The following is a 57,671-nucleotide window of genomic DNA, read 5'->3' as shown; positions in this document are numbered from 1 at the left end:
TATAGTTGCAGGAACGACGCTCACTAAAGCTCCTGGTTTGCCAGGAATAGCTCCTTTAATGATGATTAAGTTGCGTTCTGCATCTACTCGTATTACTGTCAGTTTGCGAATTGTGACACGACTACCGCCCAAACGTCCTGCCATCCTTTTACCGGGATAAACACGACCTGGGGTTGTCCCAGCACCGATAGAACCTGGCGCTCTATGGTTTTTGGAACCGTGTGACATGGGACCGCGAGCAAAGTTGTTACGCTTCTGGTTACCGGCAAAACCGCGACCAATACTTGTACCAACTACATCTACAATTTCACCGGCACTAAAAATATCTGCTTTAATTTCTTGACCTAAAGCATAATCACCAGTGCTATCGGTGCGATATTCATTCAGATGACGGACTGGTGGGGCGGAGGATTTAGCCAAATGTCCCAACAATGGTCTGTTCAGTGACTTGGGTTTAACTTCGCCATAACCAACCTGAATGGCAGAGTAACCGTCGGTCTGTTTCGTTTTAACTTGTGTAACGGTGCATGGACCGGCTTTGATGACGGTAACAGGAATGGAGACTCCTGCTTCATCAAATATTTGGGTCATGCCCAGCTTGGTGCCGAGAATACCTACAGACACAGTTACTGGTTCTCCTTTCGTTCTATTTTTTTGGAAGTCGAATGGGGACAGCTTTTGTCACTGTCGCTTGAGTGTAAACTTTACCTCTGAAATTTGGACTGGCGTTAAACAGTGCAAATTCTCGGCGACGCAACAATTTTTGTCCCTTTTGCTTTAGTGAATTTGTTTATTTTCACTTACTCAATCACAATAACAGGAATAAGTGCCTACTCTATGGAGAAGGTATTACTTCTGGAATCCAATGCGAGGCTTGATGGCTTTGCGCTGTGTGCAGCAATGCTTTTGTCCAAGCAGTTGCTTTGGCACTCTACCGTGGTAGCAGGACTTAAGTGGTTATTGACCCTCAGTATCCTTTTCCTTAGTCTTAACATAATGCCATGAAACCAACATTATTGCTAAGGAACTACTTATTTTCATACCCTAAACTATTGTTTAAGATTTTGCCTAATTTTTTTAGGATTTACGGGAGTGATTTGGTGTGAGAGCTTAAATATGAATTTGGCTCTTGATTTGACCTGAAAGCTTTTTTAGTTTAGCAGTCTCTTATGGAGTCAGCCAGTTTTATTCTTTTAGGGAAACTAACTAGAAACTCAGATGCTAGGACTAACTAGAAACTCTAAATAAGAAAGATGCCTAGCTAATTATACTATTCGGTCACAATCTAATAATATAAACTATTCATGACTTTTTGTCCAGTATTTTTTTGCTTTATGATGGGATGCTGAGGCGGAGGTAGAAAAAATTACCCATATTCCGGTTTGGAATTTTCAAGATTGGGAAAAATATCCTGCTTCATTTAACTTAATCTACCACTAGAGAGTGAATAATAGAGATATCTAAGTGGGATAGGAGAAAAATCTATGGCACTAATTACCACTGGCAACGGTTTCATCCGCAATTTGGAGAAATTTGGGGCGTTGGGTGTTTATGTTCCTCTGGAGGGGGGCTATGAAGGTCGCTATCTGCGCCGATTACGGGCGACTGGCTATGTTGCATTGCATATTACTGCGAGGGGACTGGGTGATGTGGCTGCGTATCTGATGCAAGTTCATGGTGTTAGACCACCACATTTAGGCAAAAGAAGCAATAGTAGTGGTGCGGCGGTGGGTGATGTATATTATTTACCACCAATGATCAGTTCTCATTTGGCACAATTACCTCCTAAGTCTAAGGGGTTGGTGTTGTGGATTATTGAGGGAAATATTCTTTCTGATCAGGAAGTTGAGTATTTGATGAATTTGCCTAAGTTAGAACCACGGGTTAAGGTGGTAATTGAGAGAGGTGGCGATCGCATTTTCCGCTGGACTCCTTTGGAAAAGACACTGTTAGCTAGTTAAGCAAATTGTCAGGGTGGGGAAAACCCCGCCCCTACTATGCAATTATTTCTAATTCTGTATTTCCTGTTGTACCCAGGTACGAAAGGACTTACTAGCTTGCACTTCATCTATTTGGCAATCTTGCAAAAATTGATAAAGTTTTTCTTTGGTGATTATAGAAAATGTGGGACTTTTTTCTCCTTCAACATATTGATGATTTTGAAGTTGATAAAATAGCACTATTTCACCGTTATAACGCCAAAATTCTGGTACTCCCATGCTGGCATAAAAAGCAAGTTTATTGATGTCAGTATGAGTAATATCTACTTCCACAATTAAGTCTGGTGGTGGATCTTCATTTAAATCAACTTTTTTCCCAACTACTTGAGGTTGATTTTGAATGTAATAACAGTTATCCGGTTCAGCGCTTCTTTGTAAATCATCACGATTTAAGGTAGTTGAACCCATTGTTTTAATTTTTAAACCCATTTCTTCTACCAAAATGCAGATGAATCGTTCAATTAATCTGGTAGCGCTTTCATGTTCTTCTAATGGCATGGTGATTTCTAATGTCCCTTGATCATAGATAAGTCGAGAGGAACGACTTTGCCCTAATGCTGCTAAAATTTGCTGATAATTTTGCCAACTGATATTGTGGAAAACTACTCGCTGTTCTGCGGGGGTAGTTTCTGGGGTAATATTGTTTGGTTTAGTGATTGTACTAACCATAGTTGCCCTTAAATTTAGCTTAATAGTTATTATAATATATTACGCAAAAGCGAGAATCGAGTGAATTTAAATTTGTCTACTCCCTTACAATTAATTGGACGTTCTGTAGAGTTTCAGCGGATTATTGAAATACTGGCAAAAGATGGTGATTTGTTAATTACTGGAGTCCCTGGTAGTGGGAGACGCACTTTAGTGAGAGGTGCAGCACAGGAGGTGAATACAGTTATCTTGGAAATAGACTGCATTCGCGCTACAGAAGCAGAGAGATTTGTGCAACTATTAGCGGAAGCGATTAGTCAAAATTGGGAAGCGGAAAAAATTCAAATCTGGTTAAATGAAAATACTTCGGAATTTTTTACTTTTAATTCTGAAAGTCAACTAAAACTGATTCGTTCTTTGGAACAAGAACAATTATGGCAAGCTTTCGCCAGTTTGTTAGACTTATTGGAAATAATGGCGGTTGATTTAAATCACCGCATATTGCTGATTTTAGAAAGTTTTCCCCATATTCGTTCTTGGGATCGTCATGGTTTATGGGAAACTACATTTAGGAAAGAAGTTAAGGCTTATCCTCATGTTAGCTATGTACTAATAGCCACCATTGCTGAGTCTAGCCAACATCCCGATGATATCAATTATCCCCTAGAAACTATCCAATTAGCCCCTTTAGCTAAGGATATTTTAGCCTTGTGGGCGAGGGAAATTTTACATACGCAAGGTTTCACCTTTGACTGTCATAGTCAAGCCTTACAGCTATTTCTAGAGGCGGTACAGGGACATATTGGCGATGGGATGGCGATTATTCGGCGGTTATCTGCGTCCCGTTGTGCAGATGGTTTAATTCGGGAGGAAGATGTTCAAAAGGCTATAGCAGGATTATTGAAAGATTTGTCTATGACTTATGAATCTTTGCTGATGTTGTTACCTGCAAATCAGGTACATTTATTGGAATCTTTGGCTATTGATCCTACGGATAAACCTCAGAGTAAGGAGTATATTCAAAAGCATGGACTTTCACGGGGTGGGAGTCTACAAGGTGCGTTAACTGGGTTACAGCATAAGGGTTTGATTTATGATGCTGAACATGGTTATCGTTTAGCTATGCCTTTGTTGGCTTTATGGTTGCGGGAACGGTTGAGTTAATTTTGTTTCGCGCAAAGGCGCAAAGGAGCGAAGGCGCAAAGGAAGAAAGACTATAATAGTAAAAAAGTGTTGTCATGAACCGCGAGGATGTTCAGGCATTTTTAAGTCATATAAAAATAAATGCAGAATTTCTAGTGGTGACATTGGGGAAGCATGAATCATGAAGTCATCATTACCTGGATGTAAATGAAATCGTTTTCCATTATTATCATTATTGTGTTCTGGTGGATTCAGATCAAATCGTAAAAATTTAGTTGGGTTATCCTCTGAAAATCTGATTTCAAAATCAAATGCGATAACTTTAGCAGGTTTAATTGTTTGATCAACTGTAATCGCAAAATCAAACCAGCAACCATCAAATCTTTTAAAATGGGGAATTTCTCTAAGTCGCTTTTGATTTTTCCCTCCTCCAGTTATTTCAATAATACCTTTATTTTCTTTTGTCATTTTTAGCAAACCACGAATTTCATGATGTTCCGTTTTCAAAAACTTATCATCACAGGCTGCTGTTAAAGATTTAAGAAGTTTAGTCCACAAATCTTTAGCACTTTCTTCAGTTAGGGGAGTCGTTTTTAATAAGCGTTCTTGCACCTTGTGACAAATTTGCTCCCAATCATCTTTACTGCTCAAATTAAATCTCCTCTTTCCATAAGGACAAGCCATTCAGCATATTCAGGTTCAGGTGGTAAAGTTCGCGTTTCAGCCATTTCAATTATTTGAGAGTCAGTGAAACCTGACCATCCTCGAAGTGTGGCTAGTCTTTCCTGAATTTCTTCAAAACTGAGTAATTCTGTATCTTTTAAAAATGAATATACCCTAGAACCGAGCCAACTCACAATATTTGGAGCATAACAAAACATAGTTTTTGCTGATTCTGGTGATAAAATCAGCACTAATCCGCGCTTTCTCATCAAGGAACTTCTCATACAATCAAATTCATACCAATTATTTTTATCCCATTGTTCAAAGTTCCACAGAATTAAATAATCTTCAGTTGCTTTCTTAATTTGCTGTACTAGAGTATTAGTCTCATCATTTGCAGAGAAACATCCCACTTCACATTCTGCAAAAATGGTTAGTGTTTCTTGCAAATCATCAACTAATTGCTGACTATCTAAATTTGCAGTAATGAGTGCTGACCAAGTATTTCCATTTGGCTGTGAGCCAATTCGCTGTAGAAATTCGTCAATGCTAACTGACGTAAGTGAATTAATCATCGAAGTTCATTTTAATCTAAAATTTGTTGAATTAATGGTTTAATAGCTGGATGAACTGCATAACGTAGTTTTGGATATCTATATTCAAGAATTACTCTTCTTACCAATAATCGCAAATCTTCGTCAGTTCTAGGAATAAATATTCTTGTTTTAAGAATCTGCTTAATAATTTTGAGTTCGTTGTCTGATATACCAAGTAATTGATTTCTACCAATTGAATCAACAGCTTTTAAAACTTGTTGTTCTTGTACTTTATCTTCACCTGATAGATATGTTTCCTCAATGGAGGCTTGTGTCAGAGTAATAAAGTCTCGTAAAACCCCACCAGAAAAGCGAATCAAGGCTTTAATTGCTGCTTCTTCTATAAAATCTTCAGATGAGCGAGTTTGAATAATTTCTTCAAAGAAATTATAAGCTTCTGGATCATTTTCAACATCAAAAAATGGCTGATAGCATAAATAGTCTAAACTTTTATCAACTGTATCATGATAATCACCATAAATTGCAGTTAATGACCCTATTAATACTACACCAATACCAGAAGATGATATTGATTTTGCATCTGAATACACAACCTGCATAAATGCTTTAGCATCATCAAGTCTATCTAATCCATCAAATAGAAGAACCAGATTTCCGTAATTTTCAAATGTAGCTTTAGCTAATTTACTTACCGTTTCTACTAACTGTAAGCTGATTCCATATCCTTCTGTTTTCTTGGGAATAATGCCTTTAACAGCGATATACTGTCCTCCATCATCGTAGAAGTCATCGTAGGGATCATATTCTGTTGTATAACCATGTGCCAGATTACGAATTAACTTGATAGATTCTATAACATTTTTGTCCTGACTATCTTTTATAAGTTTAGCAAGTTCTAATCCAGTGATTGCAGTTAAAACACCAGTGGTTATTTTAGAAATATCTGTATATCGGCTAACGTCTACATATATTGCATGGATATCTTCTATTTCATTAATTTGCTGACAAGCAACTAATAATTGAGTTGTTTTACCAGATCCAATTCCTCCTAAAAGAAGATGTGAAGAAGACGGACGCAAAGCTATACGATTTGAGATATTATCTACAAGTAATTTTCCCGGTGCGTGGACATAATAGCCACTTTCAATTGCTTCTGATGGATTTGCTGCACCCTCAAAAGCTGCCATTCTTTCTCGAAAAAGCTTTAGTCGGTTTGACATATAACTTAAACTCTCTATTTACAAAGTTGTGCGTACTGTGAGAAATAGCTGAATATCTTTAATGAACATTATAAATATATAACAGTTTTACTTCTCACTTCTCTCACTACTAAAACCGTCCATTTCCCTGAACAATATGCTTCACGGTTGTCAAAGTCTCCAAACTAATAAATCCTCTACGATGTCCTTTTTGATTGGACATTCCTAAAAATACAGCTTCTCCTCGTAAGGAGTAACGGGAAAAGCGGGGGGAAGCATTAATGTAGGTAGAGGCGCTATTTACTCCTAATGCAAATTGGCGACTTTCTTGGTAGGATTCGGTGACAATACTATCAGCATGACTGCTACTATATTGGTTAATCCAAGCGATCGCACTTTCTAAACTATCTACTAACTTAAAAGCTACTGTTTTGGTTAAATACGGTGTTCCCCATTCTTCATCTTTGGCTAATTGCAATTGGGGAAATGCTGCAACTAGTTCTGCATCTCCTTTGAGTTGAAAACCTTTTTCTTTTAAACTACTCCACAGCACTGATAAGGAAGATGGTAAAGCTTGACGATGAACTAAAACTTTTTCAATGGCATTAACTTGATCTGGTTCGCTTTCATGACTATCTATAATCATCCAGCGGATCATTTCTAAGCTACTGTTCACTGACCAATACAGATAACAATTACCCATTGCTGATTTTAACACTGGGCAGGTTGCTTGTCTGACTACCTGTTGAATTAAACTGGAACGTCCGTAGGGAATAACTAAATTTAAATACTGATCTTGGGTAACTAAGTCTCGCACTGAAGCACCATGTTCAGCGGTGATTAATTCTACACAACCTGCGGGTAATCCGACTTTAGTAATTGCTGTTTGTAATGAATTAGCGATCGCTGTATTGGAGTTACTAGCTTCCGTACTACCTTTAAGAATAATACTATTGCCAGTTTTTATGCAAAAACCAGCAGCGATCGCCCCTAAATCGGGGAAAGCCTCATAAATAAAGGCAATCACCCCTAAAGGCATTAATTGAGTATAACTTTGAGAGTCTTCCTGTTGATAATCAGCAGTTCTCACCCGTCGTAAAGGATCAGATAATTCTCCCAATCGTTGCAGAATCTTAATAGTATTCTCCAACCGAGAGGGAGTTAGCTTCAACCAGTCCAAAATTAATTCGGGAACTGCCATTTCTCGACTTGCTTCTAAATCTAGAGTATTAGCTTCGAGAATTTCATCAAAATCACTTTCTATCGCTTGTGCCATTGCTAACACAGCCCGACTCCTATCTATCCCCTTAGTCGTTCCCAATTTTAAGGAAGCCTGAAAAGCGCGGTTAGCACTTGTCATCGGTTCGGGGTAATCATCAATCACTTCACCTGTCATGGAGTTAACGTCTGTAAGTAAGCCAGACCATTAGTGCTGGCAGAATTACCAATAGCACTGCTACAATTGTCCAAGCTATGATATTGGAACTATTAGCCAATCGTAGAGCTAATGGTAGCCATATAATCACTAACACAAAAATAATGCTGAGTGCTACTGGCAAATAGTTTTGTCCTAATCCGGGTTGAACAATTTGCCAATTATTACCTTTCCAGCGCCAAGCACGTTTATATGGATAGGTAGTAGAAAGTTGCTCTAATACATATCCATTTTCTTCGACAACAAAAATCTGCTGACAGCGATCGCATCCGAAAGCTTCTGTTAGCGTGATAGGAATCAAATGTCCCTTGCGACGACAAGGACAAGCGTATTCCGTATTTAAGTCAATTTTATCTGGTTTTTGAGGTTGCACAAGCGAGATAAATAACTTGGGCGGTTTTTTACATTATTCCCCAATTTTCCTGAAAATCAGTATGGGAAACTCTAAAATTACGTCTAATGATATAGCTGGGAAAGTCTACTAACAAACTCCTAACCTAAAAATCCATCATCTACCAATTTAGTAGAGATGGAAAATCTTTAGTGTTAATTTAATATATCAACTTTAACTAAAAAGCGGGTGATGGGATTCGAACCCACGACATCAACCTTGGCAAGGTTGCGCTCTACCACTGAGCTACACCCGCGAACTTACCAATAGACTTATTATTCCAGATATATTCAGGTTTGTCAACCCCAGTAGGGGCGAAGCATTTGGAAGATAAATTATCGGTCATTGCCAAAAATAGTTCTCCAAATGCTTCGCCCGTACAGTTGTCAGTTGTCATTACCAATTACCAATTACCTATTACCTATTACCAATTACCAATTACCTATCACCCATTACCCATTACCTATCACCCATTACCCAATTAACCTGCTAAATTCGGGCGTAATTGCCGCATGAGAGTCGCCATTTCTATGGCGTTCATGGCATATTCCCAACCATGATTACTCTTGATGCCGGCTCGTTCTAGGGCTTGCTGCATGGTATCTGTGGTCAAAATCCCGAAAATTACCGGCACACCTGTTTGGAAACTGGCCGCAGCAATACCTTTAGAAACTTCCGATGATACATAATCAAAATGCGGTGTTTGTCCTTTGATGACTGCACCCAGGCAAATTATGGCATCATAACGGCCAGACATTGCTAATTGACGGGCTACATTGGCAACTTCAAAACTACCGGGAACCCAAACATAGTCTACTTGCTGTCCTTCTGGATCAGGATCTATACCATGACGTTTTAAGCAATCTTTACATCCTTCTACGAGTTTCATGGTGACAAGATCATTAAAGCGAGCGATGATCAATGCAAAGCGCAAAGACTCGGTGTGCTGAAAATTTCCTTCAAAAACTGCCATAACTGCCTCTAAATAAATTTACAATAACTGCTTTACTAATATACTTTTCTGCCATCAAAATAGAAGAGCAGGAAAGCACAATCAGGAAAAAGTCGTTTAGAAAAAGAAAATTTTTTCTGTTTAACTCCTTACCTAAGCTTTTCTGCTCTTAATAGAGTATATGGTATGCGTTAGTGAATGATTAAAGCATTCAACTAAATCACAAAAAAGTTTAATATACCAACTAACACGACTAAAGCCGCCCAAATACCTGAACCAACCCAGAGTAGTTTTTTAGATTCTACCCAGTTTTGAGGAGTGGCGTAAACAACAGGTACACCAATCACAAGCACGAAGGAGAACAAGACTAATGATATTAAAGCGATTTGAAATACTATGCTCATTTTGTTTTTCCCAACATAATTAAATCTTAGTTTTCCCAGAACTGCTGCTGTATAAACAGTCTAGGGTTTTCAGTGAACCTTATGAACTCATAAGGCATCACCTGATCAATTAATATTTTACGTCTGGTTGTAACAGTTGCTCACTTCTGATCCGCCAATCTGTTTTTTCTTTCGGTAATTGGTAATTGGTAATTGGTAATTGGTGATTGGTGATTGGGAAATTGATTAAGATAAAAATTATATTCTCTGACTTCTACTTCCTTCTTCCTTCTTCCTTCTTCCTTCTTTCTCCTGACTCCTGACTCCTGACTCCTGACTCCTGACTCCTGACTCCTATCTTAAAAATATATGGATTTAATTCTTTGTCACACAACTGCTGACTTTGACGCTTTGGGGGCAGCGGTGGGGTTAACTTGTCTCAAACCAGGGAGTAAAATTGTCTTGACTGGAGGCGCACATCCTCCTGTACGGGACTTTTTAGCGTTACATCGTGACGAGTATCCGCTAATTGAAAGACGTTCGGTAAATCCTGAAAAAATTCGCTCTTTAATGGTTGTGGATACTCAGAAGCGCGATCGCTTGGGTAAAGCTGCTATCTGGTTCGATTTACCCAATGTCCAAGAAATCATTGTTTACGATCATCATTTTGGACAGGAAAGAGACATTCCCAGCACTCAATTATATATTGACGAAGTGGGGGCGACAACTACCTTAATGGTAGAAGAATTGCAAAAAAATAATATTTCTTTAAATTCTGCCCAAGCAACTGTAATGGCTTTGGGTATTCATGTGGATACAGGTTCATTAACCTATAAACAATCTACAGCCAGAGATGCTTTAGCGTTGGCTTGGCTAATGCAGCAAGGGGCAAATTTATCAGTTATTTCTACTTATCGTGATCCTGGTTTATCACCACAATTACAACAATTGTTAAGTGCAGCTTTAGAAGATTTACAATATCTTTGTTGGCGGGGATATACCATTGCTTGGTTAACAATAAAAACCGATGGTTTTGTCCCTGGTTTATCAAGTTTAGCTTCGGAAATTATTGATTTAACAGAAACCGATGCTGTACTGTTAGCAAATGAATATGCTTTAGGTGAAAATGATTGGCGCTTAACAGTAATTGGCAGAACGCAAATTCCCCAAACAAATCTTAATTCCTTATTTCAATCTCATGGTGGTGGTGGACATTCTCAAGCCGCATCTTTTAATCTTCGCACTACAGATTCCCAACCAATTTTACAACAATTATTAGATGGTTTAAAAGCCCAAATTCCCCATCCTCCCACAGCTAGAGATTTGATGTCTTCTCCAGTGCGGACAATTCGCCCTGATACTACTATAGCCGAAGCCCAGCGGATTTTATTACGTTATGGACATTCAGGTTTATCTGTAGTGAATAGCCAAGATTTATTAATCGGAATTATTTCCCGACGGGATTTAGATATTGCTTTACATCATGGGTTTAGTCATGCACCAGTTAAAGGTTATATGACAAGTAATTTAAAGACAATTACCCCTGATACTTCTTTACCAGAAATTGAGTCTTTAATGGTGACTTATGATATTGGCAGATTACCAGTATTAGAAAATGGGCAATTAGTTGGTATTGTCACCCGCACCGATATTTTAAGAGAATTACATCAGTTAACAATTAAAAATTTAGAATTAAAAATTAAAAATTATTCTCAGGATTTAGGACTGAATAATGAATTAGAAAAACGTCTGACACCGCAACTTTGGCAATTACTGACTACCGCATCGCAAGAAGCAGAAAAACGCGGTTGGCATCTTTATTTAGTTGGTGGTGCAGTGCGAGATTTACTATTATCAAAAGCGGAAAATCGCAGTTTGATGATTAATGATATTGATTTAGTAGTTGATGGTTTTCATAAAACCGCAGATGTCGGTGCAGGGGTAGAATTAGCTAAAGCCTTACAGCAAATTTATCAAAATGCCAGATTAGAAATTCATGGTGCTTTTCAAACTGCGGCTTTATTATGGCATAAAGATTTAGTATTAGACTCATTATGGGTGGATATTGCCACAGCTAGAACTGAATTTTATCCTTACCCAGCAGCTAATCCAGAGGTTGAAGCTAGTTCTATTCGGCAAGATTTATATCGGCGAGATTTTACGATTAATGCCATGGCTTTAAGGTTAACTTCTCCTCGTGCTGGTGAATTATTAGATTTCTTTGGTGGTTTTATAGACTTACAAAATCAGCAAGTTAGAATTTTACACGCTAATAGTTTTATTGAAGATCCAACTCGGATTTATCGCGGTGTGCGGTTTGCAGTGCGGTTTGGATTTTCTCTAGAACCACAAACAGAAACTTATATTCGTTATGCTATAAATAGTGGAGTTTATGATCGCACTAGTCAGGAAAATAGTAAAACTCCGGCTTTGCAAACTCGACTAAAAACTGAATTAAAATATATATTAGCAGCAGATTATTGGCAATCAGCTTTAGAATTATTGGATAATTTGGGGGCTTTACAATGTATTCATCCTACTTTAAAATTAGATGTGGAACTTTCTCGACAATTAAATTTATTAAAACACTGTTTAAGGAAATTTGACAAAAAACAAATTTTAATAAATTGGCAAATGCGTCTAGAAGTATTAATTGCCTATTTACAACCGGAATATCGGGGAAAAGTAGCTAAAAATCTGCAATTAGTTGATGATAGTATTGTCAGATTAGAGAAATTATCTCAAATTCAAGCTGAGATAATTACATTATTACCGACTTTTGAAAAACCCAGTCAAACTATTTATTTACTCAAAAGATATGACTTGCAGACTTTAATCTTAGTTGCTTTACAAAGTCCCCGCAAAATCAGAAGACGGATTTGGCAATATTTAACAAATTGGGGAAATATTCAACCGCTATTAAATGGGAATGATTTAAAACAATTGGGTTATAAACCTAGTCCCCAATATAAGCAAATGCTTGATGATTTATTGACTGCGACTGTAGATGGTATAATTAAGGATAAAGCGGAAGCACAAGAATTTCTAACCAAGCATTATTATTGTCTGAATCAGGATTTAGAGGATTAAAGGATTAACAGGATGTTCTATTTATTAATCCTGTTAGCGTAGCGTGGCTTTAGTAAATTTCCAGTAGGTTGGGTTGACGCAAGGAAACCCAACATTATTAAACGTAATTATTAAAACTTTTGTTGGGTTGCGCTGTCGCTTAACCCAACCTACATGAATATATGATTATTCCATTTCTCTAATTATATTCATTGTTTCCACACTCACGGTACAGACTCTCATTAATAAATCAATTACCTGTTCTTTGTAATCTGCGAAACGATAGGTATTGAATTTTTCCGCAATGGTTGGATCTTTTGGTTTCTTTTCTTTATATTGATCTAATATCCATTCTACCGCGCAACGATTACCTAACATATATTCCCAAGCTATTTTCGGAATATTTTCTAATGTGGTGACATCATCTAAGATAATACTATTTTTGGTTTTATCGGCTTTTAATTTTGCTTTGGGTGTTTTTTGATTGTCTTTTAAGGGAATATCAAGACGGGTTAAGTTATAAGGTGTGACTGTTTCATAATTAATATGTAATTCCATGAGTTGTTTACCCCAATTAACCCATTTTTGGAAGTTTTCATAATAGGGTAAACGGGGAAATTCACGTTTGAGGTTGAGTTCGTATTTGCTGCGATAAGCTGGGTTATGTAATACTGCGTAGGTATAATGAAAGATGTCTATTTTGGTAATTGTTGGATCTTGGTAATGGGTTTGAATTTGTTTTAGTCCCCAGTCGGTTATATTATCAATGCGTTTTCCTTCTTTGTCGTAACGGTACAAGGAAATACATTTTGTTGCATTAGGAAGATAAATATCTAAACTAAAAAGATGTTTAGTAGCTAATACAGAAAAGTTGGATCTTTGCCCAAATGAATATGTTATTATTTTATTTTCTGCTGTTTGTAAATAAATTTCATCTGCTCCACCAACTTCATCCAAAAATATATTAGACTTATAAATAATAAATTTGCAAAATGGGCGATAAAAAATAAATTTAATTCTATTCTCATCAAATTTTTCTTTCTTTGATTGTATATGTCTACGTTTTAAATTTCTTGACCACTTAATACAGGAATCAAACTCTGTTCCTTCTTCATGTTTGTAGTTATTATAAAAATCAGTAAACAATATCATTTTTGATTTAAGATTATTTAAGTCAACATCTATAACCCATTCATCTCTATTTGTAGAAATTCCTAAAGAGAATAACTTATATACTGCTTTTTCTTCAGCTTCAATTTTTGTAGATTTAGTATTTTTATCAGCTAAAACCAACAAAGATTCAAAATCATTAAATGAAAGGTTTACCCAGTTGTTATCATTATCAGGTGTGATATGTTCAAAACAAATATCAGAAAAATTAGATTTAGCAATATATTCTAGTTTTGCGTCAGCAGTATTTAAACCAAAAATTTGGTTATAGTATATTTTACACGGTAACCGTTTAGAGGATGTTTGTTTTATCATAAAACTAATTGCTATTCCTACTTGGACATTAAATACATTACCAGTTTTATCTCCTGCTCTAATATCTCCACCTAAATCAATAATATAAATTTCGCTAAATTCATCAGCAACAACTTTTCTAAAACCATCAGCTTCTTTTGAATGGATAAAAGAAGAATTAGTAATAAAAGCTAAAATTCCGTTTTCATTTAGTCTATTTGTAGCCCAAAGAAAGAAGCGAGAATACATATCATATCGTTTTGTTTTCTGAGCATTGCTATATTTTACATAACTTTCTTTGATTAACTTATCTATTTCTGAGTATGCACGATTTTTGTTATTATCATTTTCATTCTGTTGATTTGCATTATAAGGAGGATTCCCAATAATCACAGAAATAGTTCTATCATTCTGTCTTTTGATTCTTGCGGTATTCTCCACACTCATAGCAAACAAATCCAATTGCTTACCCGCAAAAGATGTATTATCCAAAGTATCCACAAAACAAATATTTTCAAACTCCTCATACACCCCCATTTTCTGCTTATAGGTGTATTCAATATTCAAATTTGCAATGTAATAAGGCAAAATTGCCACCTCATTACAATGAATTTCATGTTTATATTTATGTTCTAAACTCTGCTTTGGTAAATAATCAATTAATTCAGTAATAAAAGTCCCCGTACCCGTTGCAGGATCTAAAATTTCCACATCTTTATCTGCTAACAACTTCCCAAAATGTTTATGTACTAAAAAATCTGTACTTTCTATCATAAACCTAACAATTTCATTGGGAGTATACACAATACCCAACCTATCCGCAGCTTTAGGATTATATGCTTTGTAGAAATTCTCATATAAGGCTTTGAGAAACTTCTGTTTTTCTTGATGATTATAAATATTAGCCGCAGTGCGTCTAATCACTGCATAATATCTTTCAATCGTTCCCAAAGTATTTTTCTTAACGCTTCCCGTAAAAAAGGTAGAAATTACCCCTTGTAATTCTCCCGCAATATTATTTTCTCTGTGAAATTGCGATTCATTAAAAATATTGATAAAAATATCTTCCGTCAAAATATGCTGAATCATCATTTCCCGAATATCAAATAAACTGATTTCTGGGTTAATTGATTCCTTGCAAATACCCCAAAACTTATCCCGCGCAGTTTGAAAAGATGTGTTATTTTCCCCTTGACAATCTATCAAATCTCTGAGAGAATTTAGTACAGCGGGTAAATCTTGCTTAAAAATTTCTATCGCTTCCCGAAAATCCTTAACTTCAGGACGCACATAATTAATAAAACTGGTAATAATTCCATCTACTGCGTCAGCGTCGCGCATGGATACACGCATGGTTTCTGTGCTAGATTGAATTAAAACCGCAGTTTGGGAATCTTCAAATAAAATATTACTATCGGGATAACCTTTATTTAATTTCTTTTCTATTTCTTCATCTAATTTATCATATTGATCTTTACTTTCCCAATAACCCCAATCTAACCGCAAAGCATCTTTAATTGTGCCATCGGGATAAACAAGTTTACCATTTGGTAATCTATAATCTAATTCAGGAATCAGTAAAAAATCTCTCGGTTTGCAATATTCATTGAGGAGATTTTGAAAAGCCACACGAATAGAAGTTTCTTTGCGAGAACCACCATATTGAATGATTTTTTCGACTTCGGCTTGATATTGAGTTACCAGGAGTCTAGACATAGATACACCACAACGTTTTCATAAATATACTTAATTTTAATTGATTGATGTTCCAGAAGTTTCCAAATCCAGGGAATAAATTCCCTGTCTAATAGCTGAAGTCGGTTAAAAACCGACTGTTTTTGGTTATTTTTGATATTTGTAAGATGAATTTTGATTGTTATTTGAATCATGATGTGTTTCAACGCATTTTTGCTCGACCCTTACATTTATACTCAGCAGTAGGACATTTTTTGAGTTAGAAGTCCTTGAGAAAACTTTCAGATAGAAGCATTACGGGCTATATACAGGTTATAATTCTTTTTGCGGAGCAACTTTACAAAAATTTATGAGTAATCCCCTTGTGCAAGCCTTTTTCGTAGGCAGAGCAGTCGCTGAAGTGATTAATGAGCGTGTAGAAGTCGCCTTGACTGATGCTTTGAGTGAACTAGGCAAATTTGATGCTGAAACTAAAGAGCAACTACGCCAGTTTACAGAAGAAGTGATGGCACGAGCTAATCGAGCAGCGGAATCGTCTGCAACTGGTACAACCACAGGTAATAGTTCATCTGGTGGAGATACAGTAGACTTACAGACAGAAATTGACGAATTAAGGGCAGAAATCGCTCTATTAAGAAGTGAATTGCAGAAGCATCGCAATGCTGCAAAATAGGTAATAGGTGATGGGTAATAGGTAATAGGTAATAGGTAATTGGTAATTGGTAATTGGTAATTGGTAATTGGTAATTGGTAATTGGTAATTGGTAATTGGTAATGTGAAAAAATATTCTCCCCTACCTCCCCTACCTCCCCTACCTCCCCTACCTCCCCTACCTCCCTCCCCTACCTCCCCTACCTCCCCTACCTCCCCTACCTCCCCTACCTCCCCTACCTCCCCTACCTCCCCCACCTCCCCCACCTCCCCCACCTCCCCCACCTCCCCTACCTCCCGTACCTCCCCTACTTCCTCTACCTCCCCTACCTCCCGTACCTCCCCTACCTCCCCTACTCCCTGCCTCCGTAACAACCCGACGGTATAAGAAAAATATGGAACAAGGTTACTCAGACAAAGCATACCGTTGGAATCGGGAAGAATACTCTAGCAAACGCCGCTTTGTGGATATTTGGTCTTTTGTCTTGACCTTGATGTTCAAAATTTGGCGCTATAACAAAGCTTGGAGTTACTCCGGTGGTGTAACAGAATCTAAGCAAGCAGCTAGACGCAAAGCCCAAGCAATCTGGATTAGAACCACGTTTTTAGATTTGGGTCCGACTTTTATTAAGATTGGACAATTGTTTTCAACTCGTGCGGATATTTTCTCTGCTGAATATGTGGAGGAGTTATCTAAGTTACAAGATAGAGTCCCAGCATTTAGTTATGAACAGGTAGAAGGAATTATTGAACAGGAATTAGGTAAGACTGTTCCCACACTTTTCCAAGATTTTGAACCTGTTCCCCTCGCTGCTGCTAGTTTGGGTCAAGTCCACAAGGCGATTTTGTATACTGGTGAGTCCGTAGTTGTCAAAGTCCAACGTCCAGGACTCAAAAAGCTGTTTGAAATTGATTTAGGCATTCTTAAAGGTATTGCTCGCTATTTTCAAAATCATCCCAAATGGGGACGCGGCAGAGATTGGATGGGTATATATGAAGAATGTTGTCGCATTCTCTGGGAAGAAATTGATTATCTGAATGAAGGACGCAATGCCGATACTTTCCGCCGGAATTTCCGCCCTTATGATTGGGTGAAAGTACCGAGGGTTTATTGGCGTTATGCTACTTCTAGGGTGATTACTTTGGAGTATGTGCCGGGGATTAAAGTTAGTCAGTATGATGCTTTAGATGCTGCGGGTGTAGATAGAAAAGCGATCGCTCGCTATGGCGCACAAGCCTATCTCCATCAACTTCTCAACAATGGTTTCTTCCACGCTGACCCCCACCCTGGTAATCTGGCAGTTAGTCCCGACGGCGCTTTGATTTTCTACGACTTCGGGATGATGGGAACAATTAAATCCAATGTCCGCGAAGGATTAATGGAAACCTTATTTGGTATCGCTCAAAAAGATGGCGATCGCGTGGTAAAATCTCTAGTTGATTTAGGAGCGATCGCCCCAGTTGATGACATGGGACCAGTCCGTCGTTCAGTCCAGTTTATGCTGGATAACTTCATGGATAAGCCCTTTGAAAATCAATCAGTGGCAGCCATCAGTGAAGACCTGTATGAACTCGCTTATGATCAACCATTTAGATTTCCAGCCACTTTTACCTTCGTCATGCGTGCCTTTTCTACCCTCGAAGGCGTTGGTAAAGGTCTAGATCCAGAATTTAACTTTATGGAAGTTGCCCAGCCTTATGCAATGCAGCTTATGACAGATAACAGTAGTTCTGAGGGGAATAGTTTCTTGAATGAATTAAGTCGTCAAGCAGTCCAAGTCAGTAGCACTGCTTTAGGATTACCACGAAGATTAGAAGATACCCTAGATAAAATAGAACGTGGGGATATCCGTCTGCGAGTTCGCTCCGTCGAAACTGAACGCCTGATCCGGCGACAGAGTAATATACAACTGGCAATAAGTTATGCTCTTATTATCAGTGGTTTTACAATTGCCGGCACAATTCTCCTAGTTAGCCATTATGTCTGGTTAGCAAGCTTTATTGGTTTAATTGCCGCATCAGTTTCATTCATGCTGATTCGGTTGCTTTTACGCCTCGACCGTTATGATCGGATGTATTAATTAATTGTTCACGAAAAATCTATGAAACTTGAATCTACCGGTTGTACAGATCCGGGGCTTATTCGTGCTTATAATCAAGATTCCTACTATATTGATCCCACAGGGCGATTCTTTATAGTTGCTGACGGTATGGGTGGTCATGCAGGAGGAGAAGAGGCTAGTCGCATCGCTACTGCCGAAATTTGTGCATATCTAGAGCAAAATTGGCAATCCCCCGAATCTTCCTCAAAACTCCTAGAACAAGCTTTATCCACTGCAAATAAAGCCATAGTTCAAGATCAGCAAAAACATCCTGAACGTGCTGATATGGGAACGACAGCCGTAGTAGTAGTTATCCGTCCAGATGAATTACCTGTATGCGGTCATGTTGGTGATTCCCGTCTCTACCGTCTCCGAGAATCACAATTACAACAAATTACAGAAGACCATACCTGGATTGCCAAAGCCCTGAAAATCGGTGATATTACTCTTGATGAAGCTAGGGTTCATCCCTATCGTCATGTTTTATCCAGTTGTTTAGGTAGGGAAGACCTGAATCAGATTGATATTCAGCAACTAACTCTGGAAAATGGCGATCGCTTACTGCTCTGTAGTGATGGACTTACAGAAGAACTTATAGATCCACAAATCCTTGGATACATCAGGGACACACCTTCTTTAGAACAAGCTGCTCATGACCTAGTTGAAGCCGCCAAAGAACAAGGTGGACACGATAATATTACCGTCGTCCTTGTGTCCGTAAAAGCCTGATTATTCTCGTTCCTCTCCTTCTTCTCCGTTCCCATACTCTGTATTCCTCGTTCCTCGTTCGTTCCTCGTTCCCATACTCTGTATTCCTCGTTCCCATACTCTGTATGGGAATGAGTCCTAGAAGGCTCTGCCTTCCTCGTTCCCATACTCTGTATTCCTCGTTCCTCGTTCCCATACTCTGTATGGGAATGAGTCCTAGAAGGCTCTGCCTTCAATAATAGTAGAGGCAGAGCCTCTATAATGCATTCTCAGTCAAAGACTGAGAACGAGGGAAACCTTTCTTGCCTCTTGCCTAACTAAAGAAGTAAATATACTTAACGATTTGTTCAAATTGAGCATTTTTTATATTAACAATTTGATAAAAATATTTTTAATCTCCAGAAATTACCACAGGAGCTTAAATTTTTATAATTTCCACAATTGACATATCCTACTTTGTAGTGTGTCTTAAATAAACAGCAAATAAAGGGTTAATCAATCAGAGAATCTAGATAAAAACCAAGTATCAAACTGGTCTTCCTCTCGATTTCTCATTCCATAACTACTGCTACTTAAAGAATCTTCACCAAAATTAAACTATGCCAATTTGGACAAACCCGCTTTCAGTGGAGTTGATTCCTATACCAGTAGATTCATTACCAATTCATACCTCAGAAAAAATAAATTCAAAAAGATGGGCAAATTGTCAAACACTTGTTATCTTTCTTAATATAGAGAAATAAATGTCAGGCAAAATCTAGCCCAGGAATTGCTTATTAGGAATATTACGTAATTAAGCAGATTGCAATCAAAGGAAGTAAAGAATTTAAGTAATCAGCAAAAGCCGATTTTACTTTTAACCGCTAACTTCCAAGTTTTCAATTCTGTGATCAATTTCGATTTTACACGTTGTTTGTTTTGGAGTTGATTATGAATCAAGGAACTGAACTATCTTTGGAACAGCAATTTAGCATTCGCTCCTTTGCCACACAAGTCCAACACATGAGCCACGAACAAGCTCAAGATTTTTTAGTCAAGCTTTATGAGCAGATGGTTGTGCGTGAAGCAACTTATCAAGAAATGCTTAAACATAGCTGGGGTCTAGACTCAGGTGCGAATATGGCATAGAGTTATTTACTATTAACTCTGCTTTTGGGACTCATTTCTAAATAGGAAAAAAGCTGGGGATGTTGGTTTTCTTCTAACTTCCTTCTAACTTCCCCACTCTTGCCTCTTGCCTCTTGCCTCTTGCCTAGTGCCATAACGACGATTTTCAATGCTAACCTACTTATTTTAAGAGGAAGTGTGGCAAATTTAGGGTTAATTAGCTATATTTACCGTGAATTTCCCCTAAAAGCATCTCAAGAGATGCTCCTGTAACGGCGGGTAAATTACCAGGAATACCGATGTTCCGCCAGTATGCTAAAATGGCAAAGGCGATCGCTTCTTTAAAAGCCGCACTTAAGCCAAACTCATCTGTAGTTGAAACTGGAACATTCCCTAACAGTAACTCTAGCCGATTTTTTAAGTAAATATTGCGACTACCACCACCACATAATAATACCCGATGTGGTCTTCTGGGGAGAAAAGTGTCATAACTATAAACAATAGAAGCTGCTGTCAATTCTGTAATGGTTGCTAAAAAGTCTGCGGAATTGAGTTGGTAGGCTTGGGCATTCTCTAAACAATCATGCAAGTAAGTGACACCAAACAACTCCCGTCCAGTAGATTTAGGCGGTGGTAAATGGAAATATTCGTGACTGAGCCATTGTTCTACTAAGGGGTAACAGGGTGTACCACTAGCAGCCCAATCACCATTTTCATCATAGCTTTTAGCCCCATTTGTAAAATGTTGCACAGCTAAATCCAATAGGCTATTACCTGGGCCTGTATCCCAACCGCGAATTTGCGACAACCAATCATGACTACGGGCGGGGAGATAAGTGACATTACCAATACCACCAATATTTTGGATACAACGTTCTTCCTGGGGATGACTGAGTAAATAGGCATCTATTTTCGGAACAAGGGGCGCACCATGACCATAAGCAGCTATATCTGCCGTTCGGAAATTACTGATAGTAGTAATACCAGTGAGATGGGCTATCAACGCCCCCCGACCTAGTTGGCAACTATAACCTAGTTCTCCTAATCCCTGGGGTGGACGATGATAAACAGTTTGACCATGAGAACCGATCAAGGTAGCTCCTTGATGACCAATTTGAATATGTTGAGCAGCTTCAGCAAAATTCCGAGCGATGGCATCATCTATTGCTGCTAATTCGGCTATTGATACAGCAGTACCAGCCCCAAGCTCTAAAATATGTTCTCTGAGTTGCGGGGGGTAGGGATATGTTTCCCCTGCGAGTAATTTCACCTTCAGATCCAACTCTCTACCAGAAATTTCGACTAAAGCAGTATCTATCCCATCTACAGACGTACCACTCATTAAACCAATTACGCGAGTCCGTTGCATTGACTCAAATACTCTTATGGATTTGCGATCGTAGTGTAATTGATCCCATTACCCATGTCAAAACAAAAAGGGGTATATGGATCTAAAAACGCAAGTTATGAGCTTATAAAGTATAACTAACTAATTTTGCTGACGATTCATATCTTGCAAATCCAGAGCATAATTTAAGCGTAAAATATTTACCCCTGGTTCTCCAAAAACGCCTAAAAATCTCCCATCAATATACTTACTAATTAACGGAATGATGTCATCCTCCCTAATCCCCCGCGCTTGTGCTACCCTTTCTATCTGTTGTCGTGCTGCTTTCAAAGAAATATGGGGATCTAAACCAGAACCTGATGTATAAATCAAATCGGCCACAGGTTGTTTATTCTCATTCTGAAATTCTTCTGCTTGCTTGAGAATGCGTTCCTTGAGTGCTGGATTAGTCGGAGCAAGATTACTGCCTCCAGAGATACCAGTCGGTTGAGCTTTTCTACCTTGGCTATATTTAACAGCACTCGGACGACCATGAAAATAACGGTCTGATGTAAATCCTTGACTAATCAAACTTGAACCAATAGGTTGATCTCTGACATTTAACATCATGCTACCATTAGCTGAAACTGGGAAAATTGACTGACCTACTAACAACACAAAAAGAGGATATATAATTGCGGTTAATAACCACATTACTAAAGTTATTCTCACTGCTTTGATAATTTCTCGAATAATAGACATAATTTAATCTTGAATTTTATTTTAATTTGTGAATTATGGCTCTACCGTTCCCTTTATGTAAAACAACATTTATAGTAAGTTGGGTTAAGGAACGAAACCCAACATCCCTTGCTCTCCTACTGCTAATGTTGGGTTTCACTTCATTCAACCCAACCTACATTAAATTAATATTCTTTACCATAAGGGGATCGATAGAACCTGAATTATTAAAACCGTTCTGGTTGAAAAATGACTATTAATAAGTATATTACTAACATTAAAGTAGTAACCCCTAAAACACCAACTGCCCAAGTTGAAACTCGATCTAAACTAATAGTAGTATTAGCATAAACCACTGGAGCAATCAACAAATTCAAAGACATCACTATAAAAATAATGATGGGTAATTGGGATTTAAACCTAGAGAATCGCATAAATGGTATTATTTTCATAAGTCAGAAAGTAAGAAACAAGAGGCAAAAGGCAAGAATTCCCAATTAGCTATTGATTTAATTGTTTACGCTAAACCCACAAACGTAATCATCATATCTATGAATTTAATCGCAATAAATGGAGCAATTACCCCACCTAAGCCATAAATTAAAATATTTCGTTGCAGAAGTTGATTAGCTGTCAAAGGTCGAAACTGAATACCTTTTAATGCTAGAGGAATCAAAGCCGGAATAATTAAAGCATTGTAAATCAATGCCGAAAGAATAGCCGAATTAACGCTACTCAAGTTCATAATATTCAAGCTTTCTAAATTAGCAGCAGTGAAAAGTACCGGAATAATCGCAAAATATTTAGCAATATCATTAGCAATAGAAAACGTTGTCAATGCCCCACGAGTAATTAACAATTGCTTACCAATACTCACAATATCAATTAATTTGGTGGGATCAGAATCTAAATCCACCATATTAGCCGCTTCCTTAGCTGCTTGCGTTCCCGTATTCATTGCCACACCTACATTAGCCTGTGCTAAAGCCGGAGCATCATTAGTTCCATCCCCCGTCATCGCTACAATTTTACCCTCAGCCTGTTCCCGTTGAATCACACTGATTTTATCTTCTGGTGTCGCTTCAGCAATAAATTCATCTACTCCAGCTTCCTTAGCAATCACAGAAGCAGTAATTCGGTTATCTCCCGTGAGCATGATTGTCCTGACTCCCATGCGTCGGAGTTGGTCAAATCGTTCGCGGATAGCAGGTTTCACAATATCTTTGAGATAGATAACACCGTAAATTTCATTATCGAGACATACGGCTAAAGGTGTACCGCCTTTATGAGAAACTTGTTCATAAGCAACATCTAATTCCGGGGTATCCTGTCCATGACGAGAGAGGACAAAGCCTTTAATTGCTCCTACTGCGCCCTTCCGCACTTCCCTACCACCAGCTAAATTAGTACCACTCATGCGGGTTTTTGCCGAAAATTCTATTCCCTGTGCTTGTTTGCGGTCTAAATCAAAATTTGCACCTAACTTTTCTGCCAGTCGGACAATAGATTTACCTTCGGGAGTATCGTCAAAGATACTAGCTGCCAAAGCCACATTCGCAATTTCTGTGATTGAGTGGCCATTGATAGGAATAAACTCTTCTGCTAAACGATTGCCAAGGGTGATTGTCCCGGTTTTGTCAAGAACGAGAGTATTGATGTCTCCACAGGCTTCTATTGCCCTGCCAGAAGTGGCAATGACGTTAAATTGTGCCACTCTATCCATCCCGGCAATGCCGATGGTACTCAGCAAACCGCCGATTGTTGTGGGTATAAGTGCTACCAGGAGAGCAATGAGAACAGGCACACTAACAGGACTATTCACATAGTAGGCAAAGGCGGGCAGGGTTGCTACTACGAATAAAAATACTAAACTCAGAACCGCTAATAATACTGTTAAAGCAATTTCATTGGGTGTTTTAGTGCGTTCTGCTCCTTCCACTAAGGCAATCATCCGGTCAATAAAGCCTTTACCTGGTTCAGCCGTGACGCGAATAATCAACTCATCGGAAAGGATGCGTGTACCACCTGTAACTGAACTAGCAACATCTGAACCAAATTCTTTGAGAACTGGGGCAGATTCGCCTGTAATCGCTGATTCATCCACAGACGCGACACCCATGATTACTTCACCGTCTGCGGGAATAATATCACCGGAAACGACGTATATAGTATCGCCCTGTTTCAAACTGCCAGAGGGAACTTCTGTAATTGTGCCGTTAAGGCTGATAGTTTTGGCGCTGGTGGCTGACTGGGTGGAACGTAAAGTGTCAGCTTGGGCTTTACCTCGTCCCTCTGCTACGGCTTCAGCAAAGTTGCTAAATAGAACTGTGAAAAATAAAATTCCTGTTAACAGCCCATTAAACAGATAGGGATTTTTTTGATTTGTTGGTCCAAATAATTCGGGATAAATGGTTAGGAAGAGAGTAATAATTGTTCCTATCCATACCAAAAACATCACCGGATTTTTAATGGCATATTGGGGATACAGTTTCCTAAAAGCATCGCCTATTGCCCGAAAATACAGTCCTTTGTTAGTTACTCGCGTTTTCCTAAGTTTCTTACGGCGATAACGAGGACGGGGTGTTTTAGAATTAGAGTTATTTCCGTTTGAGTTCATATATTGATAATTGATATAGCAGGAGTCACCGAGTCAGGAGTCACCGAGTCAGGATAAAGAAAGAAGAAGAAAAGAAGAAAATTCCTCTCCTCCTCTCCTACTGCTAACTACCAGCAGCGAGTTTAAAACCTTCGGCGATTGGTCCTAAAGCTAAAACTGGGAAAAATGTCAGGATTCCTAAAATTAGGGTGACACCTGCGGTAATCCCAGTGAATAGCAAAGAATCAGTTTTCAAAGTTCCCCGGCTTTCACAGACTATTTGTTTTTCAGACATACTATCAGCTAAAAGGAGCAGGGCAATAATTGGTAGATAACGTCCTGCAAAAATACTAACAGTTGTACTTAAATTCCACCATAACGTCCCGTCATTTAATCCCTCTAAGCCAGAACCATTATTAGCTGCGGCTGAGGCATATTCATAAACTACTTGGGAAATACCATGAAAACCTGGGTTACTAATTCCTGATAAAGATATAGGATAAGCTAAAGCTACAGCACTGGGAATTAAAACCATCATCGGGTGAATTAATAGCACCACACTAGCCAGGACAATTTCTCGTTTTTCAATTTTGCGGCCAAAAATTTCCGGGGTGCGCCCTACCATTAACCCAGTGATAAAGACGGTGAAAATCAGATAAATGAAGAGATAAGCCGTTCCTATTCCCTCTCCTCCCCAAATTATTTGTAAAAATAGGTTGAATAAGCTGGAAAATGTGCCATTAGGCATGAGGGAATCGTGCATTCCGTTGACAGCACCGCACATGGTGGCGGTAGTTGTAATTGCCCATAATGCGGTTTGCGCCCAGTCAAATCGGACTTCTTTGCCTTCTAGATTGGGTAATTCTAATCTCAAAGCATTATTAATCAGAGGATTTCCTTGTAATTCTCCTGTGGCTGTAACGCCAATGAGAACGACAAAGATGATAAACACCATCCAATATAATAACCAGGCTTGTTTGAGGTTGTTGGCAAATATTCCGTAGGTGTAAATTAGGGAGGTGGGAATGGCCAACATGGCGATGATTTCGATTAAGTTAGAAGCGCCATTGGGATTTTCAAACGGGTGCGCGGAATTAGCTGCAAAAAATCCGCCGCCATTTTCACCTAGCATTTTAATCATTTCCCATGATGCCACTGGACCTCTAGCTATATACTGAATTCTTCCTTCTAAGGTTTCTACTACTAGGGTTTTGGCTAAGGTTTGGGGTACACCTGAAATAATTAGAGCGATCGCCCCCACAATAGATAAAGGTAATAATATCCTAGTGATAGCCTGGGTAAAATCTACATAAAAATTCCCCAGTTTTCTCCCTGTTAATCCTCGGATAAAGGCAATTCCCACTACTAAACCACTAGCCGCTGAGGTAAACATTAAAAAACCTAAAGCCGATGTTTGGCTAAAATAACTAAAGGTATTTTCTGTGGCGTAATGCTGTTGGTCGGTATTCGTCAGGAAGGAAATAGTAGTATGTAATAATAAATCCCATCTCATTCGTCCCAGTTCATTGGGATTCCAGGGCAGAAATTTCTGATAATAGAGAAGGGCATAAACTACCACACCCATTACTAAATTGCTACATAGTAAGGCGCGGATATACTGCCAACCCGTCATATCATTTTTTTTACCCACACCCCCTAAAATATAAATTATTGCCTCTATTGGCTTCATAACAGGATCAAGGATTGTCCTTTCTCCCAAGAAAACGCGGGCTATGTATTTTCCTAGTATGGGCGTAATGAATACGACAATACACAGCGTTAAAGCAATTTGTAAAAAACCTTGTCCCATGTAGTTTGCACTCTATTCAACTGAAGTTCTAGCCAGTTAATACTCAACAATCAGGCCTAAATTAGTAGTAAATTGAATTTTTCATCCCACCGCAATCAATATAGTATTGTTTGATCTGAGTTTAACTAAATATTTTATGCAGTATATTTTTAATTTATTTAACCGCACATCAGATTATAGTTCACCATTCCCTAAAAATATGCTTTAAATTATCGTTAAGTCTGCCTAAGTATAAATCATCTAGTGATTGGTATATTTTTAGATATAAATTTAGTCGATGTAAGTATATGCCTATGATTATAGGCTAATTAGCTCAACTGACGATGAACTGCAAATAAACAATCATTATATTGCTTGTCAACCTCAAGATTTGTAAACGCCCAAGCTACTTTGTATGGCTTTTGGTATTCTCCTAACATATTAATCCGGTGACAAATATCAGGAATTTTCGTCAAATATCTAGGAGTTAAGGGAAAATCACAGGTAAATATACCTTCAACTCTTTGTGTCGCACCTGGGATATATTTAATCATGATTGCTACGCAGTAGGTATCCTCTGATGTATGCAGGACTTGAACTAACCCATCATGACTGATATTTACTAGATGATCAGGTAATTTCAAGGATTGGCTAGTATCTAAGGGTATATTTTGAGTTTTTACATAGTCGAGAATTTCCTGATATTTTGCCAGTGCTAAACGCTTTTGGTAAAAGTATTTAATCTCAAGAATTGAACTAATTATCCAATATACTACTTGTACCGATAATAATATAAATCCGCTGAATATTCTTTGTAATTTATACATTTTATATTATGATTCAGATGATTACACAATATAGAATATATTGATTAACGTAAGGATTCAAATTTTGCACTACGCACTAAACCGCCTACGATTAAAATCGCAGGCTAATAGCCAAAGTCCATTCAAGTTGGCTTGGCTCCCTGAGAGTGTCAATTCCAGAAAATATGTCACTTACGAATATGTTTAAAACCGTTGGAAATGGTGTTCCCTACTTAGCCTCAAAAGCCTTAGCGCAAACTATTCTTGACTTTTTAAATACTTAGTTATAAGACTTCAGATCCCCGACTTCTTCAAGAAGTCGGGGATCTTGTGGTTGTTAATGGTTTAATATATAAGAAATACTTTAATTTTTCATAAAGAAAAAACGATGGCAGCAGACTATCCCAACATTGATATTGCGCCATTTATTGACCACTCTCTGTTACTACCAATTGCCACCCCAGAGCAGATTAGTCAATGGTGCGACGAAGCATATAGATATAACTTTGCAGCGGTATGTGTGAATCCCTGTTATGTCAAGCAAGTAGCAGAACTACTGTATAAAAAAAATCCTCAAGTTTGTACAGTCATTGGTTTTCCCAATGGTGCAAATACTTCAGATGTGAAGTTATATGAAGCCAAAGAAGCAGTAGATAATGGCGCTACTGAGTTAGATGTAGTCATTAACATAGGCTGGTTGAAAGCCGGGAAAACAGAGGAAGTTCACTGGGAAATTGCCACAATTTGCGAAGAAGCCGGACAACCTGTCAAGGTAATTTTAGAAACTAGCCTCCTGACGGATACAGAGAAACAAATCGCTGCGGAACTGGCTATGGATGCTGGTGCTGCATTCTTAAAAACCAGTACAGGTTGGAATGGTGGCGCAACTGTAGCAGATATTAAGCTTTTGAAAGAAATAGCAAAAGATAGGGTAGGAATCAAAGCATCAGGAGGTATTCGCACCCATAATGATGCCTTAGAGTTAATTATGGCTGGTGCGACTAGATTAGGCACATCTCGTGGTGTGGATTTACTTCGTCAACGCCATAACCCAGAAAAAGAAAACAAAGAAAAGAGTGAGTAGTCATTTACTCATTGTCAGTTGTAATTTATTTTGCCACTGACAACTGACAACTGACAACTGACAACGGACTAAAAATGAGTAAAACCTACAAAGCAACTGGTATTAATCTCAAAGCGCAACCACTGGGTGAATCAGATAAAATAGTCACAATTTTAACTCAAGAATTTGGGCTAATTCGGGCAGTTGCTACGGGAGCGCGGAAACAAAACTCCAGCTTGGGGGGGAGAATGGGGATGTTTGTCATCAATGAATTACTAATTTCCCAAGGTAGAAATCTCGATAGAATTACTCAAGCTGAAACTATAAAAACTTATCCCGGTTTATCTAAAGATTTAGGTAAATTAGCTGCTAGTCAGTATTTAGCTGAAATAGTCTTATGTCAAGCGTTAAGCGAACTACCCCAAACAGAACTTTATGAGTTATTTAATGAACATCTTCAACGCCTAAATGATATACCCAAAACTGAAATAAAATGTGTAGTTGCGAATTTAGTCCAAGGTGTATTTCAGCTTTTAGCCTTAGCAGGACTGACACCACAAGTAGAATCCTGTTGCTTAACCCAACGGCTTTTAACTCCAGACTGGACAAATCCCCATTGGCAAGTGGGATTTAGTATTCCTTCTGGTGGGATAATTTGTTTAGATGCTTGGAAAAGCTTGCGAACAGAAATAGAGCAGGAAAACCGGGAAAATAGGGAAATGCAGGAAACAACAAAGAAAAGTGTTCCCAATCCCCAATCCTGTGCCTCTAACCCTAGCTATGAAACAGTTTTTCATCAGCAGGAGTTACCAATTATTTCTCGTCGGTTAAATGGGAAACAACTGGTTATGCTTCAACATCTGTCGGAAACAGAGATAATGAAAATAGATGCAGCCTCAGATTCTGGATGGTTAGCTGTTGAGCAAATTTTGCGCCAGTATGTCCAGTATCATTTAGGACAACCTATTCGCTCTGCCACTTTGATTGACTCCTATTTTGCCACCAACCATGATGCAATCGTCTGATTTAGATAAAAAAGGCCGAACTCACTCACCTAGCGACGCTAAAAAAAAGCATAAAGCATCAGATCATAATGTTGCTTCTTCCCCTAAAGTTAGTCATATTCATAGTCCAGAAATGTCACTCAAGGATGTTTCTGAAAATGGGAATTGCACATTAGAAATTCCCTTGACTGATATCCCCAAACCATCAAAAATTCCGCAGACAAATGGCAAAATTAATGGTGTTCCAGAAAATGTCCCAACTACAACGGAATTAACACCGGAAACACTACCATTAATAGATGCTGGTTCGGGAGGTGCAGATTCGGAAAATAATCAACAGGTGGGTTTTTTACCTGTATTGAAAAATCCGAATTTTCTCGCTCTTTGGGCAGGTCAAGTTTTCTGTCAATTAGCTGATAAGGTTTATTTAGTATTGATGATTGCTTTGATTAATAGTCAGTTTCAAGCTAGTGATCAAAGTATTAGTGGTTGGGTTTCCGCTTTAATGATGGCGTTTACAATTCCCGCCGTATTATTTGGTTCTGTAGCTGGAGTTTTTGTAGATCGTTGGTCAAAAAAAGTTGTTTTGGTAGCATCAAATATTTGGCGCGGGATTCTGGTATTGCTCATTCCTTCCCTGTTATGGTTAACCCATGATTGGCAGCCTGTGGGAGTTTTACCCGTGGGTTTTTTGATTATTTTAGGTGTGACTTTTTTGGTTTCTACCTTAACACAATTTTTCGCACCGGCAGAACAATCGGCTATTCCTTTAATAGTGAAAGAACAGGATTTGCTTTCGGCTAATTCTCTCTACACTACGACAATGATGGCTTCGGTAATTGTCGGTTTTGCCGTAGGAGAACCAGTTTTAGCCTTAGCAGATGGACTGTGGATGCAATTAGGTGGTAGTGGGGGATTGGGTAAGGAAATTCTGGTGGGTGGCAGTTATGCGATCGCTGGGTTAATATTATTCTTACTCCAAACTAACGAAAAACCTCATCCCCCAGAAACAGAATTTCCCCATGTTTTCTCGGATTTGCGCGACGGGTTACGTTATCTCCAAGAAAATCATCGTATCCGCAATGCTTTATTACAACTAATTATCTTATTTTCTGTCTTTGCAGCCCTGACTGTGCTTGCAGTTCGCATGGCAGAAATTATTCCGAATATGAAAGCCTCTCAATTCGGCTTTTTATTAGCATCTGCTGGTGTGGGTGTGGCGCTTGGGGCGACAATTCTCGGACAATTTGGACAACGCTTTTCCTATAAACAACTCAGTTTTTGGGGTTGTCTAGGTATGGCAGCATCTTTAATTGGTTTATCATTGTTTACAACCCAACTCTTGCCTGTGCTGCTCTTCATTGCCCTAGTGGGAGTATTTGGGGCTTTGGTGGGTATCCCCATGCAAACTGCAATCCAAACCGAAACACCCCCAGATATGCGAGGTAAGGTATTTGGTCTGCAAAATAATGTGATTAATATTGCCCTTTCTCTACCTCTGGCTTTAGCTGGTGTAGCGGAAACTTTTATCGGCTTAAAAGCAGTATTTTTTACCTTAGCTGCCATTGTCTTAATTGGCGGTCTGTTTACCTGGTATAATTCTGGTGAATCCTCAGATGGCAAATAGCCAAAAACTGCATCAAACTGTTGGGTTTTGTGCTAAACTTAATCCAGCAAGATGCAAAATACTTGCTGGGGATAAACTAAATAATCAGCATATTAATTTGTAATCAAGTTAAAAGATTTATAAATTATGAGCATCATCAATAAAGCCATTTATTGACTTTTTAATTACCAAGATTATTTAGGTTTAAAAGTTAGAGATATCTGAGTTTTTGTGAATATCAAAAATTCAGCTATAACAACTTCATAATAAAAACAGTATATTTTACCCTCGCTTTTTTTATAGATAACCTAAGAATGCGTATAGCTTGGATTGGAAAAAAAACACCCTTTTGCGGTAACGTCACCTACAGTCGAGAAATTACCAACGGACTCCTAGACAGGGGACACGAAGTTAGTTTTCTACACTTTGCCCAAGAAGAAGCGACAACTGACAATTGGCCTAATTTTCAGGAAGTTCCTTTGCCATTTATTTACAAGTCCCAGGTTTATACAATTCCCTCTTTCAAAGCAACTAAGGTTTTGAAAGATTCTTTGCGGGAAATTAAGCCGGATATAGTTCACGCTTCTCTGACTTTATCAACTTTGGACTTTGTTCTACCAGAAATTTGCGAAGAATTAAATTTGCCCCTAATTGCCACTTTCCACACTCCATTTGCAGGTAAGGGGGCAAAATTATTATCGAGTACCCAACTTTTAGCTTATCAACTTTACGCTCCTTTTTTGGATCATTATGATCGGGTAATTATCTTTTCCCAAATTCAGCGGGAATTGTTATCAGGTATGGGTGTGAGGGAAAAAAAGATTGCTGTTATACCTAATGGTGTAGATCCTGTTAAGTATTCTCCCGGTGTTTCTCATGTGAAAGCTGAATTTGGCGCTGAACGTTTGTTTGTTTATCAAGGGAGAATCGCTCAAGAGAAAAACGTTGAATCTCTCTTACGTGCTTGGAAACAATCACATATGGGCGTTAATACCAAATTATTGATTGTGGGTGATGGTCCATTAAAGCCTTCTCTAGAATCATTTTATGGACGAGAATATGGCATCATCTGGTTAGGGTTTATCGCTGATGAAGATCGCCGCATCGAAATTTTACGGGGTTCTGATGTATTTATTTTACCTTCTTTGGTAGAGGGTTTATCCTTGTCTCTATTAGAGGCAATGTCCTGTGGTTTAGCTTGTTTGGCTACTGATGTTGGTGCAGATGGAGAAGTTTTAGAAAAGGGTGCGGGTGTGGCAATTAATACAAGCAGCGTGCGATCGCAATTAAAAACCCTCTTACCACTATTTCAAGATCATCCAGAGTTAACCACATTGTTGGGAGAAAAAGCCAGAAAGCGAGTATTAGAACGCTATACCCTGAATGATAACATCACCCAATTAGAAGAGCTTTATAGCCAAGTTCTCGCACAGCGACCTTTAACACTGAGTTGGGGTATTTAGGTAACTTTACCATATTCTCATCAGTTATGGGACTAATATTTGATTTTTTAAATATACGTAAGGTGGGCATTGCCCACCCTACATTACTTAAAATTTTTTAAATATCAATTATAATTCCTATATAATCCATAAATCTTTCTCTCTAATCCTAGAGGGAAAGATTTTTATTGTCTATTTATTCAGAATTAAAAGCCATATGTAATCCATTTTGTCAATTCGCAATTTCTATTCTTTACAAGAAATAAAAGTGTCGTTACATTATTTTACATAAGACATAAGTTCATCATAAACATTTTTAGCTGATGTCTTCATAGCGACTAATTAACACATAATCTTGGAGATTCCGATTGTGGCTTTAACTATCCAGTCCGCTCAAACTATTTTTTCTAATACTCAACTTCCTAGTCCTATTCCCGCAACAATAGCGTTATTTGATCAACTTAACGTTGATGATCAATTAGCTTATCTTTGGTATGCTTATACTGAAATGGGTAAAACCATTACTCCTGCTGCACCTGGAGTAGCCCGCTTGCAACTAGCAGAAAGTTTGCTTACCCAAATTAAGCAAATGTCTCGTGAAGATCAAACAAAAGTCATGCGGGATTTAGCCAGCCGTGCTGATACTCCTATTAGCCGTTCCTATGGTTTCTTTAGCGTCAACACCAAACTCGCTTTCTGGTTCGAGTTAGGAGAATTGATGAAACAGGGAATCATCACTCCTGTCCCCGTTGGTTATCAAATGTCTCCTGGTGTAAAATTTGTATTAGAAGCCACACAAAAACTTGATCAAGGTCAGCAAATCACCGTATTGCGGAATACCGTAGTAGAGATGGGATTTGATACTTCTGAACTTGGACCAAGCAGTTATCCCAAAGCAGCTAAAGAACCTGATTTCCAACGGACAACCCCAGTTATTTCCTCAGTGAAAATTGACGGGATTACAGAACCCGCTGTCTTGGGCTACATTGAAGCCATGAATGCAGATAAATTTGATGCTGCTATTGCGCTATTCACTCCCGACGGTGCGCTACAACCACCATTCCAAAAACCCATTGTGGGACCAGAAGCGATCGCTAAATATATGCGCGAAGAAGCACAAGGACTAAACATGATGCCACAACAAGGTATTTGTGAAGTTCAAGCAGACGGTTCTAAGCAACTGAAAATCACAGGAGTAGTGCAAACTCCTTGGTTTGGTGTCACAGTTGGCATGAACATTTCTTGGCGGTTTTTAATCAATCCTGATGGAAAAATATTCTTCGTAGCGATTGATATGCTGGCCTCTCCTCAAGAACTAATGAATCTGCGCCGCATTTAATTAAATCCAGAGGCTGTCGAAAATCAAATTTATTTGTCAATTCGACAGCCTCGCAATAATAGAGTGAAAGCTATTGACACCGAGCAAAAAATTTGTTATCATAGAACCGACGAGGAAGAACTATCTTTACCGCATAAGCACAACTGGTCTTACCTTTGCGCCTCTGCGTCTCTGCGTGAGCTAAGTTTAATTCTGCCCCAAACTTGTAGACTGTTCATAAACCTTTTTCAAAGTATTCACATCTCTAATCGAAATAAACGGCGGTTTGCGAACTTGAGAAAAATACATAATATCAGTTTGCAGAAGACTATGACCCCAAATTCCCAAAGCATGGCCAAGTTCATGACGGGCTGCTGATAAGACATAATCACCAGTTTGACTAGGACTCAGCAGAATTGTAAACCGGTGAGATAAAATATTATTTTCAGTATATAAATCATAAGTAGTTAAAGCCGAACGCGCCCGCAGTATTTTACCATTAGGTTCACGTTGCAAAGGCGGTGCTTTTCGGGAGATTGTAATATCAGCAATAGCCGATTTTTCCACTACCTGTAAAGGTAAATAAATATTCCATTCTTGAACAGCTTGGAAAACACTATTAACCCATATTTGTGACTGCTTTTCATTAATATCTGTTGGTGTTTCTATCTTCACCTTTACTGGAAAACGTGACCAAATCAAATAACCAACTTTCGTAGATTTGATTTGATCAAAATAATCACCACTATTTGTTTTATCTTGCCATTGTACCAGAGTCGCTGGTAAAGGATGAGTTTTTTGGATAAATTGGGAGTTTCTTTCCTGTTCCCTCACACCAGCATTTACTTGAAAGTTACTCAAAATAACTAGCAGTCCTGTACTTATTGCTAAAGTCAGAACTGCTGCTTGTAGTGAGCGCGGTCGAACTATTAATCTTCGCCAAAAGTTTTGATTTTGGGTAATTTTTCCCATTTTCAGTTTCAATTATTTGGGCAACCAATTAGCACTTAAAACCACAGTTAAACCCAGAAAAACTACAACTAATGCCCAAGTAACTCGATTTAAAGTATTTTCGGCACTTTTGGTACTACTAAATAATTGTGCTTGTCCACCAATAGCACCAATGCCGTCACCTTTAGGACTATGTAACAAAACGAGGATAATCAAACCGAGAGCGGAAAATGCCCAAATGCCTTGGATGATGTTAGTAATTGCCATATTTAGAAATGTTGATTATAAGAAGTCATTAATCCCGTAGGGGTTTAGCATTGCTAAACCCCTACCATTTTACGATTTTACAAACCTATTTGTACAGGAGTACGAGTTAGTTGTAAATCATATTCTGCGGCTTTAAGTAATGATCGCCCTGTCATTTCTTGTGGTTGGGATATCTGTAAAATATCCAGAATAGTTGGGGCAATATCGGCTAATTTGCCATCATTTCTTAATTCCACATTTGTTCCATATCCGGGTATTTTGGCTTTTTCACCTTCTACCAAAATTAACGGAACTGGGTTAGTAGTATGCGCTGTCCACGGATGACCGCCTTCATCTAGCATATACTCAGCATTGCCATGATCAGCAGTAATAATTGCTGTACCACCTGCTTTACCAATAGCATCAATCAGACGACCTAAACATTTATCTACTGCTTCAATCGCTGTCACAGTAGCTGGGATTTGCCCCGTATGCCCTACCATGTCTGGGTTAGCATAGTTCATCACGACTAGGGAGTAAATGCCCTTTCTCATGGCAGCGATCGCCACATCTGTCACAGCTTGTGCTGACATCGCCGGGGCTTGATCATAAGTTGCCACCATGGGACTACTGACTAATTCCCGGTCTTCTCCCTCACAGGGTTCTTCCAGTCCCCCGTTAAAGAAGTAGGTAACGTGGGCATATTTTTCAGTTTCCGCAGTTCTAAACTGTTTTAAACCACGATTAGCGATAACTTCACCAAGAATATTACTCAGATTTTGCGGCGCAAAAGCCACAGAAACAGGTAATTCTGGATCATACTGGGTAAAAGTTACAAAGGAAAGCGGCTGAATTGGCTGTCTTGCAAAACCGTTAAAAGTCTGACTGACAAAGGCTTGAGTTAGTTCTCTAGCCCGGTCAGGGCGGAAATTGAAAAATATAACCCCATCACCAGATTCTACCGCGCCTGGTTGCAGACGGACTGGGAGAATAAACTCATCAGTAATACTTTCAGCGTAAGCTGCTTGCACTGTCTCGACAGCAGTGAGTCCATTCCCAGAACCATCTGTTGTCATCACATCGTAAGCGCGTTGGACTCGATCCCAACGGTTATCACGATCCATGGCATAATAGCGACCGCTGATAGTAGCGATTTCACCAATGCCAACTTGATCTATATAGTCTGCCAATTGCTGGATGACGTTGATAGCATCTTTGGGTTTGGTGTCACGGCCATCAGTAATGGCGTGGATACAAACTTGTGAAAGTTGCTGTTCCTTTGCTAAGTCAAGTAGTCCAAATAGATGGGTAATATGGGAATGCACCCCGCCATCAGAACAAAGCCCCACTAGATGTAACTTGCCATTAGCAGAACGCACTTCCTGGCAAATTTTGACAAGGGCTGGGTTTGCGGCTAAAGAACCGTCTTCTACAGCATCTGAGATCCGTACCAGTTCTTGGGGTACGACTCGACCAGCCCCAATGTTCAAATGACCAACTTCCGAGTTGCCCATTTGACCTTCTGGCAACCCTACGGCTTTTCCTGATGTGCGAATGAGGGTGTGGGGATAGACTGCCCATAAACTGTCCATAATCGGAGTTTTGGCAGCGGTAATAGCGTTTCCTCGCGTTTCCTCACAGTAGCCCCATCCATCTAGAATGACTAGCACCACAGGAGCAACAGGTGCTTTGGTCATAGTAAAATTGCCCTTTACTTTTTGTAATACTCGAATGATACCATTGCTAACCAACTCTGGAGGTTAAATTCTGCTGATTAATTTCTGATATTCCGGCGGTTATCATGTTTCATCCAATCAAAACAGCTTTTGTCGCTACCAGTAAAGATTGTGAAAAAGCAGCATATCCAGTTGGATAGGTAGTTTTGATTATTGCCTATTATAGGACCAAGTGATATACTTTATTTAAAGGAAACTAATATGGCAATTTACAAAACCCGATGGTTTAACCGTTGGGCAAAAGATCAGAAGTTAAATGATTCTAGTCTCTGTAATGCTGTTGCAGAAATGGTAGCAGGTCTTTACGACGCGGATCTAGGAGGTGGACTATTTAAAAAACGCATTGCCCGTTCTGGAAAAGGAAAGAGGGCTGGTTTCCGTACATTGGTTGCTACTAACAAGGAAGATAGTTGGTTTTTTGTGTTTGGGTTTCCAAAAAACGAGCGTAGCAATATTGATCAGGATGAAAAAGAAGCCTTGAAAAAACTGTCATCAGAACTGCTGTCTTTAACAGCAGAGGCTCTTGAAACAGCAAAATTGAAAGATGAATTAATAGAGGTAATCTGTAATGAGGAAGAAGAAGTCAGCAATTCTTGAGGCTGTTCACGAAACTGCTATAGGTCTATACAAGGCTGGTGTAATGAGTCAAGTTACGTTACGCGAATTTGATAGCTTGTGTTTACCGCCAATTGAACCGCTAGAACCTCAACAAATTAAGCAACTTCGTGAATCATTTAATGTCAGCCAATCTGTTTTTGCTGCTATTTTAAACATCAGTTCATCAACTGTTCAAAAATGGGAAATTGGGCAAAAACGACCTACAGGCGCGGCTCTTAAATTATTGCATTTAGTCCGTGAAAAAGGTTTGGAAAGTTTAATTTATTAATCTAACCTGATTGCCATTATTATTTTAACACAAAAACCGGAACTCTTTTATAAGCAGGTGTCCCACTTTTTGGATCAATTTCTGCTTTAAATAAAACATTAGTTTCAGGATAAAACATGAAAGCTACACCTTCACGAATTGCACCACAAATAATTTCAATATTCTCTAATTCTCCCGCATTTCCTTTAACTGTAACTCGTTGATGTTCCTGAAATCCTGCTTTTTTAATATCCAAACTATTCATTAAAATACAATGACGATGGGGCATATTGCGATATTTATCTTCACTGCGATAAACTACTGTATTATGTTGTCCATAACTCCGTCCTGTTCCTAATATTAAGACAATTCCTGATTGATTTTTCTCAACACCAAAAGCTGATTTATGCGGTAAGGATAATTGGGGTAAGGGTGTGACAAACATCTGCGCTTTACCATCAGAAGTGGGAAATTTTGGTTCTTCAAAAATTCGCCCTGTAATAGTAAATTCTTCCTGAGTTTGATCAATTTTACCTATTTTGTCATAACCAGGAATAGTTTTAGCAATTAATTCTCTGACATAAACTGTATCTTGTAATTTACGCCAATTAATCGGATTTTCATCATGTAACCGATGAGCAATTTCTGTAATTAATTCAACTTCGGAAATCAAATCAGAATTATCTGGTTGTAAATGACTTTTACCTGCATCATTTAATCTGACAAAATTATTACCTGATTCCGTTGTCGTCCTATGGGGATTTTCAAAGCGATTGAAAACAGGTAAAATTAAAGTTTGCTGTTTAGCTAATCCGTGAAAATGTCCTAAATTCGGTTTTGTCGCTGCATAAAAAATGGTTTCAATTTGCGATAAAGCCTCTTTTGCTTGCTGTAAATCGGGGTTAGCTGCATACAAATTTCCCCCTAAACAAAAGAGAGTATTGATCTTTCCTAATTCTGCTGCTGCTATTAAATCACGGGTATGATAACCAGGAGTTTCACTGACGGGTTTTCCTAATAGTTTTGATAATGCTTGTTTGATTTCTTCGCGCAAATTGACGGTGACACCCATTGAACCAAATCCTTGCACGTTGGAATGTCCACGAATGGGCATTGTTCCTGCGCCAATTTTACCAGCGTTACCTGTAATTAAGGCTGTATTTGCGATACTAAAAACATTATCTACACCGTTGGCTTGTTGGGTGATTCCCATAGCCCAAGCAAATACTACACTTTCTGATTTACCAATTAGATAAGCTGTGGCTGTAATTTCTTCTTGAGATAAACCGCAGGTATTAGTGATATTATCCCAAGATATATCTTCTGCATAATCTATAATTTGTTGCCAGTTTTTAGTGAAAGACGCGAGATATTCTCTTTTAATTAAATTCTGTTCAATTAGAGATTTTTGCAACCCCACAAATAACGCCACATCACTACCAGGAATCGGTTGTAAATATAAAGAAGATATATCTGAACCACCTGTGAGTAAAGATTTGATGGGAAACGCAGGAGAGGCAAATTTAACTAAACCGATTTCAATTTGGGGGTTAATAATAATTACTTTACCGCCTCTTGCCCGCAATTGGATTAATTCGTTCATTAATCGCGGATGATTTGCCGGTGCGTTAGAACCAATTAAAACTAGACAATCACTATGTTGTAAGCCTTCTAAACTTACCATTGATGTCCCTGAACCGAAAACTTTTTTTAAGCCGATGGTGGAGGGAGCGTGACATAAATCAGAACAATCTGCTAAATTATTACTACCAAGCGATCTCATTAATAACTGTAATAAATAAGCAGCTTCATTGGAAGAACGTCCAGAACTATAACTAGCAATCTTTTCTGGTAGTTGTTGAAAAGCTGTCGTTGCAATTTGGTAAACTTCTTCCCAACTAATGCGTTGATAATGGGATGAACCTGATTTGAGAATCAGAGGATAACTAAGCCTCCCTAAATCATCACATTCTTGAGAAGTCAGTTGTTGTAATTCACTAATATTATATTTTTGAAAAAAATCTTGTTTAATTCCTGGTTGCAATTCTGCTGCAATTGCTTCCACACTTTTAGCACAACGTTGTAAATATTCTCCCGCTTCATTTACAAAGCCTCCCTTTTGTCCACCCGTACCCCAAGCACAGGATAAACAAGCACTTTTATGATTGAGAGTTTGCCATAATTGTAAACCTTGGGGTGACAGAGTTTTTTCTATCCAGTATTGGATGACAGGTAAACCACCACCGGCATTGCAATTAGATTTATTTTCAGGTAAATTATCCATAAATAGAAGTTTTATATCCTATTTCTTTACGGACTGATTCTTTAATATTTAGCTTATACCAATTTTACATCAGGCTGCACAGAAACATGAAATCCATTAATTAATTTATCCCTCTTCATCTGCGTTTATCTGCGTTTATCTGCGTTCAATTGGATCATCTTTTTTGTGGAGTTCTCTAATATTATTAGAGCGGGCAAGATGCCCGCACTACCAATTACCAATTACCAATTACCTATTCAGCAGTTTTATTAGCCGCACGATTAGCACGAGATTCGGCTGAAGCCATGACTTCTGCAAAGTTTTCCACAACTTCACCAGGGTGGTTTTCCAAGACTCTGGTAGAAATCGCCACTCGACCTTTACCTTCGTCTAAATCAATAATTACAGCTTTGATTGGTTGACCAATTTGAAAGACTTTGTCTAAAGATTCAATGAATTTTTGGCTAACTTGTTTGATGTGTAGTAAGGCGCTGACACCATTAAAATCTACAAATACACCAAAAGGTTTGATGCCTGTGATTTTTCCCTCTACCAATTGACCTATTTGTAATAGGCTGAAGTTGCTAGAACGAGCCGCTAAACGTTGAGAAAGAACGAGTTTATTGGTTTCCCGATTAATTTCTAAAAAACCCACAGTCAGACTTTGACCTTTGAGTGCATCTAGGTTATCACGTTCGGACAGGTGCGATCGCGGAATAAAACCTCGTAAACCAAAAAGATCAACAGTGACACCACCTTTATTAACACCTGTTACCCGCACTTGAACAGTTTGGGAATTCTCTTGTATTTCTGCTAGTTTTTCCCAAATCTGCCGCATTTCCAATTGCTTACGGGAAATGGTAACTTGACCTTCAGCATCCTGATCCCGAATAATTAAAAACTCTAGTTCCTCATCCATCGGTAATATTTCCGACAAATCAGTTACTGCTCTCAAAGAAGCCTCCTCTTGGGGAAGAAACGCCGACGATTTACCACCAATGTCAACATAAGCACCGTCGTGGTCAACTTGGAATATTTTGCCACGAACAACTTGTCCTTTTTGAAATTGGTAATCGTGTTTTTCCAGTGCTTTGGCAAAATCGTCCATTGAAAAAGACGAATTGGCTGTTTGAGAAAGTTTAGATTCGGAATTCATGACGGTTGAAGATAAATTGTTAGTTGTTAGTTGTTATTTGTCAGTAGGGGCGAAGCATTTGGAAGATAAATTATCGGTTATTGCAAAAAATAGTTCTCCAAATGCTTCGCCCGTACAGTTGTCAGTTGTCAGTTGTCAGGACAATTGGCTAAAAAGTTGTTGGACTTGCACCCAAGCGTCCGCCGCAGCTTTAGGATTATAACTGGCACGACGGTCACAAAAAAACCCATGATCAGATCCATCGTAGCGAAACAGCCGATGAGAAATGTTATATTTTGCAAATTCGGCGGCAATCTCTTCCACTTGTTCTGGAGGAATACTCGCATCTTCCGCACCAAAAAAGGTGTAGATAGTGCCTTTAATCTCTGATGTTCGCGTCACAGTGGGATTTCCACCGCCAGGAGTCCGGGTAGTAATTCCCGCACCATAAAAGGACGCAGTGGCTTGAATATCAGTGAGAGTAGCAGCTAAATAGGCGACGTGACCACCAAAACAAAAGCCAATACAACCAAATCCATCTGGTTTGACTTGGGGTAAAGTTTTCAGGTAGTTAATAGCTGCTTGAATATCGCCTAAAAGTTCTGATGCTGTAGTTTGTGAGGCATAATTTCTACCTGTTTCTATCCCGTCAGGAGTATAACCAGTCTCAAATCCAGGCGCTTGACGCTGAAACAGTGCTGGGGCGATCGCTACATATCCCAGTTTAGCAATCCGTTCTGTGACATCCCGAATATGCACATTAACGCCAAAAATCTCTTGTAAAACCACAATTCCTGGATAAGAACCGGTTGCTGTTGGTTTAGCTAAATAAGCGGCGATTTGCAAATTATCTTCAGAAATTTGAATTGTTGAAGTGTTTATTGTTGGCTCTGTCATAATTAAGTTGGTAGTAAGGGAATAGGCGAGAATTAATAATATTTATTAGCCCTGTTGGCGGAGCGGCCAACCTACTTCATTCATTCTGACTGTTGACTCCTAAATCGGTGTATTCTTCTGTGGTAATATTTTCCAAAGCAAACTAACTTATCAATCATATATTTAACAGGTAAATTATGGCCATTTGGATAAGTCTTATGGAGCAGGATGGGTAATGATTCAATTTCGTATTCAGCCAGATAGTGAAATTCCTGCATCTAATCAACTATTTAATCAAATCCGATTTGCGATCGCCTCTGGGCAATATACACCTGCATATAAACTGCCCAGTACCAGAGCTTTAGCAATGCAAACTGGATTACATCGCAATACCATTAGTAAAGTTTACCGCCAATTGGAGGAACAAGGATTTGTTGAAAGTCTAGCAGGTTCAGGAATCTATGTCCGCACCCAAGGTCATGAGGGTGGAAGTAAATCCCAGTCACCCATGCTTAAACAACATCCTGATGCTTATAAGGTAGTGCAACAAGCCCTAGATGAGTTACTTAGTCAAGGCTGTTCTCTCAATCAAGCCAGGGAAATATTTTTAGCGGAAGTGGACTGGCGTTTGCGTTGTAGTGCCAGAGTATTAGTAGTAACCCCATCTCAAGATATTGGGGCTGGGGAATTAATGATTAATGAGTTGGAAGAATCCCTGCAAATCCCAGTCCAACTCGTAGCAATGGAAGAACTTATCAGCGTCCTCGACCAAACTACCTCAGCCACATTAGTCACCAGTCGTTATTTTATCGGAGAAGTGGAAGCGATCGCTGCACCAAAAGCTGTCCGGGTTATTCCTTTAGATATTCACGATTATAGCAAGGAACTCGCTGTAGTTAAAAGCCTAGCCAAATCTAGTTGTATCGGCATAGTTAGCCTTAGTCCTGGCATTCTCAGAGCCACAGAAGTCATTTTACACGGTTTACGCGGGGATGAATTATTGGTAATGACTGCCCAACCCAAGGATGCTTATAAACTACACGCTATCGTCAAACGCTCAGAAATTATCTTTTGTACGGATCAAGTCAGCTATTCTACCGCACAATCAGCTATGCAAACAGTCTTAGAAGACCTAATTCGTCCACCTAAACTCATTCGCTGTGAAAATTATATCGGCACACAGTCCATTAATTTATTAAAACGCGAACTGGGATTAATTTAATTTGTTAGTTGTTAGTTGTCAGTTGTTAGTAGGGGCGAAGCATTTGGAAGATAAATTATCGGTCATTGCCAAAAATAGTTCTCCAAATGCTTCGCCCNNNGGGGCGAAGCATTTGGAAGATAAATTATCGGTCATTGCCAAAAATAGTTCTCCAAATGCTTCGCCCGTACAGTTGTTAGTTGTCAGTTGTCCTGAAAATAAACCCAAGGAACAAATAATTTGTGCAGTAATTTGTGGGGTAGAAGAAAAATCAAATGAGATAACAGCAATACCGGAATTAATTAAAGTATTAGATATAGCTGGATGTTTATACTCAACACACCTTAATTATTTGATTCTGGGGTAGGGGTTTAGCAATGCTAAACTCCTACAAATCTAGGTTTTTCGTGATTTCACAAAAGTCCATGTCCCAACCGTTTTGAGTATATTAATATATAGAACTGAACAAAATAAATTTATTATTAACAATAAATAATTACCCTAAATTTATTAAATTTTTAGAATTTTAATCGAGAAATTAATCAATTTTTGAATGAAATTAGATATTTTTACAAATTGATTCACTAACATAGTATTTTGTCAAGATAATTTAGATGCGTTTCCCCTGAATAAATTCCCTGTCTAATAGCAAAAGTCGGTTAAAACCGACTCATGAAAAAACGCAAGTTTCTAACCCACAAACATCATAGAAAAATTACGTCCAACTTGCTAAACGGGGAACTTTCATCAATTCTTGACTGAGGCTATCGTGCAGATAACCATTAGTAGCTAAAATTCTTCCCGACTCAATTTTGATCGGAGTCCCATCATAAGCAGTCACATTTCCTCCCGCTTCCTGGACTAATATTATCCCAGCCACAACATCCCAAGGCGCAATTCCCCTTTCCCAATAACCATCAACTCGACCACAGGCTACATAAGCTAAATCCAAAGCTGCTGCACCATCACGTCTCACACCTTGGGTAAGATGGGTAAGATGACAAAACTCGGCATAATTGTTGTCAGGGGTTTCCCGTCTGTCATAGGCAAATCCACTGACTAACAGGCTTTTACCTAATTCCGCTGTTTGAGAAACCTGAATAGGGCGACGGTTACGGGTTGCACCTAAACCAGCAGCAGCCCGAAATAACTCATCCCGAAAAGGGTCATAAATTACTCCCACCTTGGGGACACCTTGAATCATCAAACCAATAGAAACAGCGAAACAGGGATATTGATGGGCGTAATTGGTTGTACCATCGAGAGGGTCAATCGCCCAGAGAAATTCATTATCTTGATTTCCCAGTTTTCCCGACTCTTCAGCCAGGATAGAATGTTGGGGAAAATGGCGACGCAATACTTCTAAAATTACCTGTTCAGAAGCTTTATCAGCAGCGGTAACTAAATCACCAGGACGGCCTTTTTCGGTGATTGCGTCTTCTAATTTACCTAAATAATCTTGTAAAACTACACCTGCGGCTAAAGCTGCTTCTGTAGCAATATCTAGAAAAATTTGCATATTTGTCGGTTGTCAGTGGTCAGTGGTCAGTGGTCAGTTGTCGGTTGTCAGTTGTCGTTTTTTAACGGATGATATATTACCTATATTTAACGAGAGAGACGGCGAAATTCTCCGGGGGTGATTCGCATGGGTTTATCGGGATTCCAGATGCCTTTTCCCATGATTCTTGCCCATTGTTGGGCGCGTTCTAGGCGTTGGTCGTATTTGTGATTAGGCGATCGCGCTACAAATAAAGCATATCCTTGTTTGACAACTTCTTCATTTAACAACAGTTTATCTTTCCATACATAAGCCAAAGTTCGGTTAAATTTATCCTTCGCTTCTAAATCAAATTCCAGATTCACAGCTTGATTTGCACCACCAATTAAAGTTTCTACTAATTGTTTAGCATCATCCCCCCAAGGAAGTTGGCGGATATCTGGTGCATCTAAACCAATTAATCGGACTTGGGAAATTAAATTGGGTTGTGCTTCCATTCCCAAAACTTCCAAACTTTGTCCACTCACAACCCGTGCTATTTTTACATTAGCGGGAATGGTTGAGGAATTGTTGTGGCTTTGACAACTCACCAACAGTAACAAACTAGCTAATATAATTATTTTCGGTACAAAAACGCGAAGACTGACTACTACAGCAGCCATCCTCGCTATCAAATTCATTAACATGAACACACAAAAAATCTTAGTCCTCATCTAAGGGTAAACCCGCTTTAACTTTGCCCTTACCAAAAAACCGCCCAAACTGAAGTTCATAAACTTCATCTTCATCTTGTGTTTCCACTTCCAAATCAGAACGAGCGTAACTTACACATAATAAAGCGTAACCTTGGCGACGTAAATCAGGAGAAAGCCCAATGGCTTCTGGTTGATGAATTTCTCCTGATAAAACTCTCACAGCGCAGGTTGTACAAGCCCCATTTCGACAAGAAAAGGGCAATTCTGTCCCATTGTGTTCAGCGGTGTGTAAGATATAGCGGTCTTCAGGAACTTCGAGAGTATGTGATGTCCCAGTTTGGCGATTGTAAACTTTAATTGTGTGGGTTTGAACCATCTTGATTTTTAGATTTGCGGATTTGGAGTTTCACACTTAATTATAAGAAGATTGCTTGAAAACTCTGCACTTTCAGGTCAGGGAGTGATAATAGCGCAGCCTGGCCTTAGCCATAAAAATATCTTTTCCAAAATGGTTGCTTTTTTTTTAATCCTATTGTAATATAGCAAAACGAGACACCTGGAGAGATGGCCGAGTGGTTGAAGGCGCAGACCTGGAAAGTCTGTTATGCAGAAATGTATACGAGGGTTCGAATCCCTCTCTCTCCATTTCCCAACAGTAATTAAGTTTGATTTAAGAATCTTTGCCTGTAAGCTCACACAGCAGACTTTACCCATAAAACTAAAAGATAATTTTTGGATATAAATAGTGAATTTCGCCCAAAAGTGGGCATTTTGTGTAAAGTATATGCAGGTAAACGGCAAAATATCATATTCACTTAGAAGAAATCGGCTAAAATCTACCTGATAGGTATTAATTCAACCAAGACTGTGGCAACAAATTAGTCAAAATTCAGCTATTGTCAGTTTACCTACAACAACATCCCCACTTTAATATTCAGAGGTATCAATGCAGTTTGACGATTTTAGCAAAAAAACAAACGAATATAAAGAACTTAAAGAAAAACCTCATTGGCAAAGCCCAGCAACCAAAGGCAATATTAAGCCTAAAGAACCTAATCCAGCTAATAATATCAGCTTTAATGAGGATGACAATCGTGGACGAGTAGCAATTTTTATTGACGGGTTAAATTTATTTCATGCCGCATTACAATTGGGAATTGAAATTGATTATGTAAAATTGCTTTGTCGGCTAACAAAAACTTCTCGGTTATTACGTGCTTTATTTTACACAGGAATGGATAGTGGCAACGAAAAGCAACAGGGATTTCTTTTATGGATGCGTCGTAACGGCTATCGTGTAGTTACTAAAGATATGAGTGTAGTTGTCGATAATTACAAAAAACCAAATTTGAACGTAGAAATTGCCGTTGACATGATTACTTTAGCACCCTATTATGATACAGCCGTCTTAGTTAGTGGCGACGGAGATTTATCCTATGCTGTTCATGCAGTTAGTAATGTGGGCGCTAGAGTAGAAGTAATTGGCTTGCAAACAACAACTAGCGATAGTGAAGCGCGTTCTAGAAATCACCTAATTGATGTGGCTGATGAATTTATAGATTTTGATAGTATTAAACAACACATTCAAAAAGATTCTACTATCGGGTATAGTTATCGGACTTCTTCTAATTACCAAGTTTAAATTCCCAATATATAAATTTTTCTCCCTTTTTTTACAATTTTATCGCAACCACCTTACTGGTGAGGGCATTAGTTGGTCATAAAATAAAACTCCATCTAAAATAGGGTTTTATTCCCGACTGCTAAGATATTATCTCAACCTCAAATTAAAATAATTTGAGAGGATTTAATCCTGAATTTTATTTGACACTTTTCTCATATCTGTGCTATACAAGTGTAGAAACAGCTAATTAACATTAATAGACATAACAAACTTTAAAACTGAACTTTAAAGTATGGCATGATCACTTCTTAATTTGTTTTTAGCATTCACTTAAAACATATCTTCAATAGATATATTTTTGAGAACTTATATTATTAAAGGCGTAGGTAGTTCAGTGAATCAAATCCAATTAACTTTAGTTATTAGCTATGTTCTCATGACTGGCTATTTTTTTACTAATTGGTTAACATTTTCTCTTCGTCACCCTACATCTTCCCCACAGGAGAAATTTTTATCCTTGATCATGTTTGTGATCATCACTATTTTATGGCCTCTAGTGATTGTTAACTCTTGCTTAGAAGTGATCAAAAAAGGCAAGTTAGAATTTACTACAGTTGTTCCTGTACTTTTAGTAATATGTGCTTTTGGTATTTCCTACTATTTAAGTTCATTACCTGAACATTGGCTATGTTATTACGATCTATTTTGCCATGTTTAAATACTTATGAAAACCAGTTTTAAATTGTCGATTATCAATTTTTTCTTGTCTTTTACCTAAATACGCAATTTAACTTAAAGTTATACTGGTATTAACTTAAACTTTATTTATGGAAGATGTCGTAATTTGTGGTTTATTGTTTGGTCAGGTTCATATAGTGGTGGAGACAGGTAATTTCTTGAGAGTGGCAAACACCTCAAGCTGTGATACTTTTGTGTAAATTTTTATTTATTACCGACTTGAAATATTGAGTGTGTTAAAAGTATGGTTAATTATGGATGTCACCATTAAAACCTTATTCGTTTAACAATCAATGGTTAATTCTAGTCTTGTTGCCACCCTCTATGTTAATCCTGATACAGGAAATGATGCTAATACGGGTTCTCGTCCTAGTCCCCTAAAAAGTATTACCAGCGCCCTGAAACAGGCAAAAGCATCAACAATTATTCAGTTAGCTAGTGGAACTTATAGCACAGCCAATGGGGAGGTATTTCCCTTGACCATTCCACCGGGAGTGTTGGTAGTAGGAAATGAGGCAAATAAAGGCCAGGAGATGATCATTTCTGGCAGTGGTGAATATCAAAGTCCTAGTTTCGGGGTACAGAATATCACTTTTCTTTTACTAAGTGATGCGAGTCTTTTAGGTGTGACGGTGATTAATCCTGCCGCAAAAGGTACTGGCGTGTGGATTGAATCATCAATACCTACCGTGGCCAACAGTACATTTAAGAACTGTACCAGAGAAGGAATTTTCATAACTGGTAATGCGAAACCAGGGATTGTAGATAATTTGTTTATTAACAATAAAGTGTGTGGATTAGTCATAGCTAAGAATAGCAAAGGGGAAGTGCTGCGGAATGTATTTGAAAATAATGCTTTGGGCATAGCCATTAGTGATTTTGCCGCGCCTTTAGTAGCAAATAATCAACTTTGTGCCAATGGCACAGCGATCGCCCTTTCCCGTGATGCTAAACCAGTATTACGGCGGAATCTCATCACTAGTAACACCCAAGGTGGTCTTTTAATCGCCGGTAATGCCGTTCCCGACTTAGGCAGTCCCCAAGACCCAGCAGACAACATTTTTCGAGAACAGGGTAAATTTGATTTACAAAATGTTACAGATCAAAAAATCATCTCCGTTGGTAATCAATTAAGTCTTCCCCAGGTGATTGGGGCGATAGATTTCATCGCTGCTACCGCTGACACCCCCAGTCAAATCGGAGTCAGCAGTAGATTTGCTGATTTAGAAGGACATTGGGCGGCAGCCTTCGTGGAAGCCCTAGTCAGTAAAGATATTATCAGTGGTTTTCCTGATGGCACTTTTCAACCAGCCACACCCATTACCCGCGCTCAATATGCAGCTTTGATGACGAAGACATTTCAACTACCGGAAAGTAATCAACTAGATAAATTCAAAGATGTCAAATCCGACTTTTGGGCTGCCAAAGCCATAGCCAGTGCCGCCGATAGAGGCTTTTTAAAAGGCTTTCCCGATGGCACATTTCGACCAGAAAATAACTTAACCAAAATTCAAGCCCTAGTCTCCATTGTCAACGGTTTAAACTTGAGTGGTGGTAATCCTAACGTCTTGATGGTATACAGCGATCGCGCTCAAATTCCCAGTTACGCTACCAGTGCAGTGACAGTGGCTACGCAAAAACTATTAGTTGTCAATTATCCTCAACCAGATCAATTAGAACCATTGCGGGAAATTACTCGCGCTGAAGTCGCAGTCCTAATTTATCAGGCATTAGTCGCCACAGGACAAGAAAATCCCCTTCCCTCTGCCTATATTGTCAAACCAGAGACAGAGATTCCCTCTTTTTCCGATATTGTTGGCCATTGGGCCGAACCATTTATTCGGGCATTAGTTAGTATGAACTTAACCCAGGGTTTTGCTGATGGCACATACCAACCAGATCAAGCCATGAGCCGCGCTCAATATACAGCTTTAATTGCTACGGCTTTTAATCCCCCAGCCAAACGTCCGTCCCCAGAATTTACAGACATAGCCAAGGATTTTTGGGCAGCTAACGCCATTGAAATCGCAGCTAGAGGCGGTTTTGTGGGCGGATTTAGCGATCGCACCTTCCGTCCTACCCAAAACGTCCAACGGCTACAAGTCATAGTCTCCTTGGTCAACGGACTGGGACTTGCGGCCACTGCTCAAAAAACCTTGACCTATATTGACCAAGATAAAATTCCCGAATATGCCCGGACAGCAGTTACCATCGCTACCCAGCAAAAAATTATTGTTAATTATCCAGATCCCAATTTACTAGCACCCACGAGGGAAGCCACCCGTGCCGAGGTTGCAGCCATGGTGTATCAGGCATTAGTCACCAGTCAACGCACAAAAGTTATTAATTCACCTTATGTTGTTTTGCATATCAGCAATTGACAAGTAGAATGGAAAACACTGCCTATCACTTTTGCTGCTGGTGAGAAAAACTACTCATGTAGCTAAAAGTACGTTAGGCTAGATGCGATGGGTGAAATGTTTATACCTATTGCCTATAACTCACAGCCCATGTTAACAACAGCCCCGGTCACTCAAACTTTCGCACCTCCTGCCGAACTAGCAGCTAAGTTATTAACTCACTACAGCTTTGATCTCAACGGACACAATGCTAGTGAGCTAGTTAACCAATGGCAATCTGAATATCCCCTGCATTGGTTACATTTAGCAGTTGTTGAAGCTTTGTATCAAGGTCGTTATAAAGCCATATCTGTACAGCAAATCTTGACCTTTTGGCGGCGAAAGGGCGAGACAACCTACCATTTCAACATGGAATTTGAGCGCATGATTTGTAGCAAATTCCCTGAACGTCTCACTTCTGGGTCTCTACAAGTTTTACCACCCACTAAACAGGAAATCAGGATGGAAGAATATAAAAATCTTCGTTTATTACCTGCTCCAGTGAGTTATAAGTATCAAATAAATAATAATTTACAGCCAACAGCAGAGAAACGGGACTTTGAGCCGGAAAATCCAGTCCCAGCATCTCCTTCTGATCAATTAACAGCAAATATCAGACAACAGCAAATTATTGAGGAAATTTCCCCCCCACCTGCCCAACAGTTAATGCTACCAGCAACGGCCAATCATCCCCCTATTGGTAAGTTTATGCCCCAAAAGAGCGATCGCACCGAATCCTTCACATCCAAACTCAAATCTATGACTAGTGAAAGATTGGAGTTGGCATTTTAGTCAGTTGTCAGTAGGGGCGAAGCATTTGGAAGATAAATTATCGGTCATTGTCAAAAATAGTTCTCCAAATGCTTCGCCCGTACAGTTGTCGGTTGTTACCAATGACAAATGACCAATCCCCAATTATTTCACAGCCTCAACCACTGATTTTAAACCTTTGCTATTGAAGAGGTTAACCATTTCCGAGGCACTTTCTTGACTATTGAAAACTCCCACCTGCATCACCCTGCGGCCTTGCCAAACCTTGGGAAAAGCATCAGTAACCAGAGAACTGACTAAATTCTGTTGCTGCTGATTTGCAACCAACACTAGCACCCGGTAACTGACATTTTGCCCAGTAGCTGTATAAATTTGAGGGTCTGATATTGGGGCTGAATTTTGCATATTTTCCCCTGTGGCTGCTTGAGGAGCTACAAATTCAATAGCACCAGAATCAAGTTGAGTATAATTAAATTGGGATGGATTAGATAGATTATTTGGTACTCGTGGCAATTGATTGGGATTAGAAACGGGTTTAATTTTTAAAGGTGTTACCGTTCTTTGATTAGGAGCATTGGGAACTGTGGGGGCAGAAAATGTGATTGGCCTGCGGGCTGAAGTTTCTGTTGATAAAGAATTAGCACCAGGATTTCTGGCTGTAGATGCGGTTGTACCTTGAAGATCCACTTTACCACTGATGCGACTACTAACCAAATTATTTCCCGCCGCAGAAATCACCAACTTCGCAGTTTGGGCGTTGATATCATGACGACCATTATTCCGAAAGATATTCTTTCCTGGGTCAAAACTACTACCTAAATCTGGTCTAGCTTGGGCAATTACAACTAGACCATCTTCTCTGTTACCTTGAATCAAATTATTCCTTAACATTGGTGTAGCATTTGCTTGGACAATAATCCCCGATCTATTATTCTGAATTTGGTTAGCTACCACCACCGGAGACGCATTTTGGGCAATATTAATCCCAAAACCAGTTTCTTGAAAGATATTTTCCCTGATTTCGGGGCGAGCATTTCCAGAAATAGTTATGCCATTAGCACCATTGCGAACAAAAACATTTTTACTAATGCTGGGTGTCCCATCACCAGCGACAGCAATTCCATCTTGGGTATTATTAGTAAAGGTATTTTCCCGAACTATAATATTACTGGATTCAATCCATAGTCCATAACCACGAGGATTGGTATTAGTGACGGTGACACCACTTAAACTAGCTTGGTTAGCACCGATAATAGCCACATTTTGACCACCAAACTTGCGACTGAGAAATTCGCCACCACCAGTAATTGTCACAGTTTGGCCTTTATTGTTAATGTTGCCTTGAATGGCTATACCTGGTTTCAACATTAAAGGAAATACTTCTCCACTTTGGACGCTATATGTACCGGGAGAGAGGATAATTACACTATTAGATGGTGATGCTTCTAGGGCTTGGCTAATTGTCCGCCAAGGTGCGCTGATACTACCATTACCTGTTTTGTCATTTCCTGTACTGGGGTTGACAAATGACTGGTTAATCTGAGAGATTGTTTTTTCACCTTGAAGTATTTGTTCGCCAACCCTCGGAACTTGAGCGAAGACACTACTTGCACTGGTTATGAAGAGTATTGTACTCGTTACTCCTAAACCAACTGTTAAACTCAAAATTGAGCAACTCAGGGAGTTTTGTCGGGTGTTCACAGATTTTTGGGGGACTATCATTTTTTATAAAACTCCTCTAAAATTTATAGCAACAACATTGAAAGTCTATTTGGATCTGAGACTGGATATCAACTGTTATACAATTAATTTTTATACTATTTCATGATAGTATGTCTACGATGTTACTTATATTTTGACAAATTGACCACGATTAGTTAGCAAGTATTTAATAATTAAAATATTAAAATATGAATCAGGCTGGCTATTACTATAAAAGCATTAAAAATGAGGTTTTGTAATGGTTTCAGCCCATAGTCACACACAACAAACTGTTTATCGCATTTTAGATGCTAATTTAGATCGCGCTCGTGAAGGATTGCGAATTATTGAAGAATGGTGTCGGTTTGGTTTAAATAATGCCCAGTTTTCAGGTATATGTAAACACTTGCGTCAGGAGTTGGGTACTTGGCATACGGCAGAAATCCGCGCAGCACGAGATACACCGGGTGATCCAGGAACGGATTTGAGTCATCCCCAAGAGGAACAACGGGCTGATATTACATCGCTATTACAGGCTAATTTTTGCCGGGTGCAGGAAGCGTTGCGCGTATTAGAAGAATATGGCAAGCTTTATCATGGGAATATGGGAGCGGCTTGTAAACAAATGCGTTATCAAGTTTATACCCTGGAAAGTAATTTGATGGGTTATCAGCGTCATCAGTTATTATGGCGATCGCATTTATATCTGGTAACATCTCCCGCAGATAATTTATTCGCAATTACCGAAGCGGCTCTTCAAGGTGGATTAACTCTGTTACAGTATCGGGAAAAGACCGCTGATGATTTAATCCGCTTAGAACGGGCGATAAGACTGCGTGAATTATGTCACCATTATGGGGCTTTATTCATTATTAATGATCGGGTAGATTTAGCTTTGGCTGTAGATGCTGATGGTGTCCATTTGGGACAACAGGATATACCCATTGCTGTAGCGCGTCAATTACTGGGACATCAGCGCATTATCGGACGCTCTACCACAAATCCCCAAGAAATGCAAGGGGCAATTGCCGAAGGTGCGGATTATATTGGTGTGGGGCCTGTGTATGAAACACCGACTAAAGTAGGTAAAGCCGCAGCGGGTTTAGAGTATGTGAAATATGTATCCCAAAATTGTCAGATTCCCTGGTTTGCAATTGGGGGAATAGATATGAGTAATCTTAATGATGTGACGAAGGCAGGGGCGCAACGGGTAGCTGTAGTGCGATCGCTCATCGAATCAGATCAACCTACTCTAGCAACTCAGTATTTTCTCTCCCAACTGCACAGAATTAAATAGAAAAGAAGAAAAATCGGATTAAACTATGAAATCAATTTCAGGAAAAAATTTTGCTATGCTGTAGGTTAAAAGATATTTAACCGATAATTTATTTATTATGCCTTCACCATTTCCAGGAATGAACCCCTACTTAGAAAATCCTGAACTCTGGCCAGAAGTACATCATTGGATTCTGACATTACTAGCTGAGTCATTGATACCACAGTTGCGACCAAAATACAGAGTAGCAGTAGAAAAAAGAGTTTATCATGATACTGATCGCAACTCTGTTTTAATTGGTATTCCTGATGTGGCGATCGCCCGTTCTTTAAAACCTACAACTCAGAAATCATCTAACATTGCTGTAGTTTCTCCACCTGTTAAACCCGTAACAGTAAATATCCCCATACCAGAAGAAATTAGAGAAACTTATTTAGAAGTGAGAGAAGTTGCTACAGGTGAAGTGATCACAGTAATTGAATTGCTATCACCTAAAAATAAACGTCAAGGAGAAGGAAGAAAAGCATATCAAACTAAACGATTGCAAATATTAGGAAGTTCTACACATTTAGTCGAAATAGATTTATTACGTGCTGGTGAATCTATGCCCATATTAGATAATAATATTAAATCAGATTATCAAATTTTAGTTAGTCGTAGTCAATTACGACCTAGAGCAGAATTATATCCTTTTAATTTATCAGAAGCAATTCCCGCCTTTTTCTTACCTCTACAAAAAGAAGATATAGAACCCTTAGTAGATTTACAAAATGTGATTCAGGATTTATTTGATCGTGCTGGTTTAGATTTAGCAATAGATTATAATTCCGAACCAGTTCCCCCAATTCAAGAAACTGATTTGATTTGGGTAAATGAGTTATTAAAAGAGCAAGATTTATAGTCTAAATTCATACCAACTCTGGTGACTAGAAATCGCAGCTACATAAACAAAATCCACACTTCAAGAAGGGATTGGGGGAATGTGCAACGGGTAGCTGTAGTGCTGTTAAAAGAATAGTAGCTATATCCATGACTAAAACTTTTTAAAATTTGTTTGCTATTCCAAAAATACGAAATTCCCCATTGATGAGTTTTGTAAGAACTTTTGTGAAACAGCGATAGCGAAACGCTGCTACAAGCAGTCCGCAACGTGGTATAATCTCGTGATATAATCTTCAGTCAGACTTAGATTTATAGGGAATTTATGGAATCTATAACACTCGTAGCTGTTGTAACTGCTATTGTCACTATAGCCAGTAAACCATTAGAGAAAATTGGCGAAAATATTGGTGATGTCATCTGGACACAAGTAGGGGAATTAATCACCAAGCTACGGGAAAAGAAGCTAGTACCGCGATTAATTAAGGTTGTTAACTCAACTGAAACCCAGCCATTAGATTATGGTCAAGCAGTGTTAGAACTCACCGCAGCAGCCAAGAAAGACCCGGAAATTGCTAAAGCTGTGTTAGATGTGGAAACAGCAGTTAATAATAATCATTCGGAAACTGCTAAGGAAATTAAAGCGAAAGCAGAAGAAATTAAAAATCAGGATTCAGTTATTAAAAATTATAATTTTAGCAAATTCGCAGAAGAAATTAAGGGAGATAAAAACGTATTTATACAGAGTAACGAGGGTGAAGTTAATATTACGTGACTACAGTCGCCCAATGGGGAGATTGGGATAAAGTCAACTCCCATTAATTGGCCGGAAGTATGCCAGAAAATGCTACAAAAACAGCAAGATCAACAACGATTAAGACGACAAATCACCGAATTAAAACACGAAATAGAAATCTTTGTCCCATTAGGCTTAATTCAACCCAAACCCTCACGACGTAAGGAAGAAACACCCTTTCCCGATGCGGCTGAGGGTATGCAGCAATATGAATTAAAAACAGAAGAAATTACCAAACAATACGAATATCAGCAATTTATTGATGAAGTCATAGGCCAGCAAACCAAAAATTTAGCAATTATTGGAGAACCAGGGGCAGGAAAAACCACTTGGTTAAGCAAAATTGCCGAATATTTAGCAGATAATCCTGATTATTCTAGCCCTATTTGTATTAGTCTCAGTCGCTTAGACAATAGAATCCTAAAAGACTATTTACTGCATACTTGGCTAGAAGAGGCTTTAGAATTTATTCCCTCCCAAATTACGGTTACACCCGCTTTAGTGGCAGATTTTCAGCAACAGTTTAAGCATAAGCGAGTGTGGTTGCTGTTGGATGGGGTGGATGAGATGAAAACCACCGCAAACTCACCTTTATCCCAACTCAATAGCCTATTAGAAGGATGGGTAACTTGGACTAGGGTAATTCTCACCTGTCGTCTCAATGTTTGGCAACCTAACCCCATAGCTAATTTTGACTACTATCGCACTCTGGCTTTTAGTGATGTCCAGGTGGGAAATTTTATTCAGCAGTGGTATGAAAAAGCGGAAAAACCGGAGTTAGGGGAACAGTTACAGCAAAAGTTAACCGCACCCCAACACAGCCGCATTTTTGATTTAGTCAAAAACCCTTTGCGGTTGGCAATATTGTGTCAGAGTTGGTATTTTTTGCAAGGGGAATTACCGGAAACTAAAGCGAATTTGTATCAGCGTTTTGTGGATGCAACTTATGAATGGAAAAAAGGGGAATTTGTCACCACAGCAGCGCAAAGACAACAGTTAAATCAGGCTTTGGGAAATTTGGCGTTGAGGATGATTGATAAACAAATCAGTCTCAAGGAGTCTGTGATTAAAGATGTCATGAGTTTAGAGGAGTTTGAGTTAGCAGAAAAGTTAGGTTGGTTAAATTGGGTTTATCGTGATCAAAAAACTGATGAAAGGGTTTATGCTTTCTTTCACCTGAGTTTTGCAGAATATTTTGCAGCTTGTGTGATTGATGATTGGGATTATTTTTTACCTAGAAATCATGTAGATAAACCTGTTGAGGGTAAGAAATATCGCATTTTTGAGAATGAGTGGAATGAGGTGTTTTTGTTGTGGATGGGAAGAAAAAATATTGATGATAAAAAAGAAGAATTTATTCGAGTATTAGTAAATTTTGCAGATGGTGTAAATGATTTTTATGGTGATCAGGCTTTATTCAAAACGTGTATAGCCATTGCTGAGTTTAAAATTCGTTCCCTTGCTGATGAAATTATAGAGCAAATTATCAAATGTGGATTTGGTTATTTTGATATTGGAAAACAGAGATGGATAACTTTTATTGATCCTATTCCAGAAGATGCCAGAAAAACTTTATCATTGACTGATACAGAAAGAGTAATTCCGGCTTTAATCTTCCTCCTCCAAGACAGTCGGTGTGAAGATAGCCATATAAGTGTTGCTGAGAGTTTAGGAAAGATAGCAGTAGGGAATGAACAGGCTATCACTGCTTTAATCTCCCTTCTTCATGAAACTAAGACTAAGGATGAATATACCTGTGGGAGAGTTGCTGGGATTTTAGGAAAGATAGATGTAGGGAATGAACAGGCTATCACTACTTTAATATCCCTTCTTCATGACACTCAGGATGAATATACCCGTGGGAGAGTTGCTGGAATTTTAGAAAAGATAGCAGTAGGAAATGAACAGGCTATCACTGCTTTAATCTTCCTTCTTCATGACACTCAGGATAGAGATATCCGTTGGAGTGTTGCTGATATTTTCAGAGAGATAGCAGTAGGGAATGAACAGGTGATCGCTACTTTAATCTCCCTTCTTCATGATACTCAGACTGAATATACCCGTAGGAGAGTTGCTAATATTTTAGGAAAGATAGCAGTAGGAAATGAACAGGCTATCGCTGCTTTAATCTCCCTTCTTAATCCCACTCAGGATGAATATA

At 38.8% G+C, this 57,671-nt stretch carries 53 protein-coding genes, 2 tRNA genes and 1 pseudogene (1 of these 56 running past the window's edge); 28 read left to right on the top strand and 28 right to left on the bottom strand.

The genetic code is table 11. The features are described from left to right. Nucleotides 1-624 carry the 5' portion of a 50S ribosomal protein L3 gene (gene rplC / locus AN490_RS08305; protein WP_300001670.1) on the bottom strand. The gene continues 15 nt to the left of window position 1, outside the view, so the window shows 624 of its 639 coding nt (coding positions 1-624); the start codon lies at nucleotides 622-624; its stop codon lies beyond the left edge, outside the window. Nucleotides 625-1,484: 860 nt separating this feature from the next. On the opposite strand from rplC, the gene AN490_RS08300 reads away from it, so the two are divergent. Beyond that, nucleotides 1,485-1,961: an NAD(P)H-quinone oxidoreductase subunit N gene (locus tag AN490_RS08300; RefSeq protein WP_015079214.1), complete on the top strand. Its 477-nt coding sequence runs from the start codon at nucleotides 1,485-1,487 to the stop codon at nucleotides 1,959-1,961. 48 nt (nucleotides 1,962-2,009) lie between these two features. Here the strand turns inward: AN490_RS08300 and AN490_RS08295 are convergent, their stop codons facing one another. Further along, nucleotides 2,010-2,669, bottom strand: coding sequence for a Uma2 family endonuclease (locus AN490_RS08295; RefSeq protein ID WP_015079215.1), 660 nt, complete (start codon nucleotides 2,667-2,669; stop codon nucleotides 2,010-2,012). A 60-nt stretch (nucleotides 2,670-2,729) separates the two neighbouring features. Here AN490_RS08295 and AN490_RS08290 point away from each other — a divergent pair, with 60 nt between their 5' ends. Next, nucleotides 2,730-3,812, top strand: coding sequence for an ATP-binding protein (locus tag AN490_RS08290; protein ID WP_300001664.1), 1,083 nt, complete (start codon nucleotides 2,730-2,732; stop codon nucleotides 3,810-3,812). Nucleotides 3,813-3,884: 72 nt separating this feature from the next. On the opposite strand, the gene AN490_RS08285 is transcribed toward AN490_RS08290, so the two are convergent. From AN490_RS08285 to AN490_RS08260, 6 genes are all read right to left on the bottom strand, one after another. Next, nucleotides 3,885-4,442 (bottom strand): hypothetical protein, encoded by a 558-nt coding sequence (locus tag AN490_RS08285; RefSeq protein WP_300001660.1) that lies wholly within the window; start codon nucleotides 4,440-4,442, stop codon nucleotides 3,885-3,887. Beyond that, nucleotides 4,439-5,029, bottom strand: coding sequence for a hypothetical protein (locus AN490_RS08280; protein WP_300001657.1), 591 nt, complete (start codon nucleotides 5,027-5,029; stop codon nucleotides 4,439-4,441). Before AN490_RS08280 ends, AN490_RS08285 begins: the two co-directional genes overlap by 4 nt. An 11-nt stretch (nucleotides 5,030-5,040) precedes the next feature. Then, nucleotides 5,041-6,231 (bottom strand): hypothetical protein, encoded by a 1,191-nt coding sequence (locus AN490_RS08275; protein WP_300001654.1) that lies wholly within the window; start codon nucleotides 6,229-6,231, stop codon nucleotides 5,041-5,043. A 109-nt stretch (nucleotides 6,232-6,340) separates the two neighbouring features. Next, nucleotides 6,341-7,606, bottom strand: a complete 1,266-nt coding sequence (locus AN490_RS08270; RefSeq protein ID WP_300001651.1) for a glutamate-5-semialdehyde dehydrogenase — start codon at nucleotides 7,604-7,606, stop codon at nucleotides 6,341-6,343. Nucleotides 7,607-7,610: 4 nt separating this feature from the next. Further along, a complete protein-coding gene (locus AN490_RS08265; RefSeq protein WP_015079219.1) occupies nucleotides 7,611-8,018 on the bottom strand; it encodes a hypothetical protein in 408 nt (135 codons plus the stop codon). 202 nt (nucleotides 8,019-8,220) lie between these two features. Beyond that, a tRNA-Gly gene (locus tag AN490_RS08260) sits at nucleotides 8,221-8,292 on the bottom strand. 40 nt (nucleotides 8,293-8,332) lie between these two features. Between AN490_RS08260 and AN490_RS08255 the strand changes: the two genes are divergently transcribed. After that, the gene (locus tag AN490_RS08255) at nucleotides 8,333-8,521 is read left to right on the top strand and encodes a hypothetical protein (RefSeq protein ID WP_300001648.1); all 189 of its coding nucleotides are present in this window, start codon (nucleotides 8,333-8,335) and stop codon (nucleotides 8,519-8,521) included. Here the strand turns inward: AN490_RS08255 and ribH are convergent. Further along, nucleotides 8,518-9,009, bottom strand: a complete 492-nt coding sequence (gene ribH, locus AN490_RS08250) for a 6,7-dimethyl-8-ribityllumazine synthase (protein ID WP_168633957.1) — start codon at nucleotides 9,007-9,009, stop codon at nucleotides 8,518-8,520. The two genes, AN490_RS08255 and ribH, sit on opposite strands and share 4 nt — an antisense overlap. 194 nt (nucleotides 9,010-9,203) lie before the next feature. Then, complete coding sequence (psbZ, locus tag AN490_RS08245; RefSeq protein ID WP_015079221.1) at nucleotides 9,204-9,392, bottom strand: photosystem II reaction center protein PsbZ; 189 nt, start codon at nucleotides 9,390-9,392, stop codon at nucleotides 9,204-9,206. Between the two features lie 348 nt (nucleotides 9,393-9,740). On the opposite strand from psbZ, the gene AN490_RS08240 reads away from it, so the two are divergent. After that, on the top strand, nucleotides 9,741-12,461 hold the full coding sequence (locus AN490_RS08240) for a CBS domain-containing protein (protein WP_300001640.1): 2,721 nt from the start codon (nucleotides 9,741-9,743) through the stop codon (nucleotides 12,459-12,461). A 165-nt stretch (nucleotides 12,462-12,626) separates the two neighbouring features. On the opposite strand, the gene AN490_RS08235 is transcribed toward AN490_RS08240, so the two are convergent. Continuing rightward, complete coding sequence (locus tag AN490_RS08235; protein ID WP_300001636.1) at nucleotides 12,627-15,620, bottom strand: type ISP restriction/modification enzyme; 2,994 nt, start codon at nucleotides 15,618-15,620, stop codon at nucleotides 12,627-12,629. A gap of 328 nt (nucleotides 15,621-15,948) precedes the next feature. On the opposite strand from AN490_RS08235, the gene AN490_RS08230 reads away from it, so the two are divergent. The 4 genes from AN490_RS08230 (at nucleotide 15,949) to AN490_RS08215 (ending at nucleotide 20,189) form a co-directional block, all read left to right on the top strand. Next, nucleotides 15,949-16,272, top strand: coding sequence for a DUF6825 family protein (locus AN490_RS08230; RefSeq protein WP_168634919.1), 324 nt, complete (start codon nucleotides 15,949-15,951; stop codon nucleotides 16,270-16,272). 374 nt (nucleotides 16,273-16,646) lie between these two features. After that, nucleotides 16,647-18,332, top strand: a complete 1,686-nt coding sequence (locus AN490_RS08225; protein WP_300001631.1) for an AarF/ABC1/UbiB kinase family protein — start codon at nucleotides 16,647-16,649, stop codon at nucleotides 18,330-18,332. Nucleotides 18,333-18,353: 21 nt separating this feature from the next. After that, a complete protein-coding gene (locus tag AN490_RS08220) occupies nucleotides 18,354-19,082 on the top strand; it encodes a Stp1/IreP family PP2C-type Ser/Thr phosphatase (RefSeq protein WP_300001628.1) in 729 nt (242 codons plus the stop codon). A gap of 909 nt (nucleotides 19,083-19,991) precedes the next feature. Next, nucleotides 19,992-20,189, top strand: coding sequence for an NblA/ycf18 family protein (locus AN490_RS08215; protein ID WP_015079229.1), 198 nt, complete (start codon nucleotides 19,992-19,994; stop codon nucleotides 20,187-20,189). A gap of 2 nt (nucleotides 20,190-20,191) precedes the next feature. Here the strand turns inward: AN490_RS08215 and AN490_RS08210 are convergent, their stop codons facing one another. The 7 genes from AN490_RS08210 to AN490_RS08180 form a co-directional block, all read right to left on the bottom strand. After that, nucleotides 20,192-20,338, bottom strand: a complete 147-nt coding sequence (locus AN490_RS08210) for a hypothetical protein (protein ID WP_300001623.1) — start codon at nucleotides 20,336-20,338, stop codon at nucleotides 20,192-20,194. Between the two features lie 47 nt (nucleotides 20,339-20,385). Then, a complete protein-coding gene (locus tag AN490_RS08205; RefSeq protein WP_300001620.1) occupies nucleotides 20,386-21,537 on the bottom strand; it encodes an anhydro-N-acetylmuramic acid kinase in 1,152 nt (383 codons plus the stop codon). Nucleotides 21,538-21,657: 120 nt separating this feature from the next. Then, nucleotides 21,658-22,257: a K(+)-transporting ATPase subunit C gene (gene kdpC, locus AN490_RS08200; RefSeq protein WP_015079232.1), complete on the bottom strand. Its 600-nt coding sequence runs from the start codon at nucleotides 22,255-22,257 to the stop codon at nucleotides 21,658-21,660. A gap of 206 nt (nucleotides 22,258-22,463) precedes the next feature. Further along, on the bottom strand, nucleotides 22,464-22,619 hold the full coding sequence (locus tag AN490_RS08195) for a potassium-transporting ATPase subunit F (protein WP_246863122.1): 156 nt from the start codon (nucleotides 22,617-22,619) through the stop codon (nucleotides 22,464-22,466). A 134-nt stretch (nucleotides 22,620-22,753) separates the two neighbouring features. Next, nucleotides 22,754-24,853, bottom strand: coding sequence for a potassium-transporting ATPase subunit KdpB (kdpB, locus tag AN490_RS08190; protein ID WP_300001607.1), 2,100 nt, complete (start codon nucleotides 24,851-24,853; stop codon nucleotides 22,754-22,756). Between the two features lie 103 nt (nucleotides 24,854-24,956). Beyond that, complete coding sequence (gene kdpA / locus AN490_RS08185) at nucleotides 24,957-26,642, bottom strand: potassium-transporting ATPase subunit KdpA (protein WP_300001604.1); 1,686 nt, start codon at nucleotides 26,640-26,642, stop codon at nucleotides 24,957-24,959. A 308-nt stretch (nucleotides 26,643-26,950) separates the two neighbouring features. Next, on the bottom strand, nucleotides 26,951-27,448 hold the full coding sequence (locus AN490_RS08180; RefSeq protein WP_300001601.1) for a hypothetical protein: 498 nt from the start codon (nucleotides 27,446-27,448) through the stop codon (nucleotides 26,951-26,953). 149 nt (nucleotides 27,449-27,597) lie between these two features. On the opposite strand from AN490_RS08180, the pseudogene AN490_RS08175 reads away from it, so the two are divergent. The 6 genes and pseudogenes from AN490_RS08175 to AN490_RS08150 all read left to right on the top strand — a co-directional run. Further along, nucleotides 27,598-27,711: pseudogene (locus AN490_RS08175) on the top strand (modification methylase NmeDIP); the annotation flags it as partial. A 104-nt stretch (nucleotides 27,712-27,815) separates the two neighbouring features. Continuing rightward, a complete protein-coding gene (deoC, locus tag AN490_RS08170; RefSeq protein ID WP_300001597.1) occupies nucleotides 27,816-28,511 on the top strand; it encodes a deoxyribose-phosphate aldolase in 696 nt (231 codons plus the stop codon). Between the two features lie 74 nt (nucleotides 28,512-28,585). Then, complete coding sequence (gene recO, locus AN490_RS08165) at nucleotides 28,586-29,515, top strand: DNA repair protein RecO (RefSeq protein ID WP_300001594.1); 930 nt, start codon at nucleotides 28,586-28,588, stop codon at nucleotides 29,513-29,515. Further along, nucleotides 29,499-31,121: an MFS transporter gene (locus AN490_RS08160; protein ID WP_300001591.1), complete on the top strand. Its 1,623-nt coding sequence runs from the start codon at nucleotides 29,499-29,501 to the stop codon at nucleotides 31,119-31,121. The genes recO and AN490_RS08160 overlap by 17 nt, the downstream gene beginning before the upstream one ends. 293 nt (nucleotides 31,122-31,414) lie before the next feature. Next, nucleotides 31,415-32,563, top strand: coding sequence for a glycosyltransferase family 4 protein (locus AN490_RS08155; RefSeq protein WP_015079240.1), 1,149 nt, complete (start codon nucleotides 31,415-31,417; stop codon nucleotides 32,561-32,563). Nucleotides 32,564-32,912: 349 nt separating this feature from the next. Continuing rightward, nucleotides 32,913-33,881, top strand: a complete 969-nt coding sequence (locus AN490_RS08150; protein ID WP_300001587.1) for an orange carotenoid protein N-terminal domain-containing protein — start codon at nucleotides 32,913-32,915, stop codon at nucleotides 33,879-33,881. A 186-nt stretch (nucleotides 33,882-34,067) separates the two neighbouring features. Here AN490_RS08150 and AN490_RS08145 read toward each other — a convergent pair whose 3' ends face one another. The 3 genes from AN490_RS08145 to gpmI all read right to left on the bottom strand — a co-directional run bounded on the left by AN490_RS08145 (nucleotide 34,068) and on the right by gpmI (nucleotide 36,754). Further along, nucleotides 34,068-34,832: a peptidase gene (locus tag AN490_RS08145; RefSeq protein ID WP_300001584.1), complete on the bottom strand. Its 765-nt coding sequence runs from the start codon at nucleotides 34,830-34,832 to the stop codon at nucleotides 34,068-34,070. A gap of 12 nt (nucleotides 34,833-34,844) precedes the next feature. Then, a complete protein-coding gene (secG, locus tag AN490_RS08140; RefSeq protein ID WP_168502287.1) occupies nucleotides 34,845-35,078 on the bottom strand; it encodes a preprotein translocase subunit SecG in 234 nt (77 codons plus the stop codon). Between the two features lie 77 nt (nucleotides 35,079-35,155). Then, entirely contained in the window at nucleotides 35,156-36,754 is a 1,599-nt protein-coding gene (gpmI, locus tag AN490_RS08135) for a 2,3-bisphosphoglycerate-independent phosphoglycerate mutase (protein WP_300001574.1), read from the bottom strand. A 240-nt stretch (nucleotides 36,755-36,994) separates the two neighbouring features. Between gpmI and AN490_RS08130 the strand changes: the two genes are divergently transcribed. Together AN490_RS08130 and AN490_RS08125 are read left to right on the top strand one after the other, a co-directional pair. Continuing rightward, the gene (locus tag AN490_RS08130) at nucleotides 36,995-37,390 is read left to right on the top strand and encodes a type II toxin-antitoxin system RelE/ParE family toxin (protein WP_300001571.1); all 396 of its coding nucleotides are present in this window, start codon (nucleotides 36,995-36,997) and stop codon (nucleotides 37,388-37,390) included. Then, on the top strand, nucleotides 37,362-37,679 hold the full coding sequence (locus tag AN490_RS08125; RefSeq protein ID WP_015079248.1) for a DNA-binding transcriptional regulator: 318 nt from the start codon (nucleotides 37,362-37,364) through the stop codon (nucleotides 37,677-37,679). The genes AN490_RS08130 and AN490_RS08125 overlap by 29 nt, the downstream gene beginning before the upstream one ends. A 19-nt stretch (nucleotides 37,680-37,698) precedes the next feature. Here AN490_RS08125 and AN490_RS08120 read toward each other — a convergent pair whose 3' ends face one another. Continuing rightward, entirely contained in the window at nucleotides 37,699-39,942 is a 2,244-nt protein-coding gene (locus AN490_RS08120) for an FdhF/YdeP family oxidoreductase (RefSeq protein ID WP_300001567.1), read from the bottom strand. Nucleotides 39,943-40,174: 232 nt separating this feature from the next. Beyond that, nucleotides 40,175-41,077 carry a S1 RNA-binding domain-containing protein gene (locus tag AN490_RS08115; protein ID WP_168634148.1) on the bottom strand — a complete coding sequence of 301 codons (903 nt, stop codon included), beginning with the start codon at nucleotides 41,075-41,077 and terminating at the stop codon, nucleotides 40,175-40,177. Here AN490_RS08115 and AN490_RS08110 point away from each other — a divergent pair. Next, complete coding sequence (locus AN490_RS08110) at nucleotides 41,076-41,279, top strand: hypothetical protein (RefSeq protein ID WP_300001563.1); 204 nt, start codon at nucleotides 41,076-41,078, stop codon at nucleotides 41,277-41,279. The two genes, AN490_RS08115 and AN490_RS08110, sit on opposite strands and share 2 nt — an antisense overlap. Here AN490_RS08110 and AN490_RS08105 read toward each other — a convergent pair. Then, the gene (locus tag AN490_RS08105) at nucleotides 41,213-41,953 is read right to left on the bottom strand and encodes a dienelactone hydrolase family protein (protein ID WP_300001561.1); all 741 of its coding nucleotides are present in this window, start codon (nucleotides 41,951-41,953) and stop codon (nucleotides 41,213-41,215) included. The two genes, AN490_RS08110 and AN490_RS08105, sit on opposite strands and share 67 nt — an antisense overlap. A 214-nt stretch (nucleotides 41,954-42,167) precedes the next feature. Between AN490_RS08105 and AN490_RS08100 the strand changes: the two genes are divergently transcribed. Then, nucleotides 42,168-43,154: a GntR family transcriptional regulator gene (locus AN490_RS08100; protein ID WP_300001559.1), complete on the top strand. Its 987-nt coding sequence runs from the start codon at nucleotides 42,168-42,170 to the stop codon at nucleotides 43,152-43,154. Nucleotides 43,155-43,848: 694 nt separating this feature from the next. On the opposite strand, the gene AN490_RS08095 is transcribed toward AN490_RS08100, so the two are convergent. The 3 genes from AN490_RS08095 to AN490_RS08085 all read right to left on the bottom strand — a co-directional run bounded on the left by AN490_RS08095 (nucleotide 43,849) and on the right by AN490_RS08085 (nucleotide 45,702). Then, nucleotides 43,849-44,652, bottom strand: coding sequence for an inositol monophosphatase family protein (locus tag AN490_RS08095; protein WP_015079254.1), 804 nt, complete (start codon nucleotides 44,650-44,652; stop codon nucleotides 43,849-43,851). Nucleotides 44,653-44,738: 86 nt separating this feature from the next. Then, nucleotides 44,739-45,317: a thermonuclease family protein gene (locus AN490_RS08090; protein WP_300001877.1), complete on the bottom strand. Its 579-nt coding sequence runs from the start codon at nucleotides 45,315-45,317 to the stop codon at nucleotides 44,739-44,741. Between the two features lie 16 nt (nucleotides 45,318-45,333). Continuing rightward, nucleotides 45,334-45,702, bottom strand: a complete 369-nt coding sequence (locus AN490_RS08085; RefSeq protein WP_015079256.1) for a 2Fe-2S iron-sulfur cluster-binding protein — start codon at nucleotides 45,700-45,702, stop codon at nucleotides 45,334-45,336. Between the two features lie 182 nt (nucleotides 45,703-45,884). On the opposite strand from AN490_RS08085, the gene AN490_RS08080 reads away from it, so the two are divergent. From AN490_RS08080 to AN490_RS08055, 6 genes are all read left to right on the top strand, one after another. Beyond that, nucleotides 45,885-45,971 (top strand) — tRNA-Ser (locus tag AN490_RS08080). Nucleotides 45,972-46,272: 301 nt separating this feature from the next. Then, nucleotides 46,273-46,968, top strand: a complete 696-nt coding sequence (locus AN490_RS08075) for an NYN domain-containing protein (RefSeq protein ID WP_300001556.1) — start codon at nucleotides 46,273-46,275, stop codon at nucleotides 46,966-46,968. Between the two features lie 376 nt (nucleotides 46,969-47,344). Then, the gene (locus tag AN490_RS08070) at nucleotides 47,345-47,668 is read left to right on the top strand and encodes a hypothetical protein (protein WP_015079258.1); all 324 of its coding nucleotides are present in this window, start codon (nucleotides 47,345-47,347) and stop codon (nucleotides 47,666-47,668) included. A gap of 313 nt (nucleotides 47,669-47,981) precedes the next feature. After that, nucleotides 47,982-50,069, top strand: a complete 2,088-nt coding sequence (locus tag AN490_RS08065; protein ID WP_300001553.1) for an S-layer homology domain-containing protein — start codon at nucleotides 47,982-47,984, stop codon at nucleotides 50,067-50,069. 96 nt (nucleotides 50,070-50,165) lie between these two features. Then, complete coding sequence (locus AN490_RS08060; protein ID WP_300001552.1) at nucleotides 50,166-50,879, top strand: hypothetical protein; 714 nt, start codon at nucleotides 50,166-50,168, stop codon at nucleotides 50,877-50,879. After that, on the top strand, nucleotides 50,854-50,991 hold the full coding sequence (locus tag AN490_RS08055) for a hypothetical protein (RefSeq protein WP_300001550.1): 138 nt from the start codon (nucleotides 50,854-50,856) through the stop codon (nucleotides 50,989-50,991). Before AN490_RS08060 ends, AN490_RS08055 begins: the two co-directional genes overlap by 26 nt. A gap of 11 nt (nucleotides 50,992-51,002) precedes the next feature. Here AN490_RS08055 and AN490_RS08050 read toward each other — a convergent pair whose 3' ends face one another. Then, entirely contained in the window at nucleotides 51,003-52,580 is a 1,578-nt protein-coding gene (locus AN490_RS08050) for a DUF1565 domain-containing protein (RefSeq protein ID WP_300001548.1), read from the bottom strand. A 238-nt stretch (nucleotides 52,581-52,818) separates the two neighbouring features. Here AN490_RS08050 and AN490_RS08045 point away from each other — a divergent pair, with 238 nt between their 5' ends. The 4 genes from AN490_RS08045 to AN490_RS08030 all read left to right on the top strand — a co-directional run. Continuing rightward, nucleotides 52,819-53,856, top strand: coding sequence for a thiamine phosphate synthase (locus AN490_RS08045; RefSeq protein WP_300001547.1), 1,038 nt, complete (start codon nucleotides 52,819-52,821; stop codon nucleotides 53,854-53,856). 97 nt (nucleotides 53,857-53,953) lie between these two features. Then, complete coding sequence (locus AN490_RS08040) at nucleotides 53,954-54,736, top strand: DUF4058 family protein (RefSeq protein ID WP_168651233.1); 783 nt, start codon at nucleotides 53,954-53,956, stop codon at nucleotides 54,734-54,736. Nucleotides 54,737-55,039: 303 nt separating this feature from the next. Beyond that, a complete protein-coding gene (locus AN490_RS08035) occupies nucleotides 55,040-55,489 on the top strand; it encodes a hypothetical protein (protein ID WP_300001543.1) in 450 nt (149 codons plus the stop codon). 69 nt (nucleotides 55,490-55,558) lie between these two features. After that, nucleotides 55,559-57,671: HEAT repeat domain-containing protein (locus tag AN490_RS08030; protein WP_300001541.1), on the top strand; the 2,113-nt coding region annotated here is incomplete at its 3' end.

The organism is Anabaena sp. AL09, assembly GCF_001672255.1.
Lineage (GTDB): Bacteria > Cyanobacteriota > Cyanobacteriia > Cyanobacteriales > Nostocaceae > Dolichospermum > Dolichospermum lemmermannii.
Note: the sequence above shows the minus strand (reverse complement) of the source record. Positions and strands in the feature narration are given on the sequence as shown.

Excerpts from the sequence above, each read along its gene's own strand:
- AN490_RS08195 (WP_246863122.1), bottom strand. The coding sequence starts at position 22,619 with ATGTCTTTGAATTTGTTGATTGCTCCAGTGGTTTATGCTAATACTACT.
- AN490_RS08065 (WP_300001553.1), top strand. The coding sequence starts at position 47,982 with ATGGTTAATTCTAGTCTTGTTGCCACCCTCTATGTTAATCCTGATACA.
- AN490_RS08230 (WP_168634919.1), top strand. The coding sequence starts at position 15,949 with ATGAGTAATCCCCTTGTGCAAGCCTTTTTCGTAGGCAGAGCAGTCGCT.
- AN490_RS08215 (WP_015079229.1), top strand. The coding sequence starts at position 19,992 with ATGAATCAAGGAACTGAACTATCTTTGGAACAGCAATTTAGCATTCGC.
- AN490_RS08220 (WP_300001628.1), top strand. The coding sequence starts at position 18,354 with ATGAAACTTGAATCTACCGGTTGTACAGATCCGGGGCTTATTCGTGCT.
- gpmI (WP_300001574.1), bottom strand. The coding sequence starts at position 36,754 with ATGACCAAAGCACCTGTTGCTCCTGTGGTGCTAGTCATTCTAGATGGA.
- AN490_RS08085 (WP_015079256.1), bottom strand. The coding sequence starts at position 45,702 with ATGGTTCAAACCCACACAATTAAAGTTTACAATCGCCAAACTGGGACA.
- kdpA (WP_300001604.1), bottom strand. The coding sequence starts at position 26,642 with ATGGGACAAGGTTTTTTACAAATTGCTTTAACGCTGTGTATTGTCGTA.
- kdpB (WP_300001607.1), bottom strand. The coding sequence starts at position 24,853 with ATGAACTCAAACGGAAATAACTCTAATTCTAAAACACCCCGTCCTCGT.
- AN490_RS08060 (WP_300001552.1), top strand. The coding sequence starts at position 50,166 with ATGTTTATACCTATTGCCTATAACTCACAGCCCATGTTAACAACAGCC.
- ribH (WP_168633957.1), bottom strand. The coding sequence starts at position 9,009 with ATGGCAGTTTTTGAAGGAAATTTTCAGCACACCGAGTCTTTGCGCTTT.
- AN490_RS08270 (WP_300001651.1), bottom strand. The coding sequence starts at position 7,606 with ATGACAGGTGAAGTGATTGATGATTACCCCGAACCGATGACAAGTGCT.
- AN490_RS08095 (WP_015079254.1), bottom strand. The coding sequence starts at position 44,652 with ATGCAAATTTTTCTAGATATTGCTACAGAAGCAGCTTTAGCCGCAGGT.
- AN490_RS08145 (WP_300001584.1), bottom strand. The coding sequence starts at position 34,832 with ATGGGAAAAATTACCCAAAATCAAAACTTTTGGCGAAGATTAATAGTT.
- AN490_RS08115 (WP_168634148.1), bottom strand. The coding sequence starts at position 41,077 with ATGAATTCCGAATCTAAACTTTCTCAAACAGCCAATTCGTCTTTTTCA.
- AN490_RS08180 (WP_300001601.1), bottom strand. The coding sequence starts at position 27,448 with ATGTATAAATTACAAAGAATATTCAGCGGATTTATATTATTATCGGTA.
- AN490_RS08235 (WP_300001636.1), bottom strand. The coding sequence starts at position 15,620 with ATGTCTAGACTCCTGGTAACTCAATATCAAGCCGAAGTCGAAAAAATC.
- AN490_RS08105 (WP_300001561.1), bottom strand. The coding sequence starts at position 41,953 with ATGACAGAGCCAACAATAAACACTTCAACAATTCAAATTTCTGAAGAT.
- AN490_RS08225 (WP_300001631.1), top strand. The coding sequence starts at position 16,647 with ATGGAACAAGGTTACTCAGACAAAGCATACCGTTGGAATCGGGAAGAA.
- AN490_RS08300 (WP_015079214.1), top strand. The coding sequence starts at position 1,485 with ATGGCACTAATTACCACTGGCAACGGTTTCATCCGCAATTTGGAGAAA.
- AN490_RS08050 (WP_300001548.1), bottom strand. The coding sequence starts at position 52,580 with ATGATAGTCCCCCAAAAATCTGTGAACACCCGACAAAACTCCCTGAGT.
- AN490_RS08040 (WP_168651233.1), top strand. The coding sequence starts at position 53,954 with ATGCCTTCACCATTTCCAGGAATGAACCCCTACTTAGAAAATCCTGAA.
- AN490_RS08125 (WP_015079248.1), top strand. The coding sequence starts at position 37,362 with ATGAGGAAGAAGAAGTCAGCAATTCTTGAGGCTGTTCACGAAACTGCT.
- kdpC (WP_015079232.1), bottom strand. The coding sequence starts at position 22,257 with ATGTCTATTATTCGAGAAATTATCAAAGCAGTGAGAATAACTTTAGTA.
- AN490_RS08110 (WP_300001563.1), top strand. The coding sequence starts at position 41,076 with ATGACGGTTGAAGATAAATTGTTAGTTGTTAGTTGTTATTTGTCAGTA.
- AN490_RS08295 (WP_015079215.1), bottom strand. The coding sequence starts at position 2,669 with ATGGTTAGTACAATCACTAAACCAAACAATATTACCCCAGAAACTACC.
- AN490_RS08045 (WP_300001547.1), top strand. The coding sequence starts at position 52,819 with ATGGTTTCAGCCCATAGTCACACACAACAAACTGTTTATCGCATTTTA.
- AN490_RS08205 (WP_300001620.1), bottom strand. The coding sequence starts at position 21,537 with ATGCAACGGACTCGCGTAATTGGTTTAATGAGTGGTACGTCTGTAGAT.
- recO (WP_300001594.1), top strand. The coding sequence starts at position 28,586 with ATGAGTAAAACCTACAAAGCAACTGGTATTAATCTCAAAGCGCAACCA.
- AN490_RS08090 (WP_300001877.1), bottom strand. The coding sequence starts at position 45,317 with ATGTTAATGAATTTGATAGCGAGGATGGCTGCTGTAGTAGTCAGTCTT.
- AN490_RS08075 (WP_300001556.1), top strand. The coding sequence starts at position 46,273 with ATGCAGTTTGACGATTTTAGCAAAAAAACAAACGAATATAAAGAACTT.
- AN490_RS08120 (WP_300001567.1), bottom strand. The coding sequence starts at position 39,942 with ATGGATAATTTACCTGAAAATAAATCTAATTGCAATGCCGGTGGTGGT.
- AN490_RS08160 (WP_300001591.1), top strand. The coding sequence starts at position 29,499 with ATGATGCAATCGTCTGATTTAGATAAAAAAGGCCGAACTCACTCACCT.
- AN490_RS08130 (WP_300001571.1), top strand. The coding sequence starts at position 36,995 with ATGGCAATTTACAAAACCCGATGGTTTAACCGTTGGGCAAAAGATCAG.
- AN490_RS08280 (WP_300001657.1), bottom strand. The coding sequence starts at position 5,029 with ATGATTAATTCACTTACGTCAGTTAGCATTGACGAATTTCTACAGCGA.
- AN490_RS08100 (WP_300001559.1), top strand. The coding sequence starts at position 42,168 with ATGATTCAATTTCGTATTCAGCCAGATAGTGAAATTCCTGCATCTAAT.
- psbZ (WP_015079221.1), bottom strand. The coding sequence starts at position 9,392 with ATGAGCATAGTATTTCAAATCGCTTTAATATCATTAGTCTTGTTCTCC.
- AN490_RS08275 (WP_300001654.1), bottom strand. The coding sequence starts at position 6,231 with ATGTCAAACCGACTAAAGCTTTTTCGAGAAAGAATGGCAGCTTTTGAG.
- AN490_RS08035 (WP_300001543.1), top strand. The coding sequence starts at position 55,040 with ATGGAATCTATAACACTCGTAGCTGTTGTAACTGCTATTGTCACTATA.
- AN490_RS08155 (WP_015079240.1), top strand. The coding sequence starts at position 31,415 with ATGCGTATAGCTTGGATTGGAAAAAAAACACCCTTTTGCGGTAACGTC.
- AN490_RS08240 (WP_300001640.1), top strand. The coding sequence starts at position 9,741 with ATGGATTTAATTCTTTGTCACACAACTGCTGACTTTGACGCTTTGGGG.
- deoC (WP_300001597.1), top strand. The coding sequence starts at position 27,816 with ATGGCAGCAGACTATCCCAACATTGATATTGCGCCATTTATTGACCAC.
- secG (WP_168502287.1), bottom strand. The coding sequence starts at position 35,078 with ATGGCAATTACTAACATCATCCAAGGCATTTGGGCATTTTCCGCTCTC.